The organism is Micromonospora sp. NPDC007220, assembly GCF_040634035.1.
GTDB classification, from domain to species: Bacteria; Actinomycetota; Actinomycetes; order Mycobacteriales; family Micromonosporaceae; genus Micromonospora; species Micromonospora reichwaldensis.
Genome location: NZ_JBEYEU010000017.1, coordinates 56264 through 112171, shown reverse-complemented (window position 1 = coordinate 112171; position 55908 = coordinate 56264). Strand labels below are relative to the sequence as shown.

The window sequence follows — 55908 nt, the reverse complement described above, 5'->3', positions numbered from 1 at the left end:
GCCACCCGGACCAGCCGGGGCGGCCGGGGTCTTCTCCGGCTTGTCCGCCACGACGGCCTCGGTGGTGAGGAAGAGCGCCGCGATCGACGAGGCGTTCTGCAGCGCCGAACGCGTCACCTTGGCCGGGTCGATGATGCCCGCGGCCAGCAGGTCGACGTACTCGCCGTTGGCGGCGTTGAGGCCGTGACCCGGGTTCAGGTTACGGACCTTCTCCACCACGACGCCGCCCTCGAGGCCGGCGTTGACGGCGATCTGCCGCAGCGGGGCGTCCAGCGCGACCTTGACGATATTCGCACCGGTCGCCTCGTCGCCGACCAGGTCCAGCTTGTCGAAGGCGGTCTTGCCGGCCTGCACCAGCGCGACGCCACCACCCGGGACGATGCCCTCCTCGACGGCGGCCTTCGCGTTGCGGACGGCGTCCTCGATGCGGTGCTTGCGCTCCTTGAGCTCGACCTCGGTGGCCGCGCCGACCTTGATCACCGCGACGCCGCCGGCCAGCTTGGCCAGCCGCTCCTGCAGCTTCTCGCGGTCGTAGTCGGAGTCGCTCTTGTCGATCTCGGCCCGGATCTGGTTGACCCGGCCCTGGATCTGCTCGGCGTCGCCGGCACCGTCGACGATGGTGGTCTCGTCCTTGGTCACCACGACCTTGCGGGCGCGGCCCAGCATGTCGAGGCCGACGGCGTCCAGCTTGAGGCCGACCTCCTCGCTGATGACCTGGCCACCGGTGAGGATGGCGATGTCGGCCAGCATGGCCTTGCGGCGGTCACCGAAGCCCGGCGCCTTGACGGCGACGGACTTGAAGGTGCCCCGGACCTTGTTGACGACCAGGGTCGCCAGGGCCTCGCCCTCGATGTCCTCGGAGATGATCAGCAGCGGCTTGCCCGACTGCATGACCTTCTCGAGGATCGGGAGCAGGTCCTTGACCGACGAGATCTTGCTGTTGACGATCAGGAGGTAGGGGTCGTCGAAGACGGCCTCCATGCGCTCCGGGTCGGTCATGAAGTAGGCCGAGATGTAGCCCTTGTCGAAGCGCATACCCTCGGTGAGCTCCAGCTCCAGCCCGAAGGTGTTGCTCTCCTCGACGGTGATGACGCCTTCCTTGCCCACCTTGTCCATCGCCTCGGCGATGATCTCGCCGACGCTGGTGTCACCGGCGGAGATGGAGGCGGTGGAGGCGATCTGCTCCTTGGTCTCGACGTCCTTGGCGAGCTTGAGCAGCTCCTCCGAGACGCTGGCCACGGCGGCCTCGATGCCCCGCTTCAGGGCCATCGGGTTGGCACCGGCGGCCACGTTGCGCAGGCCCTCGCGGACCAGGGCCTGGGCCAGGACGGTCGCCGTCGTCGTGCCGTCACCGGCGACGTCGTCGGTCTTCTTCGCGACCTCCTTGACCAGCTCGGCGCCGATCTTCTCGTAGGGGTCCTCGAGCTCGATCTCCTTGGCGATGCTCACACCATCGTTGGTGATGGTGGGGGCACCCCACTTCTTCTCGAGGACGACGTTGCGGCCCTTGGGGCCGAGGGTCACCTTCACGGCGTCGGCGAGCTGGTTCATGCCCCGCTCGAGGCCGCGGCGCGCCTCTTCGTCGAACGCGATCATCTTGGCCATACGGCGTTGTCCTCCTGGACACTCACGGGCCACCCGGAGTGTGTGTCCCGGATGGGCCGCCTGGTGTACGCACCTTGGGACGTCGCCACCTGGCGACGACGACGTCTCCTCGGCCGGGCCGGATAGCCCGCGACGACCGGCCATGTGCCGCAGCCGCGTCTGGACGCCGCTACGACCGTGGCCCTACCGCCCCGACCATTGGCACTCACGGTATGCGAGTGCCAATGACTTGTTTAGCACTCTCCCCTGCCGAGTGCAAGCACGATCGCCCCGGTCAGCCGAGTTCACCGGTCAGCCGGGCGCTGTCCACCGGCCCCTCGTGGGCGCGCTGCTCGGCGTACGTGACGACCAGGCCGACCAACTGGGCGAGGTGGGTCGGCAGGGCCAGCACCGCGCCCACCAGCGTCACCACGAGCACGCCGACCGCCGTGCCGGGCGACTCCAGCGGGGTGGTGCCGAACGGCAGCGTGCCGATGCCCTCCACCATGCCGGCGGCCCCGCTGCCGACGATCACCGCCGCCGCGACCAGCGCCACCCGGCCGAGCAGCAGACCGAGCCGGTCGTGGAACATCCGGAAGGAACGGCCGATCGGGTGCTGCCGCTCGAACAGGTAGACCGGGCCGGCCATGCTCAGCGCGAAGGCGAAGTAGATGCCGGGGATCACGCAGAAACAGACCCCGAGCCCGATGATCACGCTCATCAGCAGGGTCCAGCCCCAGAGGCCCAGCGCCCGACGCGCCCCGTAGGAGAGGGCCGCGCCCACGCTCACCGGCTGACCGGCCGCCTGCCGGGTGACCACCCAGGTGCCGGCCGCCCAGCCCAGGCTCTGCACGAAACCGAAGACGAGGGCGCTGCCGAGCACCACGAACAGCAGGACGCCCGTGTCGGTCAGGAAGGTGTCGGGCAGCGCGGCGGGGTCGTCGGCCATCGACTCCTCCCACTTGGCGCTCGGGTCGACGACCAACGAGAGCATCGACACCACCAGGGCCGGCAGCACCTGGGTGAGCAGCAGGATCGGCAGCAGCAGCCGCCAGCCCCGGCGCACCGCGCCGACGCACCGGCCGAACCAGCCGTTGACGCCCGCGCCGGGCGGGGTGACGAGCAGGTCGGCGGGGTCGAGGCCGTGCCCCGGCGGGTACCACCCGTGGACCGGCTGCCCGGGATAGGCGCCCGGCTGCCCGGGATAGGCGACCGGGGCGCCCGGGTACCACGGCTGCCCGCCGTACGGGCCGGAGCCGGCCGGGTACCCGCCGGTGGGCGGGAAGACCCAGTCCTGCGGCTGTTGCGGGCCCGTCGGCGCAGCACCGCCCGGGCCGACGGGTGGTGTCGCGGAGGGGTCGGGCTCTCCCGGGGGCGGTGCGGCCTGGGGTGGCTGGTCGGACATGAACCCTCCTCAGCGATGGCTGGAACGGCTCACGATCCTTCCCTGCCGACGCAACCGCGCCGAAGCCCGCCCCCGTGCAGCGGACCGGCAGACTGCCCGGCCCCGTGGAGCGGACCGGCCGACGACCGCCCGGACCACCGGGCCGCCCCCGGCCGGCGCCCCACGACCGGTGGTCGGGAGGTCGGTCGGCGCGGGGGCGCGGGAGGGACGCCCGTCAGGCGATGACGCGCACGCGCTCGGCCTGGGGGCCCTTCTGGCCCTGGGCGATCTCGAACTCGACCCGCTGGCCGTCGTCCAACGCCTTGTAGCCGTCCATCTCGATCGCCGAGAAGTGGACGAAGACGTCCTGCCCACCGTCGACGGCGATGAAGCCGTAGCCCTTTTCGGAGTTGAACCACTTCACGGTGCCCTCTGCCACGGTGCACTTCCTCACTCTGCGCGGCGTTCCACGACCCCGGAGGCCGGGCGGGCCGGCACCGGAGGACCACCGGCTCGGCGATCGACGAGGGCCGCTGAAACGGTGACCGAAATCGCACGCTACACGAAGCGTGACGACACCGCACGACCACAAATCGGACATACGCCGATCGAACGCCATCGGCCGTCATCGTTGTGATAGGCATTCGGCATGACGAGCACGCCCGACGGTCCGAGGCCGACGCGGCGGGCGCAGATCCGGCGGGTCCGCCCCCCGGACGCGGCTCGGATGCGGGCGCTGCGGCTGGAGATGCTCGCCGACGCCCCGCTGGCCTTCCTGGAGACCCTCGCCGACGCGGCGGCCCGGTCGCACGCCGACTACGCGGCCAGGATCGCGGCCGTCTCCGTCGGGGCGGGCACCGCCCAGTTCGTCGCGGACCCGGGCGGCCGGCTCGTCGGGCACGCCGGCGGCACGGTGGCCCCCGGGGAGCCGGGGCTGACCGTGGTGTACGCCGTCTACGTCACCCCGCCCTGGCGGGGCACGGGCCTCCTCGGCGACCTCGTCGACGCGGTCGCGGCCTGGTCCCGCGCCTGCGGGCGCCCCGAACTGATGCTGGAGGTCGTGGTCGGCAACGACCGGGCCTACCGCGCGTACCGGCGGCTGGGCTTCGTCGACACCGGCGTACGCGTCCCGCACCCCACGGTCCCGGCGCTCACCGAGCTCCAGATGCGCCGCCCGGCCTGACCCGCGCCGGTGACCCGTTCCGCCAGAACCGGATCGGCTGCCCGGAGCGGCCGGTGCGGGGCCGACCCGGGCAGCCGGGCACCTCAGGCGTGCCGGCGGGACTGCACGATGCGGAACCGGTTGGCCACGTAGGCGCCGTCGGTGAGCGCCGAGTTGGCCGCCGCGTTGGCGCCGCTGCCGTGGAAGTCGGAGAAGGCCGCCGACTGGTTCACGAAGACCCCGCCGGTCAGGTTGCAGGACAGGTGCACCCCGACCTCGATCGCCGCGGTCTCGGCCGCGTCGAGGACCGCCTCGTCGGTGGAGTAGACCGCCGCGGTGAGAGCGCCCTTCTCGCCGACCGTGGCGCGCAGGATCTCCAGGCTGTGCGCGGTGGAGTCCGTGGCGATGGCGAACGAGATCGGCCCGAACCACTCCTTCGAGTAGGTCGCGGTGTCGTCGGCCGCCAGCCTGACCACCGTCGGGGTGCGGACCACCGCGCCGGGGAAGGCCGGGTGCTCGACCGTACGCGACTCCAGCACCGCCTCGCCGACCTTGGTGACCTCGTCGAGGCGCTCCAGCACCCCGTCGTTGACGATCGCGCCGGTCATCTCCACCCCGCGCGCCGGGTCGGCGGTGATCTTGGCGACCGCCGCGGCGATCCCGCCCGCCACCTCGTCGAAGCTCTTGTGCCCCTGGTCGGTCTCGATGCCGTTGCCGGGGATCAGGATGTTCTGCGACGTGGTGCACATCTGGCCGCTGTAGAGACTCAGGGTGAAGCCGAGGTTGCGGCACATCCCGGCGAAGTCGTCGGTGGAGTCGATCACCACCGTGTTCAGCCCGGCCTTCTCGGTGTAGACCGCCGCCTGCCGCGCGTTGGCCTCCAGCCAGTCGCCGTACTCGGTGGAACCGGTGAAGTCGATGATCTTCACGGCCGGGTGCAGGGCCAGCGTGGAGGCGAGCTTCTCCCCGGGAGCCTCGGGGGCGAGCAGCACCAGGTTCGGGTCGAAGCCGGCCTCGGCGAGCACCTCCCGGGCGTACTTCACCGTGATCGCCAGCGGCAGCACCGCGCGCGGGTGCGGCTTGACGACGACCGGGTTGCCGGTGACCAGCGAGGCGAACAGCCCCGGGTACGAGTTCCAGGTCGGGAAGGTGTTGCAGCCGATCACCAGCGCCACGCCACGCGGCACCACGTGGAAGGTCTTGGTCATCCGCAGCGGGTCGCCCTTGCCGGCCGCCTTCTCCCAGCCCGCCGTCCCCGGGTGCCGGGTCATCTCCGCGTACGCGTAGGCGACCGCCTCCAGCGCGCGGTCCAGCGCGTGCGCGCCGCCCGCCTGGAAGGCCATCACGAAGGCCTGGCCGCTGGTGAACTGCACCGCGTTGGCCAGCTCGAAGATGTGCTTGTGCAGCCGGTCGAGGATCTCCAGGCAGACCCCCACCCGGGCCTGCGGGCCGGCGTCGCGCCAGCCGGGCAGGGCCGCGGTGGCGGCGGCGACCAGCTCGTCGGCGCCGGCGTGCGGGTAACGGACGTTCAGCTCGACGCCGAACGGGCTGCTCTCGGTGGCGACCCGGTCGGCCGTGCGCGGCTGGTCGAGGGGGAAGTCACCGCCGAGGTACGCCTCGAAGGCGGCCTTGCCGTCGGCGGCGGCGGTCTCGCCGTAGACCCGGGGGCTGGGCGACTCGGGGTAGGCGGACCAGTACCCGCGCTCCGTGATCGCGGTCAGCGCCCGGTTGAGGGTGTCGGCGTGCCTGTCGTACAGGGGGTGCGGGGTCTCCGTCATGCCCGCCATCATGCAACAGGAACCCCTCAGATCAGTAGGGCCGTGTCACAACTCGGATCGTGAGCTGCCAGTCCGTCCAGCCGCCGAGGCAGCGGCGGCGTCGCCGCACGCCCGCACCCCCTCGGGCGAACCGGGGTCCGGGGAATTCGGGTCCACATCGGATGCCCCGGGTCGGTTACAGTGACGACCTTCTATCTATATTCGAGGAGGTTCTGTGGAGCAACGAGAGTCTGCCTTCCGTCGCCGGCCGGCCTGGTCGACGCTGATGGTGTCCGGGATGCTCGCCGCGTCGGCCCTGTTCGCAACCCCTGCCGCGGCTGACGTGGGAATCGCCGGAAGCGCCTGCAACGCGGTCGACGGCGGGGAACTCGTCTACGATGACTTCACCAAGTACAACGACTCGCTCAATCACGCGGTCAACCAGTGGAACGCGCTCAATCCCATCGACGTCAGAGCGGACGACGCCTGGAGTTACTCCGACGTCGACGTCAGCGACAGCAATGACGGCGGGAACGGCACGGTCGCCTACTACTCCTGCGTAGCCGGCGCGGACGACATCGTCATGAACACCCACTATCTCGACAGTTACAGCACCTCACGTGATCACGCCGCGATGACCCACGAATTCGGGCACGCCATCGGTCTCGACCACGGTCCTGAAGTTGCGGTCATGGACCCCTACTCGACCGACTACAACCCGAACATGAACAACAATTTGCAATCGTGGGACATCAGCACCTATCACAGCAAATGGGGGTACTGAAGATGAACCACCGGCTGAAGGCCCCGTTCGTCGGGCTGGTCGCCCTTGTCCTGGCCGTCGGCGGCTGGTTCACCTACCAACAGCTTCGCCCGGCTCAGACCCACCCGGTTTCGGTGAGCTTCGCGTTCGACACCACCAACCGCGCCAAGGTCGCCGGCTACGCCGATGCGGTCGTGGTCGGGACCGTCACTGGCGTCGCGGAGGTACGCCAGGGTGAGCGCGGCGCCCCCCACACCATCTTCAAGGTCGCTGTTTCCGACAAGCTCAAGGGCGACGTCGAGGACACCATTCTCGTCGACCAACTCGGCGGAACCCGCGGGAAGGACACCTGGACTGTCGAGGGCGTCCAGCAACTCGCCGTCGGCTCCGCGTACGTCCTGCCCCTCACCAGCCGGAACGGGTCCGACGAACACGTCCTGGTGCTGACCCCGACCCTGGCACCGGTCACCGGCGCGAGCGTGCACGTCTGGACCCAGGCGGTGGCGAACCAGGACACCACGGTGTCCTAGCTCGGGCAGACACCGCAGGGGCGCCCGGCCCCGATCCGATCGGCAGCCAGCCCGGGCCGGACCAACCTCCCCCGACCCCACCGCGACCCGGTGGTCGCGGTCAGGTCGGCGGTGGGGATCGACGCGCTCGTTCAGCCCGCTTGACGTGGGTGTGCCGCACGACGACGATCGGGCCAGCGGATCAACCGCTGGCCCGATCGGAAGTTGGTCGGGAGGGACGCTCGCACAACGCCTCCGGCGTTGGGTCGCAAGAACTGAAAGTCTCCGGCGAAACGCCCTCCCGCACGGAGCATCTTGCGCCGTCCGGTTCCTGCCGTCAAGTCCTTGTCGGCGCGTTTTCCGCACTCACAGCGAAATCCCAGTTACCCGCCGAATCCCCCACTCTCCTGCCCGCGACCCCCTCGACACGCCAGCTCCCGGCCCCTCCGAGGGCCCGAGGCCCGGGGCTGGCGGCACTGTTCGCGATCAACTTTGCCGCCAACCTCATGATCGACGCGGAGGGGCGGGCGAGAACCGGGTGCCGGGCGGGGTCAGCCGAGGAGGCCGGCGTCGCGGGCGGCGCGGAGCGAGGGCTTGATGCGGTGGGTGGGGCCGACCTCGCCGGCCACCGCGTCGAGGGTCTTGAGGCCCTCGCCGGTGTTGAAGACGACGGTCTCGGCGGTCGGGTCGAGGCGGCCGGACTCGACCAGCTTGCGCAGCACGGCCACGGTCACCCCGCCGGCCGTCTCGGCGAAGACGCCGGTGGTCCGGGCCAACAGCCGGATGCCGGCGCGGATCTCGTCGTCGTCGACGTACTCCATCCAGCCCCCGGTGCGCCGCACCGCCTCCAGCGCGTAGATGCCGGCGGCCGGGTCGCCGATGTTGAGGGACTTGGCGATGCCGGTCGGCTTGACGGGCGTGATGGTGTCGGTGTCGGCGTGCAGGGCGGTGGCGATGGGGTTGCAGCCGGCCGACTGCGCGCCGAACACCTTCCAGCCGCCGGCCGGCGCCTCGACCAGGCCGATCTCGACCAGCTCGGCGAACGCCTTGTCGATCTTGGTGAGCAGCTCGCCGGAGGCCATCGGGATCACCACCTGCGCGGGGATCCGCCAGCCGAGCTGCTCGGCGACCTCGTAGCCGAGCGTCTTCGAGCCCTCGGCGTAGTAGGGGCGCACGTTGACGTTGACGAACGCGGTGTCCTCGAACTCGTCCGTCTCCACCAACTCGCCGCAGAGCCGGTTCACGTCGTCGTACGAGCCGTCGATGGCGACCAGCTCGCCGCCGTAGACGGCGGTGGTGATGACCTTGCCCTGCTCCAGGTCGCCGGGGATGAAGACCACCGACGGCGCGCCGGCCCGGGCCGCGTGCGCGGCGACCGAGTTGGCCAGGTTTCCGGTGGAGGCGCAGGCGTAGCGGCTGAAGCCGAGCGCGTGGGCGGCGGTCAGCGCCACCGAGACGACCCGGTCCTTGAACGAGTGGGTCGGGTTGGCGCTGTCGTCCTTGACCCAGAGCGGGGCGGTGATGCCCAGCTCGGCGGCGAGGTGCGGGGCGGCCACCAACGGGGTGAAGCCGGGGTCGAGGGTGACCCGGGTGGCCGGGTCCTGGCCGGCGGGCAGCAGCGCCGCGTACCGCCAGATGTTCTGCGGGCCCGCCTCGATCTGCTCCCGGGTGACCGTCGCGAGCGCGGCGACGTCGTAGTCGACCTCCAGCGGGCCGAAACACTCGTAGCAGGCGTGCTGGGCGGCGAGCGGGTAGCGCGCCGAACAGGCGCGGCAGACCAGGGCGCGGGCGGGGCTGGCGGTGGTGTCGATGCCGGAGGGGGCGAACGTCGACGTCATGTCGCGGGTCCTCTCATCTTTCCCCGCATCGCACCCTGCGGCGGGGACGGAATTGGCACCTGCCCCGCCGGTCGCTCTGCGATGAGCGCGCGGGGTGGTTGCCGGGGCGTCGTCGGGCCGTATCCCTCAGCCCCTCTGGATGAGGTATGCAGTTGTGCCGTCGAGTCTAAGCACCGAGGCCGCCCGGATCGACGCGAGATCCCACGCTGTGAGCGATCCCGCAGCCGCCGTCGGGCGACCGGCGGGCCTTCCTCGACGGTACGGATTCAGGCGGTCACCGAGCGGGAATCTGCGGGGCGTCGGGCCCGCAACGCGGTGTCGACCGCCCACGCGCCGGGGCCGAACACGGCGATCAGCAGGAACGACCAGCAGAACAGAACGGCCAGCTCACCGCCGTTGCGCAGCGGGAGCAGCGCGTCGGGCTGGTGCACCACGAAGTACGCGTAGGCCATCGAGCCGGACGCCAGCAGGGCCGCCGCGCGGGTCAACAGCCCGACGAGCACCAGCCCGCCGCAGACCGCCTGGATCAGCGCGGCCCACCACCCCGGCCACTCGCCGAGCGGAACCGCCTCGCCGGTGCCCCGGCTGCCACCGAGGACCCCGAGCAGCGAGGCCAGGCCATGACACAGGAAGAGCAGGCCGACGACGGCACGGAACAGGGACAGGGCCGGGCCGCCGATCCGGTCAGCGAGCATCAGGGCACCTCCGGTCAGAATGAGGGGACGACACCAGAATGCCGCCGGACATTTGACGATGTCGATTGGTTCCCCCTCTGTGGGAACGCTCCCATCGGCGGCGGCGAACCGTTCACGAGGGCGTTGGCGCGGGCCCGTTACGGTTCGGGCACATCGACGGAAAGGAACGCGCGATGCGTCGCAAGCTCATCCCGGTGGTGGCGCTCTCCATGGCCTGCCTGCTGGCGTTCACCACCGCCTGCTCCACCGGCAGCCGCAAGAAGCGGAACCGGTCCGCCGACCGGACCGCCGGCACCGCCGCGAAGCGGGACGACGTCGACGCCACCCCGGCGACCACCCGGGCGACCCCCACCCCGCGCCGCACCGGCGACCAGCTCACCTGCCTGGAACTGCGCGACACCCGCATCGGCAGCCGGAAGGTCCGCTACCGCGGGTACGCCGCCCCGCTCCGCCTCTCCAACGGCCGGTGGGCCGACCGGGACGGCACGACGGTGGAGTTGCAGCGGCCGTGCGGCATCGGCGACCTCGACGGCGACGGCGCGGGCGACGCGATCGGCGTGGTCATGCTCGACGGCGGCGGCACCGGCCGCTTCTTCACCCTCGCCGCCTGGCGCAACCTCAGGGGCGAGCCGGACTACCAGGCCCAGGTCGACCTCGGCGACCGTACGCCGGTGGAGAGCGTCAGCGTGCGCGACGGCAGGGCGACGGTGGTCTACCTGACCCGACCGGCGGGCGGCCCGATGGCGGAGCTGAGCATCCGGCGCACCGTCGTCTACCAGCTCAGGGGCGCGGCGCTGGCCGAGCTGAGCCACACCGACGCCCGGGTGACCGACGCGTCCGGCGGCGGGGACACCGCCGACTCGGGCACCGCGCCGGACTCCCCCGACTCCCCCACCCGCAAGCGCAGGCCCCGTTCCCGCTGACGTCCCCGCGACCGGGCCGCCTCAGTCGGGGACCGGTCGGTGGGTCGGCGGCCTCGGTAGCCGTATGGATCCGGTGGCCGTGCAGCCCTGCTGACTCACCTCGCCGAGGCAGCCCCACCCCGAGGTCGGGACGCGCTCGAAGTACTGCACGGGCTGCGACGGAACGGCCTCGGTGGTGAACGTGCCGGCACCGCTCGGGATGCGCTGCTCGTGGGAACCGGTCGTGTCGGTGTACGAGGCGACGATGTGCCACTGGCAGGTGTGGGTCGTCACCTCCGGCTGGACCCGGAACGCCATGTTCGACTGGCCGTTGCCCAGTTCGACGACGTTGCGGCGGAAGTACAGCTGGCCTTCCTGCGGCTCGCCCTCGTCCAGGACGTACGGGCCGTGCGGTTTGTCCGTCGGCCCGCCGGTCAGGTCCCACAGCAGGCCCTGCCGGGACTCGGCACCCCCCGGGGGGATGGTGACGACGGTCTGCGCCGTGGGTGCGTGGCACGAGTCCTTGACGGCGACCATGTTGTTGATCGTGAGTCCGGCGACGCGATCGCTGTTCAGGTTCAGGTCGAACGTCTGGGCACCGCCGCGATTCTCGTTGCCGTCCTCGAAGGGCGCCACGTAGGACGCAATCTCGACGACCCGGCCGCCGAGCGGCTTCATGAACTCCCACACCCGCGACGCATCACCGTTCAGGGCGGTGAGGGTGGCCTGCTCGCCCTCGGTCAGCGGCCGGTCGAGCAGCACGCGGAAGGCCTCGGGGAGGTCCCGGTCGTAGTCCAGGGGCGTGACGGTGGACACGAACGCGGGCTGCTCACGGTCGACCGCTTCCTGAGCCTGCTTGTCCGAGCGGGCCCGCTCGGTGGCCGTCGACCGGTCCAGGAGGAAGTTGGCCTGGTAGGCGAACAGTGCGCCGACCACGACGACGACGGCGGCGACGGTCGCGTACACCGCGCGCTGCTTCGGCGGGAGCCCGCGAAACCCGGGCAGGCGTTCATCGGCCAGCACGGCCCAGGCTTTCGACCTGGACGACGGCTCGGACGGCTGCTCCGGTGGTGGCACGGGCGGGGAAGCGGACGGCGGCTCAGCCGGTGGCCCGGGCGGAGACGTGGACGGCGGCTCAGCCGGTGGCACGGGCAGAGACGTGGACGAGGGCTCGGTCGGCGGCTCGGGTGGCGGCCCGGCGGGCGGAGTGGCCATACCCGATTCTCACTCACAGGCGCCATGTCATCACAGAATGCGCCCGGGGCGGTGTCGAGTCAGGAGCTTCGCCCCGGTCGCCGCGCGGCCAGGTCGGGGGGTGCGCCTCCCCGCTGAAGTGGTAGTGGCGCAGCCGACCGGGGGGGGACGTTCCAGAGTCGACGGACCAGGGGCTCCATCATCAACCGGGCGCCCGTGGTGCGGCTCGAACCGGTGGCCGGCTGCCGCCGTTGGCTGCGACCGACGCTCCGATCACCTCACCCCCGGGTGGCGCGGGCCGGGTGATGTCGTAGGCGATTCAGCTCGACAGGCACCGCCCGGGTGCCCCGGCCCGCCGGCCCCGCAGGTGAGGCAGCTCGACAGCGCCACCGGATCCCCACGGGCGGGTGTCAGAGGATCGGCGGCGCACCGGCCGGTGCGATGATCGGGCGATGGCCCTTCCCGCACCCCGACCCGCACGCCGCCCTACGGTCCGACTCGGGGGCCGACCCGCGGGCGGACTCGCACCGCGTCCTCGCGACGGCATTGCAGGTCCGGCACGGGCGGTCGGGCTCGCGATCGGCGGCCTCGTCCTGCTCGGTGCCTGTGCGCCGGCGATCGACCCGCCGTCGGCTGACCTGCCGCCGGCCGGCCTGCCGCCAGCCGGATCAGCGCCGACCACGATGCCCGGCACGATGCCGACGGCGACCGCGTCGGCGACGGCGTTCTGGGCCACTCCCACGACCGAGTGCCCGGCCGCCGGCGTCCGGATCAGTTCGCCGGGCAGCAGCGCCGCGATGGGTCTGCGTGCGCTCGGTCTGGAACTGGTCAACTGCGGCACGAAGCCCTACCGGCTCAACGGCTACCCCGTGCTGCGCCTGTTCGACGGCGACGGCGACACCATCCCGGTCCGGGTGGTCCACGGGGCCAGGGAGATCACCTCGGGCTTCGACGACCCGCCCCGGCCACTGACCCTGCAGCCCGGCGAGCGGGCCGGCGCCGCTGTGCTCTGGCGCAATCTGGTCACCGATCCGACGGTCGTCGCCACCGATGGCGAGCGCCTGGAGGTCGCGCCCGAAGTGGGCGGGGCCGCGCAGGTCGTCGGCCTGGACGGGCCCGTCGACCTCGGCAACACGGGCCGGATCGGCGTCAGCGCCTGGAAGAAGGCGACCGACCCGGCACCGACGCCGGCCCGGCCGGGCAGACCGGTGCCGAGCAGGTCGGCGCCGAGCAGCCCCCGGCCGCTGCCGTGAGGCGCCCGGCGTCTCAGCTGGTGACGTCCTTGCGGGTGAAGCGCCAGAACGCCAGGCCCCAGAACAGCGTCGCGTAGCTGATCGCCGAGATCGCCCCGCGTACCACGTCGTCGGTCTGCACCGGCGTCGACAGCAGCCCCAGCCAGGCGGTGCTGTAGTGCGTCGGCAGGAACGCGCGCAGCGCGCCCAGGGCAGTGATCTGGTCGAGGATGCTGGAGAGGATCCAGAGCAGCACCGCGCCGCCGACCGCGCCCAGCGCGGCGTCCGTCACCACGGACAGCAGGAACGCCAGGCCGGCCACCACCAGGAGTACGACCGCCAGGTAGCCGAGCACGCCCAGCAGCCGCAGCAGCCCCTCGCCCGGTTCGAGCTGGGCCGCCACGGTGCTGCGCAACGGCTCCCAGCCGTAGCGGAGGGTGCCGATCAGCAGGGCGGTGCCGGCGAGCAGCAGCAGTGCCAGGGCCGAGTAGACGAGCGCGACGAGCAGCTTCACCGTCAGCAGGCGGGCCCGGGGCACCGGCACCGCCAGCAGGTAACGCAGGCTGCCCCAGCTCGCCTCGCTGGCCACCGTGTCCCCGCAGAACAGCGCCACCACCACGACCATCAGGAACGACGCCGAGACGAAGATGGTGAAGAGCGTGAAGTTCAGCCCGCCCGACGTGGCGAACTCGACCAGGCTGCCGAACTCCCCGCGCCCGTTGTCGTCGTCGCCGCCCGTGTCGAACTGGAACGCGATCAGGATGATCAACGGCAGCAGCACCATGAACCCGAGCGCGAGCTGCGTACGCCGCCGGGAGGCCTGCCGCCGGAACTCGGCGCCGAACGGCAGGGTCGCCGAGGGCCGGTAGCCGGCCGCCGCTCCCACCGTGGGTGACGTACCCGCCATCATCGGTCTCCGCTTCCCCGAGAGTTGTCGCCCACCAGGGCGAGGAACGCGTCCTCCAGGCGGCGCCGCGGCACCACCCGGTCCACCCCGATGCCGGCCCGGACCAACTCGGCGACCACCTCGCTGCGGGCGGTGCCGTTGGTGTCCACCACGAGCTGCCCCTCGCCGTCGGGGAGCACCCGCACCCCGGGCAGGCCGTCCAGCACCGCCCGGGCGGCCTCCGGGTCGGTCACGTCGAAGAGCACGCTCGGCGACTCGCCGACGATCTCCTCGACCGGTCCCGAGGCGACGATGCGGCCCTTGTTCACCACCACCGCGTGCGTGCAGGTCTGCTCCACCTCGGCCAGCAGGTGGCTGGAGACCAGCACCGCCCGGCCGTCGGTGGCGTAGCGCTGGAGCACCCGGCGCATCTCCGCGATCTGCGGCGGGTCGAGCCCGTCGGTCGGCTCGTCGAGCACCAGCAGCTCGGGCAGGCCCAGCATCGCCTGCGCGATGGCAAGGCGCTGCCGCATGCCGTGGCTGTAGTTGTTGGTCTTGCGGTGCACGGAGTCGCCCAGGCCCGCGATCTCCAGGGCCTCTTCGAAGTGCGCGTCCTCGGCGGGCCGGCCGGTGGCCCGCCAGTACGCCTTCAGGTTGTCCAGCCCCGACAGGTGCGGCAGGAAGCCCGGCCCCTCGACGAGCGCGCCGATCCGGGACAGCACCGGCGACCCGGGCACCAGCCGGTGCCCGAAGACGTAGATCTCGCCGGCGGTGGGCTGGGTCAGCCCCATCAGCACCCGCAGCGTGGTGGTCTTGCCCGCGCCGTTCGGGCCGAGCAGGCCGACGACCTGACCGGGGTGCACCTCGAAGTCCACGTTGGAGACGGCGACGAAGCCGTCCGCGTACTCCTTGCGGAGTTGCCGCACGGCCAGCGGGACGCCCGCGTACGCCGGGTGGATGGAGCTGTCCTGGCGGCGGTGCCGGCGGCGGACCACGGCGACGACCACGACGAGCCCGACGACGATCGCGGCGACCAGGCCGGCCAGCACCCAGCGCCACACGGTGGCGGAGGTGGGGATGGGGTCGCCGGCGACGGTCGGCAGGCTGACCGCGCCGGTGGCCGCGACGGTGTGCACGGCCGGCTCGACCGGGGTGGCGTACGCCTGGTCGGAGGTCGCCACCACCACGCGCAGCCGGTGCCCGGCCTCGATCCGGCGCACGATCGCCGGCAGGGTGACGGTGACCGGGCGTGCCGCGTCGATGGTCGGCGGCAGGCCGGTGAGCCGGACCGGGGCGACCAGGCCGTTGGGCAGGGTTGCCGCGCCGTTGGGGTCGACGTCGTAGAGCTTGACGAAGAGCACCGCCTCCCCCGTCGGCGACGCCGCCCGCACGTCGACGGTCGGGGCGCCGACGACGTCCACCGCCTCGGTCAGCGGCTCCGACTCGAAGCGGGCGTGCTGGCCGGGAATGTCGCCGGCCACGCCGCCGAGCAGCGACGACAGCTCACCGGCGAAGGGCACCGAGGAGATGGCGGCCGGGTTGCGTGACGGCGGGTTGGCGACGGGCTGGGCGGGGCCGGCCACCGGTACGCTCCGGCGGGCCGTGCCGGCGACGCCGGGATAGTCGGCGTAGCGGTAGCCGGTCGCCACCAGCCCCCGGTCGAGGGCGTCGAAGCCGGCGATCCGCGACCAGGTGAAGTCGTCGCCCGGGGCCTCGCCCTCGCCCTTGACGTAGTGGTCGAGCCACTGCACGGTCAGGAACTTCACCCGGTCCGAGTCGGTCTTCGGGCCCTCGCCGCCGTCGTGACCGCCGGTGAACCAGGCCACCCGCACGGGCGTGCCGGCGGCGGCGATGCCGTTCGCGTTCGCGTTCGCCTCGCCGAGCGGGAAGAGGGTGTCCGCCTCGCCCTGCACTAGCAGGGTCGGCGCCTTGATCCGGTTGAGCACCCCGGCCGGGCTGGAGCGGCGCAGCAGGTCCACGGCGGCCTGGTCGGCCCGACCCGTGGTGGCGATGCGCAGGTACGCGGCGCAGATGTCGGCGGCGAACCGGCCGCACGCCGGGTCTCCCGCCCCGGCGGGGGCGCGCCCCGGACCCGTCCCCGGGCCGGCGCCCGGACCCGGGCTGGGCGGGCCGGCGGAGGCGGGCGCCCCCTCGGGCTGCGCGGCGCTGGTCCCGGAGAGCCCGGCCGGCCCGGAGCCGACGTTGCCGCCGCCGCCGAAGAACAGCCCGGCCCAGCCGGACTTGAACACGCCCTCGGTGGGCTCCTTGCCGCTGCTCTCCGGCAGGAAGGAGCGGGACAGGTCGTTCCAGGTGATCATCGGCACGATCGCGTCGACGCGCTGGTCCTGCGCGGCGAGCAGGAGCGCCAGGGCGCCGCCGTACGAGCCGCCGACGACGCCCACCTTCGGGTCACCGGCGGCGTCGGTACGGATCTCGGGCCGGGCGGCGAGCCAGTCCAGCAGCCGTTCGGCGTCCCGGACCTCGTAGTCCGGGTGGTCCAGGTGGATCTGCCCGCCGCTGCGGCCGAAGCCCCGCGCGGTCCAGGTGAGCACCGCGTAGCCGCGTCCGGCGAACTCCTCGGCGTCGGCGCGGACGGACTCCTTGGTACCGCCGAAGCCGTGCGCCAGCAGCACCGCCGGCACCTTGTCCGCCGCCGATGCGTCCTCGGGCAGGTAGAAGGTCGTGTCCAGGACGACGGGCTCGTCCCCGGCCGGCCCGGAGGAGACGTTCACGAACGCCGCCTCGGTGCGGATGGCCGGCCCCTGCGGCAGGACGGCCCAGGTCACGGCGGCGGCGAGCAGCACGACGACCACCGTCGCGGCGACGGCGCGCCGGCGGGTGGGCAGGGCACGCCGGATCCACGCGGCCGACAACGGCGATCTCATTGGGCACACGGTACGGCCCGGATCCTGAGCGTTGGCTGAGATCCTCCGTACGTCCGTCCGGTTGATCCGATCGGCGTCGCACCGGCGCGGTCCAGACCGTCTCACGGAGATGAATTCGGATCATGTGAATTCCGATGTTCGTCGGAAATCCACTCCGATCCATCCTTGTCACTCTCCGGCCCGGCACGGACGGTGCCTAACGAGTGACCCTGCGGTTACTTCGGGCTTCGTGACGCAAAGCTGACCGTCCGGCGGCCGGAACGGTCCCCGCTGGTCGGTTAGTTTTCCGGTCCGGTGCACGGGACTTCGCCGTCGACCCCCGACCCCCGCCGATCCCGTGCTCCCGCCGGAGGAGACAGACATGACCGTCCCCGCACCGCCGGCCCGCCGGCGGCCCACCGCGGTGGGCCGCGTACTGCCGCTGCTGCTCCTCGTCGCCCTGCTCGCGCCGATGACCCTGCTGTTCGTCCAGACCTGGCGGCTCACGGCCGACGACCGGGACCTGGCCGGCCGGGAACGGCTGGGCGTGGAGTACCTGCGCGCCCTCGCCCCGGTCACCCACGCCCTGGTCGAGGCCCAGTCCGCCGCCGTCGCCGCCCGGCCCGTCACCAGCCAGGCGCTGACCCGCGCGGTCGAGGCCGCCGCCTCCGTGGACGCGCGGACCGGCGACGAGTTGCGCACCAAGGAACGCTGGGCGGGCCTGCGGGCCAGGATCGAGGCGCTGGGCGCCCGCGGCCCCGCCGACCCGGAGGCGGCCTTCACCGCGTACGGCGAGGCCACCGACCTGCTGCTGGCCCTGCACGGCAAGGTCCGGGAGACGTCCGGGCTCGTCCGCGACCCCCGGCCCGACTCCTTCTTCCTCCAGCACGCGAGCCGGGACCTGCCCGAGGCAGTCGTGGCGGCCGGCCGGCTGGCCGACCTGGCCGTGCTCGCCGACCGCCGGCCCGCCAGCGACCGGAACCGCACCGCCGTCGAGATCGCCGCCCTCCGGGTGGGCGTCCTCACCCCGGCCGGTGACCTGGTCACCGATCTGCGGGCCGCCGTGGACAGCTCGGAGAGCGCCGACCTCGGCCCGAGCGTGCTGAACCCGCTCGACACCTACCAGCGGGCCGTCGAGACGTTGGCGGCCCACTCCGCGCCGGCCGGTCGCGACGCGAAGACCGACCAGGCGCGGATCGCCGGCGCCCGGCTGAACGCGCAGGCCGCCGCCGAACAGCTCCAGCCCGTCATCCTGGACGAACTCGACGCGCTCCTCGCCGGACGCTCCCGCGACCTGGACCGGGACCGCTGGCTGACCGTGGCGGCCGGGGCGCTGGCCGTCCTGCTGTGGGCGGCACTGGGCGCGGTGTGGCTCGCCGCCGCCCGCCGGGCCCCGGGGCGCGCGGCACAGGCCCGACGCGAGCGGTACGGCGCCGACGCCCCGCCGGAGGACACGCCGTGGCAGCCGGCCGCCGGCCGGGGTGCCGAACCGCGTCAGCTCCAGCCGGCGGGGTCGGCCCGCGAACCCGGCGGCGCGCAATGGGGGCCCTTCGATGCTGCTCGCTAGGCTCCGCATCCGGGGCAAGCTCGCGCTCCTCGTGGTCATCCCGCTGCTCAGCATGGTGGCGCTGGCCGTGCCGGCGGTGCTCGACCGCGTTGCCGCCGCGCAACGGGCCGGCGACATCGCCGACCGGGTCCGCGTCGCCAGCCGGATCGGCAGCCTCGTGCAGGACCTGCAACAGGAACGCGTCCTCTCGGTCGGGCTGCTGCTCGGCCGGGTCACCCGGAGCGAGCTGATGCAGCGGACCGCCGGCGTGGACGACCGGGTCGCCGACCTGCGGGCGACCTCGGCAGGCCCGCTGCCGCCGGAGGTGACGGAGGCCCTGCACGGCGTACGCGGGCTGACCGACGTGCGTGTCGCGGTGCTCGCCGGCACCGCCACCCCGGACCAGATCATGGCCGCGTACGGGCCGGTCAGCACGGGACTGATCGACGCGCTGCGGCTGCCGTTCGGGGTGGACACCGACACGGCGGCCGGGCGGCAGGTGCTGGCCCTGGACGGGTTGCTCCGCGTCGACGAGGCGATGGGCGCCTGCGCCACCCTCATCGTGCTCGTCAAGGCCACCGGCTCGCCCCGGGTGAGTGCCTCGTACGTCGCCTGCATGGCGGGGCTGCGAGCGGACAACCAGGGGTTCCGCAGCCTGATCACGCCGGAGCAGTTGAAGCTGGTGACCCTGAACGACGCGGCCGTGGCCGCCCGGACCAGCGCGGACTTCCTCACCAGGAGCGCGCTGGACCCGGCCGGCGCGACCAGGGACATCCCGCTGGACGCGCTCTTCCCGTCGGTCCGCTCGATGATCACCTTCGGGCAGTTCATCGAGAAGAAGCTCGTCGCCGACGTCATCGCCGAGGTGACCGGGCAGCAACGCCGGGCGCTGACCGAGGCGTACCTGGTGGCGGGGATCGTCACCCTGATCCTCGCCGTGGTGGTGCTGCTCAGTGCGGCCGTCGCCCGGACGGTGGCCCGGCCGCTGACCCGGCTCACCCGCTCCGCCGACCGGGTGGCCCGGGTCGCCGAGGCGGAGCTGACCCGGGTCGCCGACGACGAGACCGAGGGCGCCGCGCCGGTACGCCTCGACCCGGTCGACGTACGGGCCCGCGACGAGATCGGCGACCTGGCCCGCGCGTTCGACCGGGTGCAGAGCACCGCCGCCCGGCTCGTGGAACGGCAGGTCGCCGGCCGACGCAACGTGGCCCAGATGTTCGGCCACGTCGGCCGCCGTACGCAGAACCTCGTGGGCCGGCAGATCGCGCTGATCGACCGGCTGGAGCGGCAGGAGACCGACCCCGGCCGGCTGGAGCACCTGTATCGGCTCGACCACATCTCCAGCCGGCTGCGCCGCAACGCCGGCAGCCTGGTGGTGCTCTCCGGCTCGGCCGGCGCCGACCCCCACGTGGCGCCGGTGCCGCTCGCGGACGTGGTCCGGCTGGCGCTCGGCGAGATCGAGGACTACACCCGGGTCGACGTGCAGGTCCCGCCCGGCGTGTCGGTGGCGCCCGGCACCGTCGGCGACCTCGTCCTGGCGCTGGCCGAGCTGATGGAGAACGCGACGGTCTTCTCCCCGCCGCACACCCGGGTCACCGTGGGCGGCGAGCCGACCGGCTCCGGCGCCCTGCTGACCGTGGTGGACCGGGGCATCGGCATGGCCCCGGAGCGGCTGGCGGAGGAGAACGCCCGGCTCACCCGGCGGGAACGGCTGGACCTCGCGCCGACCGAGGTGCTGGGGCTCTTCGTGGTGGGTCGCCTGGCCCGCCGGCACGGCTGGCAGGTGCGGCTGACGCCGACCGCCGGTGGCGGGGTGACCGCGCACCTGGACGTCCCGGAGACGTCGCTGGTCGTCCACCGCGCCGAGCGGGCCGGCGTGACCGTGGCCCGGGCCGCCGTACCCGTCCGCGACCGGCGCTCGCCCGACGAGCCGGAGGCCGCCCGGCCCCGCGCGGCGGTCGGCGCGGCGCCGTCCGAGCCCCGCCCGGCGGTCGGCACGGCACCCTCCGGGGTCGGCGCGGCACCGTCCGAGCCCCGCCCGGCGGTCGGCGCGGCACCTTCCGGGGGCGGCGCGGCGGCGGAGGCTGCGCCGTCCGGGTTCGACGCGGTGCTGCTGAGCCGCGCCACCCGCAGCTTGGAGTCCGGCGCCTCCTGGGACGCGTTCAGCTCCAGTGGCGAGCCGGCCGGCGTCGAGCTGCGGGCGCCGGCCGGCACCGAGCCTCGGGCACCGGCCGCAGCCGCCCCGCCGGGCATCCGGCAGCGGGTGCCCGGCGCCACCCTGCGCCCGGCCGGGCCGCCGGCCGCCCCGCCGGTGAGCGGGCCGGTGCCGGTCACCGACGCGGACCCGGCCGCCGCCCGCGCCCTCGTCGAGGCCGTCGAGTCGGGCGTACGCCGGGCCGAACTGGGCCGGGGCACCCCGGACGGCACCGCGCCGGCCGGGCTGACCCGGCGGGTGCCCGGGGCGAACCTGACCGCCACCCCGGCCCGTCAGCCCGACAGCCCCCCGGAGAACCCGGACGAGGTCCGCGACCTCCTCACCGAGTTCGAGGCGGGCGTCGCCCGCGCTCTGCACGAAGTCAGCCAAGACCGCCGCTACGAAGAGGGAACATCACGGTGACCAGCCCCTTCACGCACGACAACGTCGACCACCAGAACCCGGGCGCCGGGGACCTGAGCCCGGAGGCGCGCACCTTCAACTGGTTGCTGGACTCCTTCACCTCCAGTACGGCCGGCGTGCTGGAGGCGATCGCCGTCTCGTCGGACGGGCTGCTGATGGCCATGTCGGCGATCAAGGACCGCTCCAACGCGGAACGGCTCGCCGCGGTGGTCTCCGGCATGACGAGCCTCGCCGGCGGCGCCGCGAGCTGGTACGCCCTCGGCGGGCTGAACCGGGTGGTCGTGGACATGGCCGAGGGCTACCTGCTGATCAGCGCGATCAGCAGCGGCTCCGTGCTCGGGGTGGTCGCCGACCGCTCGGCGAACCTCGGCACCGTCGCCTACGAGATGACGCTCTTCGCCGGGCGGGCCGGTGGCGCCCTCACCCCGAGACTGATCGCCGAACTGAAGAACGCCGCCCAGCAGTGACCCCCGAGGTCGCCGGCGAGGGGCCGGACCCGGAACCCACGGTCCGGATCCGGCCCTACCTGCGCGCGTCGTCCCCGCACGACGCCCGGCCCGGCCTGCCGGCGACCCCGGCCGCGCCGGCGACCGAGGACGGGCCCGCCGGCCCGCGCCCGTTCGTGCTCACCGCCGGGCGGGTGGCCGGCGCCGACCCGGCGATCGGGCTGGAGACGCAGGTGACCGCCCGACCGGCGACCGACCGGCCGGCGTCGCTGACCTGGCTGGCACCCGAGTTGCAGGCGATCGTCTCGCTCTGCGACGAGCCGATCTCGGTCGCCGAGATCTCCGCCCGTACCCGGTTGCACTTCGGCGTGACCCGGGTGCTGGTCGGCGACCTCCGCGCCGCGGGCCACCTCGACGTGCACGACGGCGCCGACGCCCTCGACCCCGACATCATCCTGCGAGTGATGGATGGACTCCGTGCGATCTCCTGAATGGCCGGTCGCCCCGCTGGGCGGGATCGCCGCCAACAGCGCCGCCACCCGGTACGGCTCCCCGACGGGGCCGCAACCCGCCGCGTCCGCTCCGCCGCCGCACCGGACGCCGGCCACCGGGGTTGCCGCGGTGCCCCGGCCCACGCCGGCCGCCGCACCGCCGATCCCGGTCAAGATCCTCATCGCCGGCGGCTTCGGGGTCGGCAAGACCACCACGGTCGGCGCGATCTCCGAGATCGCCCCGCTGACCACCGAGGCGGAGATGACCACCGCCGGGATCGGCGTCGACGACCCCGGCGTACGCTCCGCGAAGACCACCACCACGGTGGCGATGGACTTCGGCTGCGTCACCATCGACCGCAGCCTGAAGCTGTACCTGTTCGGCACGCCGGGGCAGGCCCGGTTCGGTTTCATGTGGGACGACCTGGCCCGGGGGGCACTCGGCGCGCTCGTCGTGGTGGACAGCGCCCGGCTCGACGACTGCTACCCGGCGATCGACTTCTTCGAGCGGGCCGGCCTGCCCTTCGTGGTCGGCGTGAACGCCTTCGACGGGCGGCTGGCACACGACCTCGACGCGATCCGGTGGGCGCTGGCCGTCGGCGACCACGTGCCCCTGGTGCAGTTCGACGCCCGGGACCGGCTCTCGGTGCGGGACGCCCTGCTGGTCGTCCTCGACCGCGCACTCGAGCGGGCCACCCGGGAGGGAAGGTCCTGAACCGCTGCGGCGGTTCGACCCGTTTCACGAGAAGGGGTGGTTCGTGATGAGAGGTGGACTGGACGAGACACTGGCCCGGATGGCGCGCCGCGAGGAGGCGTTGCGGCGGCGGGCCGCCGAGGCGGAGCCGGCGGGCGGGGAGGCCGACGGGGCGCCGGAGGCGCGGGGCGGATCCGAGCCGGGGCGCGCCGACGTCCGGGGCGAGGGGCGCAACGCCGGGCCCGGCTGGGTCGACGCGCGGCGGGGCGCGGAACACCGCGACCCCGTGGTGGAGGTCGCCGAGGCGGTCCGTCGCGTGGTGGCCGGCCACCCCGGCACCGCGGTCAGCATCCGGGTCGAGCACGACGGGCAGGCGTACCCGCTGCGGGTCGCCTGGACCGACGCGGGCGTGACGGTCGACGCGGAGGCCCCCGCGCCGCCGCCGGCGTGGCCGATGTCGGTCAAGACGGTGCCGGCCTGGACGCCGGCCCAGGAGGGGCTGACCCCCGACCCGGCGGCACGGCTGGCCGAGCTGATCCGCCGCGACTCCTCCCTGCTGGGGGACGGTGACGCTCCTCGCGGAGCACGGAACGCCCCGGGAGGGGGCAGGGCGTGACCACGGCGGCTAGGGTCGGGCGGTGGCGGAACCCGACCTGACCCTGACCGCGAGCCTGCGGCCGGCGGCCCTCGACGCCCGACGGGGCGTCGTCCGGCTGCACCCGGAGGTGCTCACCGCGCTGGCGCTGCGACCCGGCGACCCGGTGCGGCTGGCGGGCCGGCGGGTGAGCGCCGGCATCGTCGCGCCGGCCGAGCCGACCGCCAGCACGGCGCTGCTCTACGCCGACGACCTCATGCTGGGCAACCTCGGCATCCGCGACGGCGCCCAGGTGACGGTGAGCCGTCTGCCGGTCACGCCGGCCCGTCGGGTGCTGCTCGCCGGCCCGGCGCAGATCGCCGCCGTGGTCTCGCCCGAGATGCTCCGGCTGGCCCTGCTCGGCAAGGTGGTGACGACCGGGGACGACGTGTCGCTGCTGCCGCAGGACGTGCTGCCCGACGCCTCGGTGCGCAGCCTGGTGGAGGCCGCCCGGCGCAGCCTCTCCAACAGCGTCGGGTACGCCTGGACCAGCACCCTGCTCGCCGTGGTCGCCGCCGAGCCCGACACCGGCTCGCTGGTCACCATGGACACCGTCGTCGGCTGGGAGCACGGCCAGGCGACCCACGGCTCCGCCGGCACCGGACCCGCCCCGCAGGGGCGCCGCCTCGACGCGGGCCCGACGCCCAACGGGACCGCCCCGGGCCGGGCGGCTGCCACGGGGGGCGTACGCCTCCCGGGCGCCGTGGACGCCACGGGACACACCGCCGGAAGCGTCGACGAGGCGCCGCCCACGGTGGACGAGCTGCCCGGGCTGCGGTCGCAGGCCGAGGAGCTGACCGAGCTGCTCGACCTCGGCTTCCACCACCGGGAGGTGCTCGGCCGGCTGGGCACGACCGTCTCGCTGGGCGTGCTGATCGCCGGGCCGGCCGGCTCCGGCAAGGCGGCGCTCGTGCGGGCCGTGGCCGCCCGGGTCGGGGCCCGGGTCAGCCCGCTCTGGGCTCCCGAGGTGGCCGCGCTGACCAACCAGGCCGCCGCCGACCGGCTGCGCGCCGCCGCCGCCGAGGCGCGCGCGGACGGCACCGGGGTGCTGCTGGTCACCGACGTGGAGGCGCTCGCCCCGGCGGACGGGCCGGGGCCGGTGGCGACCGTGTTCCGGCAGGTGGTCGCCGAGACCGTACGGGCGGGGGCGGCGGTCGTCTGCACCACCGGCCGGCCCGAGGCCGTCGACCCCGCACTGCGTGCCCCGGACCTGCTCTCGCTGCGGATCAGCGTGCCGCTGCCGGACGCGGCCCTGCGCCGGGAGCAGTTGACGGTGCTGACCCGGCAGGTCCCCCTCGCCGACGACGTGCGGCTCGACGAGGTCGCCGGGCGTACCCCCGGCTTCGTCGCCGCCGACCTGGCCGCGCTGCTCCGCGAGGCCGGGGTGCGCGCGGCGCTGCGCCAGAAGTCGGCCGAGACGCCGACGGTGGCGATGGCCGACTTCACCGCCGCGCTGGAGGTGGTCCGCCCCACCACCATGGCCGCCTCCACCCTGGAGCTGGCCTCGGTGACGCTGGACGACGTGGGCGGCCTGACGGAGGTCAAGGAGACGCTGACCGAGTCGGTGCTCTGGCCGCTGACCTACCCGGACACCTTCGCCCGGCTCGGCGTGCAGCCGCCGCGCGGGGTGCTCCTCTACGGCCCACCGGGCTGCGGCAAGACCTACCTGGTCACGGCGCTGGCCGGCTCGGGGCGGGCGAACGTGCTCTCGGTCAAGGGCGCGGAGCTGCTGTCGAAGTGGGTCGGTGAGAGCGAGCGCGCGGTCCGCGAGCTGTTCCGCCGGGCCCGGGAGGCCGCGCCCACCCTGATCTTCCTGGACGAGGTGGACGCGCTCGCCCCCGTACGCGGCCAGGCCAGCGACGGCGGCACCACCGACCGGGTGGTGGCCGCGCTGCTGACCGAGCTGGACGGCGTGGAGACGCTGCGCAACGTGGTGGTGGTCGGCGCGACGAACCGCCCCGACCTGGTGGACCCGGCGCTGCTACGCCCGGGACGGCTGGAACGGCTGGTCTACGTGCCGCCGCCGGACGGGCCGGCGCGGGCGGAGATCCTGCGCGCTTCGGCCCGGACCGTGCCGCTGGCACCCGAGGTGGACCTCGTGGAGCTGGGTGGGGAGCTGGACGGCTTCTCGGCGGCGGACTGTGCCGCGCTGGTGCGCGAGGCGGCCCTGGCCGCCATGCGGGAGTCGCTGACGGCGTCCACCGTCACGGCCGCGCACGTGGCGGCGGCCCGCGCCCGGGTCCGCCCGTCCCTGGACCCGACCCAGGTCGCCTGGCTCGCCGCGTACGCCGAGAAGCGGGCCGGCTGACCACCCGCGCCCCGGGGTGACCGGCGCTGTCGGGCTGATGTCGTGGACGACTCGTCAGTCGGTGGGCAGGAGGGGGCCGAGGGGCCCGAGGTCGAGATTGAGGTCCTCGGGCGTGAGGCCGAAGTACTCGCGCAGCCCCGCCATCTGCTCCTCCAGGGCCATCAGCGTGGTGCCGATCCGTTCGATCTGCTCCTCGGTGAGGTCGCCGAGGTCGACCCGGCGCAGCGCCTGTCGCTCCATGAGCTGCCGCAGCAGCTCGATCACGGTGAGCACGAGGCTGGCCAGCCCCCGCTCGACGCCGTCCCGGTCGACGGCGAGCCGGCGGTCCAGCGGCGTCACCCGGGGCGGCTGCCACCGGGTGTCGCCGAGCGCGGCGGCGAGTTCGGCCGCCTCGTCCCGCCGACCGCCACCGCCGCCCGGCTCGGCCCGGCGGTCGCCACCGCCGCCCGGCTCGGCCCGGCGGGTGCCACCGCCGCCCGGTCTGCCCACGCCCACTCCCCCGCCACCCGGGCCGGTCGCGCCGTCCGGGGCGCTCACGGCCACGTCCCCGGCGTCCCGGCGGCGGCGCCCGGGGCGGCATCCCGCAGTTCCGGCGGGGCGAGCGCGCCGACGGAGGCGACCAGTGCGCGCAGGGAGATCCGGACCAGGTCGATGTCGGCGATGGCGATGGTGATGTCACCGCTGATCACCACGCCGGTGGCGAGGACCCGGTCGAGCAGGTCGACCAGGGCCACCGGCCGGTAGGCCAGCGGGTCGTCGGCGCTGCTGGGGGCGAGTGACGTGGTCACCACGCCGACCCCCGGGCCGTCAGCACGCCGGCTCCCGTACGGTGAGCGCCGGCTCGGCGGGCCGCTCCTCGGCGAAGGAGTACGGCGGCCACGGGCCGGTCAGCTCCAGCCGGATCTCCGGGTGCCGACCGGCGAGCGCGCCGACCAGCTGGCGGAATCCGGCGACCGACCCCTGGCCGACCAGGTACGCCCCGTTGAGCACCATGGCGGTGGGCGCACCGGAGAGCCGGCGGTCCTGCGGGGGGTGCCGCCGGACGGCCACCGCGTGCCCGGCCAGTGCCTCGTGCACGGCGGAGGCGGCGTCGGCGGCAATCCGCTGCCCCTCCTCGCGGGCGGTGAGCTGGGCCCGGCGCCGCCGCAGGTACGCCGCCCCGGCGCCGCCCGACCCGGCGGGCTCCGCCGTGCGGGGCGTCGCGCCCGGCACGACGTACCCCTTGACGCCCCACTCGTCGTGGCCCGCGAGCCGGTCCAGGACGGTGGTCAGCTCGACCCGGCGGGCGGTGAGCTGCCCCGCCACCCGGGCGTCGTCGTGGTGGACGGTGGCCAGCCGGGCGGGCACCACGGCGCCGTCGCGGGACAGGGCCGCGACCACCGCGTGGTGCGTCCGGGCCGCCCGCTCCAGCCAGGCCAGGTCCTCCAGGTTCCGGCGCAGCGCCTCCTCGCCGTACTCGGACAGCGGCGCGGCGCTGACGACGGCGACCAGGCCGGCGGCCCGCACCGCGCGCACCGGAGCGCCGTCCATCCCGGCAGTCGCGGCGAGCAGGGCGGGATCGACCTCCCGCGCCACGCCGTGCAGCCACACCCCGACGCCGGGGCTCGCCGGCCCGGTGGCGGGCGCGAGGTCAGCCGTCGAACTCATCCCGCTCCTCCCTGCGGGCGGCCGTCCGGGCGACCCGGGGGCGGCGTTCCGCCTCCACCTGCTCCGGGTCCCGTGGGCCGGGCTCCACCGGCGGCCTCGCCCGGGAGCTGAGCCACGGGTCGTGCTCCCACCAGTCGATGCCGATCTGCCGGGCCGTGTCGACCGAGGCGATGACCAGTCGCAGCTTGAGCGTCAGCAGCTCGATGTCGAGCAGGCTGACCCGGATGTCGCCGGCGATCACGATGCCCCGGTCGAGCACGCGTTCCAGGATGTCGCCGAGATTGGCCGGCTCGTGCCCGGCGGGCAGGACCTGGCCGGAGTTCTGCACCACCGGGGGCGGCTGCACGCTCACCTCAACCCACCTCGCCCTTCCCGCGCTGGTAGCGCCGCACCCGCCGGTAGCCGAGCAGGCCACCCTCCAGGTCCAGCTCCACCTCGTAGAGGCCGAGCAGGTCGGTGGAGCTGGGGATGCGCCGGTCCTCGATCACCTCCACCCCGATCAGCCAGCCGTCCCGCGACGACTTCAGCGAGGTGGTCCCCACCGGATCCCGGCCGGTCAACTCGACGATCTGCCGCATCCCCTCGCGCGCCGCCTCGGCGGCCGTGATGGGTTCGAGGTACTCCTCCTCGTCGTCGTACCGGTCGTCGTCGACGGGCTCGCTCCTACGCGCCCGATCGCCGTCGCCGCGGATCAGACCCCCCATCGCGCTCACCTCCCTCGCCGCCGCCGCGCGACACCCGCCGCGAGCGTTCGGTGCCGACCTGCCGCGCCCGTTCCGTACCGGTTCGCCGCGCCCGGCCCTCGCCGGACCGCGACGCTCGTTCCGCGCCGGACTGCCGGCGGCGGCCGGAAGCGGACTGCCGCGCCCGGTCCGCGCCGGACCGCGACGCTCGTTCCGTGCCGGACTGCCGCGCCCGACCGGAAGCGGACTGCCGCGCCCGGTCCGCGCCGGGCTCGTGCCGGGTCCCGCCGTTCTCCCGACGGGACCCGGGGCCGTCCCGGGCCGGAGCCCGGCTCTGGGCGGGCGCCGGCCGCTGGACGCCGCCGGTCAGCCGCTCCAGCACCTGCTGCTGCCCCCGGTCCCGTTCCGCGGCGCTGATCTCGCCCGCCGCCGCCGCCGCGTCCAGCGCCTCCAGCTCGCGCCGGACGTCGACGGGGTTGCGCTGCCGCGACTCCGCCTCCCGGGCGATCACCTTCACCACCGCGGTCAGCCCCCGCACCGGCGCGTACGGCAGGGTCAGCAGCGTCCACAGGATGTCCACCGGTCACCCCATCAACTGGTGGGCGCTGACGAAGTCGTACGGCGCGAGCGGGCCGAGCAGCCGCATCCGGATCAGCTCCCGGCGCTGCTCGGCGTACTCCTCGACCGCCGAGACGAACTCGTCCTCCCGGTCCTGTTCCACCAGGAAGGTGGCGTTCGACGCGTCCAGCTCGTTGCTCGGCGGCCGGGGCGCGCTCGCCACGACGAGGGGACCGAGGGTGTCGACCAGTTGCCGGTTCTCCGCCTCCCGGCGCAGCTCCACCGCCTGGCTGATGATCTCGCCGAGCCGGATCCGCTGCGTCCGGGTGGCCGCCTCCGGCTGCCCACGCACCTGGTCCGCCAGGTCGGCGGCGCCGGGGTTTTCCGCCAGCACCGCCGCGATCAGGTTCGCCTCGTCGTAGCGCCCGTGCACCGTGTACTGGACTCGGCCCTCGAACTCGTCGAGCGCGGCGGCGAACCGGTCGTGGTGCGCGTCCAGCAGGTCGGCGACCGCGTCGGGCCCGGTGACGACCGTGCCGAAACGCACCGGCAGCACCGGCGCCACCGCCGCCGTGCCGTCCACCAGCTCCTGGTAGGCGGTCAGGTCCGCCGGCCGGCCGAGCGGCTCGCTCAGGCTCACCTCGCTGACCAGCGCGGCCAGGTCCTCGTGCCGGACCGCCGTCACCTCTCCAGGCGGGTCGCCGACCCCGGCGGCGTCCGGGGTCGGCTCCACGTCGGAGGGCACGATGCCGTAGATGAACAGTCCCGTCTCCTCGGCCATGCTCACCGCTCCTCGTCACGTCGCCGCCGGGGCCGGTCGCGATCCCGGTCCCGGTCCCGATCGCGGTCCCGGTCCTGGTCGTCCGAGCCCAGCTCGCCGACGGCGTCCTTGATCGCGCCGACCGTCTTGCCGACCCCGGAGACCGCCTTGCCGGCGCCGACCGCCCCCGAGGCTCCCTCGACCAGGTCGGGCAGCCCCTTCTGGCCCTTCGGAGTGATGTCGAACCGGTCGACCGCCTCGGCGAAGCGCAGATAGGTCTCCACGCTGGCGATGACGATCCGGGCGTTGATCTCGATCAGCTGGATGCCGACCACCGCGATCGAAACCTGGGCGTCGATCACCACGCCCTTGTCCAGCACGGTCTCCACGACATCGGCCAGGCCGGAGCCCCCTCCGCCGCGTTGCAGGGCGCCGCCGCCCTGACCCTCACTCGTCGCGACGGTCACTCCCGCTCCTCCCGTCGACGGCGGACCACGGGTCGCCGGGGCGCTTCCGGGGAACGGCGGGCCCGGGGCTCCTCACGGGAACGCGGCTCCTCGCGGGAACGGGACTCCTCGCGGGGCTGCGGGCGGCGGGCCCGCTCCGGGGCGCGGCGGCGCGGCGGGGGCTGTTCCTCCTCCGGCTCCTCCTCCTCGTACTCGTCATAGTCGCCCTCGTCGTACTCGTCCTCGTACTCCTCGTCCTCGGCCGGGCGACGGCGCTGCGGCGGTCGGCGGCGGGCACGCTCGGCGGGCCTGCGCTTCTCGCGCGGCTCCTCCTCGGCCTCCTCCGCCTCCTCCTCGGGCTCGGGCTCCCGCCGGCCGCGCTGCTCGCGCTCCTCCTGCCCCTCGCGCTCCTGCTTCTCGCGCTCCTCCTGCTCCTCGCGCAGCGCGGTCTCGTGGTCGCGGACCACCCGAGAGTCCTCGATCTCGCCGCGCCAGCCCTGCACCGAATCCGGGTCGAGGACGGTCCGGGTCATCACGTGCCGGACGAAGTGCTTCAGCTCCAGCCGGGCGCGGCGGCCCTGGGCCCGCCACAGGTTGCCGGTGTGCTCGAAGAGGCCCTGCGGGTGGTACTCCAGCACCACCAGGATCCGGGTCAGGTCGGGCGACAGTTCGTGGAAGCTGACGGTGCCGTCGACAGAGCCCTTCTCGCCCTGCGAGCGCCAGTGGATCAGCTTGTCCGGGATCTGCCGGACGATGGTGGACTCCCAGGTGCGGTGCGACCAGAAGACCTGCGCCTTCCAGGTCAGCTTCTCGTCCGACTCGGTGTCGACGTTCTCGACCTTCTTCATGAAGCTCGGGAAGTCGCCGAACTGGGTCCACTGGTCGTACGCGACCCGGACCGGCACGCCGACCTCGATCGCCTCGACGATGTTGGTGACCTTGACCTTCTTGCCGCCGCCCTTGCCGCCCTTGCCGAGCGCCGACATGATCTTCTCCTTACCGCCGGCCAGCCCGGCATGGACCATCGCCTTCACCGGTGAACCGCCCTCCGCGAGCTTCTGCGCGCCGGTGGTAGCGGCAATCAGGCCGGGACCGCCGCCCTGCTTCGCGTAGTCGCTGAGCCGGCCGGTCGCGCCCGTGATCCGCTCGGTCACCACCCGCATCGCGCGCTCGCCGATGGCGCTGGCCAGATTGCGCGCCTCGCCGGCGAGTTGACCCCGGACCTTGTCCCCGAGTCCACCGGGGTTCGTCGTGTCCGGCATGGTCACCGCCCCCGCCGCTGGTCGCCGGCGTCGCGGTTCCGCTGCTTGCCGTCGTCGTCGCGGTCCCGCCCGCCGTCGTCGTCACGCTCCTGCCCGCCATCGTCGTCGCGGTCCTGCCCGCCGTCGTCGCGCTCCTGGTGCTCGGCGTCGGTGTCCCGGTCCGGCCGGTCGCCGGCGCCGCCGGCGCCGGTCCCGCCCTTGCGGCGCAGCGCGTCGGCCGAACCGCGCAGCTTGCCGCTGATGGCATCGATGCCGCTGCCGGCGGCGGCGGTCGCGGCCGCCTTCGAGGCGGCGGCGAGCGGGCCGCCCAGGCGGCCGAGGTTGCTCAAGTGGGGAGACGACTGAAGCAGGTTGCCGCCCGCCTTCAGCGGTCCGCCGGGCTCCCGACTGGCCCGACCGGCCGCGACCGCGGCGGCCAGGGTGAGGGCGGTACGCAGCTTGCGCCGGCGGCCCAGCAGGTAGCCGAAGCCGACCGCGAGCCCGATTCGTGCTCCGCTCTTCATCAGTTCTCCTTCGCTCCCCGGAGCGCCGGACACCTGACGGCAATGGTCGAAAGAATGGCCGCCGGGGATCAGCACGCGCCGGACCGCACATCAGGTGTCCCGTTTGATCGGACCCGACGGGCAGTACCCGTTGGCCTATCGGCGAAACACTCCCGCGCGTTGTCGACGCCATTCACCAGGGTCGGGGCGCGCGCCCTCATAAAACGCGCAAAGCCGACACCAAGGCAGCGTCGAGCAGGAAGAACGTCAGGAAGGAAATAATTGCGGAATGGCCGTCACAGGGCCGGCAGCGTCGAATCGAGGCATATCTCGGCGTGCACAACGCCGCCGCTCTCGCGCAATTTTGCGCCGCACTTCTGAAGCACGGAAACGGCACCGTGGTTGTCGACGGTGGTCTCCGCGACCACCAGTCGCATTCCGGCCGCCGCCGCCTCGTTCAACAGTTCGCGCAGAGCGCCCGCGCCGATTCCCTGGCCCCGTGCGGAGCGACCCAGCCACATCCCGGTCTCGACCGTGCCCGGCTCGTCACGGCGGGTCATCCGGATCATGCCGACCACCTCGCCGCCGGCCAGGATCGCGTACATGCAGGTGCCGGTCGGGCCGTCCAGACCTCCGAAGCTCGCCCGGTGGAACTCCCGGAACGCCTCCCGCCGGGCGCACGACCAGCCCGCAGGGGCCTCCACCGGCGGCATCACGTCGCCGGGTTCCGCTTCCGCAGCCGCTACGGAGAGCAATGGTTCCAGGTTCTGCTCGTCCACCGGCTCCAGCCGCACCGTTCCCGCCACGTGCCGCAGTCTGCCGGCCCCACCGGCCCAAGTCCACCCCATCGGGCCCCGACTGGCGGTCCGGCGGAAGGTACCGGCCGGTCGGCCCGCATCGTGTTCTGCCTCACGCTCCGCTGTCAACCGCCCGGCCGACCCGGGGTGACGGGTTGGCGGACCGCCTGCCCGCGGGCCGGTCAGGGTGTCTCGGCGTCGAACTCGCAGAGCACCACGGAGGCGTCGTCGGCGGGCTTGTGCCGGCGCAACCGGTCCGGATGGTCCCGCTCGGCGACGCGTACCCGGTCGATCAACGCGCCGGGGTCCTCGGCGGTCGCCACGTCCAGCAGCCCCGCCCAGTCGAGGACGCCGAACTGCTCCACCAGGGCCGACGCGCCGTCGCTGAGCAGCGCTGCCCGGCGTACCGCGCCCGGCCCCCGCAGCGGCAGGGTCCCGGTCACCGCGTGGAACGCCGCGTCCGGGTCGGCGGCCGCCACCCAGTAACCGTGGGTACGGTTCATCCGCGCCCGCTGCATGTCGACCGCCTGCCGGATCCGGGCGACCCGATCGGCCCCGCCGGCCGGCAGGGCCTCGACCATGGCCCGCAGCTCCGCCGTGGCGGCGTCCAGTCGGTCGTCGGTGACGACGCCGATCCGACCGCCGGCGTCGAGCACCAGCGGGCTGTCGCAGAGCACGAGGTAGTCGAGGTGGTCGCCCCCGTCGCGCAGCAGGCAGACCGTGCTCGACGGGGTGCCCGGATGGTCCAGGTCGCACTCGTCGCCGTGGTCGGCCCGGACCGCGAGGATCGCCGCCGCCAGGTTGCTCATCAGGGTCGCCGTCGGGCGGACCGCCTCCGCCAGCCCGAGCCGGGCCGCAAGGTGCCGGACGTACCAGGCGGTGCCGTGCGCGCAGCCCGTGTCGAAGCCCTCCGGCACGCTGGCGCCGTCCAGCACGCCGACCAGCGGCCCGAACCGAAGGACCAGGTCCTCGTTGACCGCCCGGCCGGGGGGCGGCGCGGACGCGGAGCGTACCCGCATCGTCCGCGCCGCCCCGACCACCCGGGTCGCCTCAGCGGCGACGGAGGTCGTCGGCGGTCTCATGCGCCTGCCCCTGCATCTGGTGGGCGGCCGACCGGCCCTGATCCCGGACGGCGGACGCGCCACTGGCGGCCGTCGAACCGACCGCCCGGGCCGCCTCCTGCGCCGGTCCGCGCATGTTGTGACTGACCTCGTGGCCCATCTCGCGGCCCACCTCGCCGGCCTGCTCCCGCAGGTGTCTGGCCTGCGCCCGCAGCTGGTCGGAATGCTCGCCGACCATGTCCTTGGCCTGCCCGGCCCAGTGCCGTTCGGGGCGGCTGGGCGGGATCAGCGACGAGACCAGCAGCCCGGCGCCGAAGGCGATCAGGCCGGCCGCCAGGGGGTTGCCCTGCGCCTGCTGGCGGGACTGCTGCCCGAGCGAGCGGGCCTCCTCCCGCACCGACCCGGCCATGTGCGACATCTGCTCCCGGGACTGCTCCCCGAGCGCCCGCGCCGAATCGGCCGCGTGTGACACCCGTTCGCGGGACTGCCCGCCGAACTCCCGCGCCGAATCGGCCGCGTGCGACATCCGCTGACCTGTCGCCTGCGACATCCGCTGTGCGGCGCCGTGCCCGTCAGACTGCACGCCCATCACCTTCTCCCTGGCCCGGGTGAACGCGCCATGGGCCTGCCCGACGCGCTCACCGGCGATCCGCCGCGGGTTGACCTTGTCGGCCAGCGCGTCGACGTCGCTGCTCAGTTCGTTCCGGGTGTTCTCGATCTCCCACCGGATCCGGTCCGGATCGTTGGACATGATCTGCTCCCTCCCGGCTGGTTCACCGGCCGCGTGCCGCGTCCGGTATCTCCCGTGCGGTCTGCCTCGTGCGGGGCAGCACCGAGCGGAGCTGCTCCTTCTCCTTGCGCGCCCTGGCGAGCAGGACACCCGTGACGGCACCCCAGATGACGGCCACGATCAGCGCCGCCCAGCTCTGGTCCATCACGTTGGACAGCCCCCACCACAGCGCGTACGACACGAACAGCACCGTCAGGAAACCGGCCAGCGAGGCCCCGCCGAACATGCCGGCGAGCCTGCCGACCTGACCCGCCTCCTCGCGCAGCTCCGCCTTGGCCAGTTCGACCTCCTTGCGGACCAGCACGGAGAAGTCCCGGGTCACGTCGCCCAGCAGGTCGCCGACCGACTGCGTCCGCTCCTTCTCGGGGGCACTCACGGCGCCACCCCGCCCGGGATGTCCGGCCCCTGCCGACCCGACGGCGAGGCGTTGCGCACCCGGGCCGTCCCGGTGTACGCCCCCTCGGGCAGGTACGGCGCCTCGGCCGTCCGCTCGTACGGCTGCGACCCGGCCGTGGTGGACGCGGCGGTCGGCCCGGTGGGCGCGGTACCCGGCCCGGTCGGCGGCATCGACGGCTGGCCCTCGCCCCGCGCCCCGTCGCCCGACGCGGTCAGGTTCCGGGTGAGCCGCCCGACCAGCATGCCGGCCAGGGCCGCACCGGCCAGAAAGGTGCCCGGGTGCCGGCGCGCGTACGACCGCACGTCGTGGAGCATCGCCCCGGGTTCGCGCTCGTCGAGCCAGCCGGCCGCCTGCTGGGCGGCGTCGGCGGCCCGGCGGACCGCCTGGGCGGCCATTCCGGAGTCCTCGCTCCGCTCCGCCATCGAGCTGAGTTCGCGCCCGATGCCGCGCAGCCCGTCGGCGGCCCGGTGCTGCTGCGCCCGGGCCTGGTCGCGCAACTGCGTGCCGGCCTCACCGGTCAGGTGGCGCGCCTGCCGCCCGGCCTCCGACGCCACGTGTCCGCCCTGTTCCGCAGCGGCGTGCGCGACGTGTCCGCCCTTCTCGGCGGCGGTGTGCGCAGCGTGTGCGCCCTTCTCGGCGGCGGTGTGCGCGAGGTGTCCGCCGGTCTGGGCCGCCTGGTGCCCGACCCGGGACGCCTCCTGCCGGGTCTGCTGTGCGGTGCCGGTCGCACCGTCCGGTGGCCGGCTCGGGTTGATCTGCGTCATCGCCCGCTCCCTCCGTCGGCCCCGGGCCGCAGGTCACACGGCCCGGAACGTGAACCGGCCGCGAGATGCGGCCCGGAACGACACCCGCGTACCCGCGCGGATCGCCGACATTCCGTACCGGCGTCGGGGGTAGGAGCTGCGGGCCGCCTGGGCGTGCCGGCACGCGGACGGCACCGGACCGGTCGGTCGGAACGGGGTCGGCGGGGCCGGGACCGGTCGGGGAGTACGACAGCGGTCAGCGGCGGCGGTTGCGGGCCCGGGAGGACCTGAGCCGGCGCAGCCGCCCGACCAGCACCGGCTCGGCGGCGAGGGCGGCCGGGTTGTCGAGCAGCCCGTTCAGCAACTGGTAGTAGCGGGTGGCCGAGAGGCCGAAGGTGTCCCGGATGGCCTGTTCCTTGGCGCCGGCGTGCCGCCACCACTGCTGTTCGAAGGCGAGGATGCCGCGCTCACGCTCGGTGAGGCCACTCTCGGGCCGGGCGTCCGCCGGGGCGTCGGCGTCGGTGCCGGCCACGCTCGGCGGGGCGCCGGCCTCGCTGGGCGCCGCCACGGCGGCGTCCGGCTCCGGCGCCGAGCGGGGCTGCGGGACCGTCGGCGTCCCGGCGCCCGGACCGGTACGCGGCTGGGGAACGACGCTGCCGGTGTCCCGCGCCTCCCCGGTGGGGTCCGCCCCGACGGTCGCGCCGGCTTCGCCGGGCCGGCCCGGCGCGGGCGGCTCGGTGGCGGCCGGGGCGGCGTCGGCGGGCTGCATGGCGCTCCTCGTGGGGCTGGCGGGCGGCACACCACGACGCCGACCGGTGGGGGGACCCCAGCCTAACCAGGGCAGACCCGGTTCGCATCGGACGACAGTGCCGGAACGTGACCGCTCCGGTTCACGTCGTGTCCGGCCCGCGAACCCACCACGCTCTGCCCTGATTGCGCCGGTTCGTCATCCCCGGGCCAGGCTTGGGCGGTGCGACCGGGGCCGGGGAGAGCCGCCGGTCGCACCGCCGGCGGTCAGGAGATGTCCCGCCGGCGCATCGCCCAGAGGGCCGCGCCCAGGATCACCACGAATCCGACCGCCATCATCACCGAGGACTGCTGCCAGGTGATGTCCAGCGTGTCCGGTTTGCACTCGCCGAAGTAGGTGGCCTGGCAGGTGTTCCAGTCCTCCAGGGTCACCTTCTTCTGCATCCACGCCAGGGCGTAGGTCGGCAGCAGCCAGGCCTCGGCGAAGCGCACGCCGGCCATCGCCAGCAGGATGCCGAGGCCGAACTGGCCGACGACCATCAGGGCGATCACCCCACCCAGGGCCATCGCGGTGTGCCGCCCCAGCGAGGCGAGCGCGAAGCCGATGGTCGCGGTGACCAGTGCGAGCACCAGCCCGCGCAGCCCGGTCAGGGCGAAGGACTGCCACGCCCCGGAGGTCATCTTCGCCGTGCTGCCACGGAACGTGGCGACCAGCCAGAAGCTGCCGAACCAGAGCGCCGTCGTGGGCACCGCCAGGGCGACCAGCCCGGTGAGCAGCGCCGCCAGCTTCGTCAGCAGTACGGTCAGCCGCTTCGGCCGCCACAGCAGCAGGTTCATCATGCCGCCGGTGTTCCACTCCGCCCCGACGAACGAGGCCCCCACGACGAACCCGACCAGCGCCAGGATCGCCGCGAGCGGCAGCAGCGTGTCGCCGAAGTTCTCCCGGAAGTCGAACGTGGAGGGCAGGAACCAGCCCGCCTGGATCGCGTCCCGGGGCGGGGGCTGGATCATCGCGCAGTCGTCGGGGAACTCCCCGGACTGGGCCGTGCCGGCCGCCTTCGCCTTCTCGCACTCCGCGCGGTACTGCGTGTTGTGGCGGACGTCCTGCTGCCACTGCTGCTCGGCGGCGCGCTCGGCCTTCGCCAGCGCGTTGGCGTCGATCTTCTCGTTGGTGAAGAAGACACCGACCACCACGGCCGCGAGCACCAGCAGGCCCAGCAGGCCCATCCAGCGGGTGAAGCGCCGCTTGGCGAGCCGGCGCAACTCCGTACGGTAGAGGCTCACGCGCCCCACCCTCCCCCGGTGGGACCGGGCTGCCCCGCGCCACCGACCTTCGTGGACTGGTCGACCTGCCGGTGCTGGCCGGGTACCGGCGCGGTGGCGGTCAGTTCGAGGAAGACGCTCTCCAGGTCGACGGCGACCGGGGCGAGCTCGCTGACGTAGAGACCCTGCTCGGCGAGGAGCCGGGTCACCGTGGCCGGCTTGTCGACCCCGGCGAGCATCAGGTGGTCGGCCTGGCCCGCCACCCGGATCCCGGCCCGGGTCAGCGCGTCGGCGGCGACCGGCAGGTCGGTGACCGCCTCCAGCCGCACCCGGACCGCGCCCGAGGAGTGCTGGGCGAGCACCTGCTCGACCGGGCCGAAGGCCACCCGCCGGCCCAGCGAGATGATGGTGACCGAGTCGCAGATCAGTTGGATTTCGCCGAGGATGTGGCTGGAGAGCACCACTGTCATCCCCGACTCGGCGAGGTTGCGCGTCAGGGTGCGCATCTCCCGGATGCCGCCCGGGTCGAGGCCGTTGGCCGGCTCGTCGAGGATCAGCAGCTTCGGGTTCTTCAGCAGGGCCGAGGCGACGGCGAGCCGCTGCTTCATGCCCAGCGAGTAGGTCTTGACCCGCTCGCCGGCGCGGTCGCGCAGCCCGACCAGCTCCAGCACCTCGTCGACCCGGTGCTGCGGCACGTCGCCCGCGCCGGCGAGCAGGGACAGGGTGTCCCGCGCGGTGAAGTGCGGAAAGAACTGCGGGCTCTCCACGATCGCGCCGACCTGACCGGCGACGGCGGGCAGCGCCGCCGGCACCTCGTGGCCGAGGATCGTCATCCGGCCGTCGTTGGGCCGGATCAGGCCGAGCAGCGTACGCAGCGTGGTGGTCTTGCCCGACCCGTTGGGGCCGAGGAAGCCGTGCACCTGCCCCTGTTCGACCCGCATGTCGAAACCGTCGAGCGCGTTGCGGGTGCCGCGCCGGCGGCTCTTGTACGTCTTGCGGAGACCTTCGATCTCCAGGACAGCTGGCAAGCTGCACCTCCCCCGATGGGTGTATGACACGCGACACCATACGCGGTATGCAGATCCCCGCAATACCCGGTATGCATGCGACGCGCCGAACGCGTGAAAGGAAGGGGCGCTTCCTGTGCACCAGACGTCAGGAAGGTGCCCTTCCTTTCAACGTCAGGCGCAGATGACCGTGACGCCGGCGGCGCGGAACGCCTCCACCACCTCGGGGTTGGCTCCGGAGTCGGTGACCAGCGTCTCCACCCGGTCCACCGGGCAGATCCGGGCGAAGGCGTGACCGCCCAACTTGGACGAGTCGGCGATGATGACGACCCGCTTGGCCCGGGCCACCATCAGGTTGTTCATCGCCGCCTCGCCCTCGTGGTGGGCGGCGGCGCCGAGCTGCGGGTCGATCGCGTCCACGCCGAGCAGGGCGACGTCGAGGGTGACCTCGCGCAGCAGCGCCCCGCCCAGCGGGCCGACCAGCTCGAACGACTTCGGGCGGACCACGCCGCCGGCCACCACGACCTTCATCCGGGAGCGGACCAGCAGCTCGTTGGCGATGTTCAGCGCGTTGGTGACCACGGTGAGCTGGGCGCCCTCGGCGCTGGTGTTCAGGTCGGGCCGGACGGCGAGGGCCCGGGCCACCTCCGTGCTGGTCGTGCCGCCGTTGAGGCCCACCACGGTGCCCGGCGAGACGAGCGCCGCGGCGGCGGCGCCGATCCGCTGCTTCTCCGCCGAGTGCTTGGCCGTCTTGTAGCGCAGCGGCAGGTCGTACGAGACGCCGTTGGCGACCGCGCCACCCCGGGTCCGGGTGATCATCTGCTGCTGGGCGAGCTGGTCGAAGTCGCGCCGGATGGTGGCCTGGGAGACGTCCAGCCGCTCGGCCGCCTCCTCGACGCTGACGCGGCCGTTGTCGGTCAGCATCTCGAGCAGGGCGTTCCATCTGGCGTACCGGTCCACCCGGGCCCTCCAGTTACTGCGCGGTCGGTGATTGATTGCGTGCACAGTAGTGCGCGAAACTACGAGGGCGCAAAACCCTGTCTTGCGCGATGCCGGGGCTGGTTGCCACAGCCAGCCGCTTTCGCGCAGAATAACGCGCGAAAGGCGGCTCTAACGAGCCGTATTGCGCACCGCTCCCCTGCGTAGGAGTTCTCATGTCGTACGTCGACGCCGAGATCGCGAGCCAGCCCGACTGCTGGCGGGAGGCGGCGCGACTCGCCGCCACCGCGACGGACCACCTCCCCCGGCCCGGGGAGCGGGTCGCCGTCGTGGGCTGCGGCACGTCGTGGTTCATGGCGATGGCGTACGCGGCCCGCCGCGAGCACCTCGGCCAGGGCGAGACCGACGCCTTCCAGGCCTCCGAGTTCCCCGCCGGCCGGCGCTACGACCGGCTCGTCGCGATCACCCGCTCCGGCACCACCACCGAGGTCACCGAGCTGATCGCCGCCCTGCGCGGGCGGGTGCCGAGCACCGTCCTGGTCGGCGACCCCGACTCCCCCGCCGTCGCGCTGGCCGACGCGGCGGTGACCATGCCCTTCGCCGACGAGCGCTCGGTGGTGCAGACCCGCTTCGCGACCACCGCCCTGGCCCTGCTCCGCGCCCACCTCGGCGACAACATCGACGCGCTCGCCGCCGACGCGGAGGTGGCCGTACGCGCCCCGCTGCCGATCGACCCGACCCGCATCGAGCAGGCCACCTTCCTCGGCCGGGGCTGGACGGTCGGGCTCGCCCAGGAGGCCGCGCTGAAGTGCCGCGAGGCGGCCACCTTCTGGGCCGAGGCGTACCCGGCGATGGACTACCGGCACGGGCCGATCTCGATCGCCGCACCGGGCCGGCTGGTCTGGGCGTTCGGCGAACTGCCCGACGGGCTGCCGGAGGACGTGGCGGCGACCGGAGCGGCGTTCGTGCACAGCCGCACCCACGGCTGCCGCACGGTGCTGGGCAGTTGGGCCGCCGGCCGTACGCCCGTCGACCCGATGGCCGACCTGATCCTGGCGCAGCGCTTCGCCGTCGCGCTCGCCACCAGCCGGGGCCTCGACCCGGACGCGCCCCGGCACCTGACCCGTTCCGTGGTCCTCGCGTGAGGCCAGCCGACGTCGTCGTCGCGCTGGACGTCGGCGGCACCGGGATGAAGTGCGCCCTGGTCCGGGCCGACGGTGCCGTGCTGCACACCGAGCGGCACCCCACCGACGCGGAGCGCGGCCCGGACGCCGTCGTCGACACGGTCCTGGGGATCGCCGAGGGGCTGGCCGGCAAGGCCCGCGCCGACGGGCTCGACCCGGTCGCGATCGGCATCGCCGTACCCGGGGTGATCGACGAGGCGCGCGGGGTCGCCGTCTGGTCGGCGAACGTCGGCTTCCGGGACGTACCGCTGCGGGACCTGGCGCAGGCACGGCTCGGACTGCCGACGGCGGTCGGCCACGACGTGCGCGCCGGCGGCCTGGCCGAGGCCCGGCTCGGCGCGGGCAGCGACGCCGCGCACGTCCTCTTCGTCGCGATCGGCACCGGGATCGCCGCCGCGCACCTGGTCGGTGGCAGGGCGGCCACCGGCGCGCACGGCGCCGCCGGCGAGATCGGCCACATTCTGGTACGCCCCGGCGGGCCGCGCTGCGGCTGCGGCCGTCCCGGGTGCCTGGAGGCGGTCTCCTCCGCCTCCGCGATCGGCCGGCTCTACTCGGCGCGGGCCGGCGTCCCGGCGACGGCCGCCGAGGTGGCCGACCGGGCGGCGGCCGGCGAGCCGCTGGCGGCGGACGTCTGGCGGGAGGCCGTGGAGGCGCTCGCCGACGGCCTCGCCACCGGCCAGGCCCTCTTCGACGTGGAGACCGTCGTGATCGGCGGCGGGCTGGCGCGGGCCGGCGCGCTGCTGTTCGACCCGCTGCGGGCCGCGCTGCACGAGCGGATGACGTTCCACCGGGAGCCGCGCCTGGTCGCGGCGGCCCTCGGCGACGAGGCCGGCTGCCTCGGCGCCGCCCTGCTCGCCCTCGACAGTCTGGAGAAGTGATGGCTCTTCGGGTGAACGGCAAGGTGGTGACCCCGACCGGCGTGATCCGGCAGGGCTGCGTGGAGGTCGACGAGGGTCGGATTCGGGCGGTGGCCGAGTATCCGTCGGTCCGCGACGGGCACTGGATCGTGCCGGGCTTCGTCGACATGCACACGCACGGCGGCGGCGGGCACACCTTCACCACGGGCGACGCCGGGCAGGCCCGGCAGGCCGCCGACTTCCACCTGCGGCGCGGCACCACCACCCTGCTGGCCAGCCTGGTCAGCTCGCCCTTCGTGCTCATGCGCTCGGCCACCGAGGCGTTCGCCCCGCTGGTCGCCGAGGGGGTGCTGGCCGGGATCCACTTCGAGGGGCCGTACCTCTCCTCGGCCCGCTGCGGCGCGCAGAACCCCGAGTACCTGCGCGACCCGTCCACCGACGAGCTGGCCGAGCTGATCGAGCTGGGTGGCGGGGCGGTCCGGATGGTCACCCTCGCCCCCGAGCGGGACGGCGCCCTGGAGGCGATCAAGCTGCTCACCGCGCACCGGGTGGTCGCCGCGGTCGGCCACACCGACGCCACGTACGACGAGACCCGCGCCGCCGTCGCGGCGGGCGCGAGCGTCGGCACCCACCTGTTCAACGGGATGCGGCCGGTGCACCACCGCGAGCCCGGCCCGGTGGTGGCCCTGCTGGACGCCCCGAACGTGGTCTGCGAGCTGGTCGCCGACGGCGTGCACCTGCACGACGGGATGCTGGCCTTCGCCACCTCGACGGCGGGCCCCGAGCGGTCCGCCCTGATCACCGACGCGATGGCCGCCGCCGGCATGGCCGACGGCGAGTACGACCTGGGCGGCCAGACGGTCACGGTGGCGGACGGCGTGGCCCGGTTGGCCCGCGACGGCGCGATCGCGGGCAGCACCCTGACCATGGACGCCGCGCTGCGGCACGCGGTGGGCGCCGGGATCCCGATCGCGGACGCCGTCCGGATGGCGGCCACCACGCCGGCCCGTGCCATCGGCCTCGGCGACCAGCTGGGCGCGCTCCAGGTCGGACTCCGGGCCGACCTGGTGGTGCTCGACGACGACCTCAACGTGGTCCGGGTGATGCGCGGCGGCTCCTGGCTGGAGTGACGCAGCGAGGCGACAGCCCACCCGGGCGGAGGGGCTCACGTCCGCGCTGTCGAGCTGAATCGTCTACGACATCACACAGGGCGCACAGGCCGAATCGTCTACGACATCAGCTCGACAGCGGTCGCGGAGACAGTCCGCCGGAAGGACCATCACCGCCCGCCACCACGTCGCCGAGCACCGCCTGCTCGTCGGGGCGGTGCACCAGCACGTCGGAGAGGAACGACTGCACGGCCGGGGCCATCCCGACATCCCGGCCGGCCCGCTCGGAGAGCAGCCACTTGTGCTCGATGATCTGGGCGAAGAGCTCCTGCGGCTCCAGCTTGCGGCGCAGGTGCGCGGGCACGGCCCGGACCACCGGCTCGAAGACCTCGGTCAGCCAGCGGTGCGCGGCCTGCTGCTCGTCCATCAGGTAGCTCTCCGCCCGGTAGGCGTCCAGGTCGTTGAGCAGCCGGCGGGCCTGGTTCTCCTCGGCGTCGAGGCCGGTCAGGCGGAGCAGCCGCCGGGTGTGGTAGCCGGCGTCGACCACCTTCGGCCGGACCAGGTAGCGCCCGTTGTCGATCGTGGACATGGCCACCTCGGCGACGTCGAAGCCCAGCTCGTTGAGGCGGCGGATCCGCCCCTCGATGTCGTGCCGGGCCTCCCGCTCGACCTGCTGCTCGTAGGTGATCTCGTGCCACAGCCGCTCGTAGCGCTGCACGACCTCCTCGCAGACCACCTCCGGGTCGATCGACTCGTGCAGCAGCCCGGCGGCCTGGAGGTCGAGCGCCTCGCCGAAGATGTTGACCCGGGCGATCTCCAGGTCCTCGCCGCGCTGGCCGTTGGAGAGGGAGTGGTGCAGGGCGCCGGTCTCGGCGTCCACCAGGTAGGCGGCGAAGGCTCCGGCATCCCGCCGGAAGAGGGTGTTCGACAGCGAGCAGTCGCCCCAGAAGAAGCCGGTCAGGTGCATCCGGACGATCAGGGCGGCCAGCGCGTCGAGCAGCCGGCCCATCGTCTCCGGGCGCAGGGTGTGCGAGAAGAGCGCCCGGTAGGGCAGCGAGAACTGCAGGTGCCGGGTGATCAGCACCGACTCGAGGGGTTCCCCGTCGTCGGTCTGCCGGTCGGCGACGATCGCCACCGCCTCGACCGACGGGAAGTCGATCCGCTCCAGGGCGCGGAGCAGGTCGTACTCCCGCTCGGCGATCCGCTCGCGGGTCTCCTTGAACGCGTAGACGTACTCACCCAGCCGGACGAAGCGGACGATGTGCCGGGAGATGCCCTGCGGCAGCGCCACCAGGTGTTGCGCAGGCCACTCCTCCAGCGGGGTCGACCAAGGTAGGTCGAGCAACGCCGGGTCCACGAGGGCCGAGGTGATCCGCACGGGGACAAGTCTGACGGGTACCCCCCGCCGAGCGCCTCCCTTCGTGGCTCGGCACACAGGCGGCCCCGGCCCGTCCCCATCCGGCGCCGACCGGGGCCGGTAGCGTGGTCGGGGTGCGGGAGACCACGACGGTACGGGCAAAGATGCAGCTCCGGCCGGTCCGGCCGGCCGGCTGGTGGTTCGACGCGCTGCTGCTGACCGCCCTCGTCGGGTTGACCGTGGCCCTCGCCGGTGAGCGGCTCTTCGGGATCGACCGCGCGATCGCCGACTGGTCGGAGGCGCACCGGCCGACGGCCGCGCACTGGACGGCGGTGGTGCTCAACTACCTGGGCCAGGGCACCCCGTTGACGTTGATCGCCCTGGGGCTCGGGGTGCTGCTCGCGGTGCGGCTGAGGTCGGTCCGCCCGGTGCTGCCGCCGGTGCTCGCCTTCGCCCTCAGCTACCTGACCATCGGCCCGCTCAAGGTGTGGACCGCCCGGCCCGCGCCCAGCGCGAGCGTCAAGGAACCCTTCCTCCCCGCCGAGCAGACCCTCCCGCTGTTCCAGGACGAGCTGCCGCTGAAGTTCGCCCAGTCCTACCCGTCCGGCCACGTCGCGAACGCGATCCTCTGGTACGGCGTCATCGCGCTGCTGCTCGCCCCGCTGCTGCGCACGTACGGCCGGACCGTGCCGCCCCGGCTGGTCACCGTGGTCCGGGTCGTGCCGCCGGTGGTGGTGCTCTGCACCACCACCTACCTCGGCTGGCACTGGCTGACCGACTCGGTCGCCGGGCTGCTGCTGGGGCTTCTCCTCGACCGGCTGGTGCACCGGGTGCCCTGGGACGACCTGCCGCTGCCGGGAGCGCTGCGGGACTGGAACCGTCCGTTCATCTCCGCCCCCTAGGGTCCCGCCGTGGATCGACTGGCACGCCGGCTGGGCGTACGGGATGCGGTGGTCATCGGCCTGGGGTCGATGCTCGGCGCGGGCGTCTTCGTGGTCTTCGCGCCCGCCGCGGCGGCGGCCGGCGGGGCCGGCCTGCTGGCGGCGCTGGTGCTGGCCGGCTTCATCGCCTTCTGCAACGCGACCAGCTCGGCCCGGCTCGCGGCCCGCTACCCCGAATCCGGCGGCACCTACGTGTACGGGCGGGAGCGGCTCGGCCCGTTCGCCGGGTTCCTGGCCGGCTGGGGCTTCGTGGCCGGCAAGACGGCGAGCTGCGCGGCGATGGCGTTGACCATCGGGGCGTACCTCTGGCCGGGGCAGGCCCGGCTCGTCGCCGTCGGCGCGGTGGCGGCGGTGACCGCCGTGAACCTGCGCGGCATCGGCAGGACCGCGACCGCGACGAAGATCCTGGTGGGCGTGGTGCTGGCGGTGCTGGCCCTGGTCGCGGTGGCCGGCGCGGCCGGCGGTGACGTCTCGCTCGACCGGCTCGGCGACCTCGGCGGCGGCAGTCGGGGCGTGCTCACGGCCGCCGGGCTGCTCTTCTTCGCCTTCGCCGGATACGCGCGGATCGCCACCCTCGGCGAGGAGGTACGCGACCCGGCGCGGACCATCCCCCGGGCGGTCCCGCTGGCCCTCGGCGTGGTGCTGGCGGTCTACCTGGTGCTCGCCGTGGTCACGGTCGGTGTGCTCGGGGCCGACCGGCTGGCCGGTTCCGCCGCGCCCCTGGCCGACGTGGTGACGGCCGCCGGGCTGCCCGGCCTGGCGTGGCTGGTGCGGGCCGGGGCGACGGTGGCGGTGACCGGGGTGCTGCTCTCCCTGCTCGCCGGGGTGGGGCGCACCGCGTTGGCGATGGCCCGCCGCCGCGACCTGCCGGGGGCGCTCGCCGCCGTCCACCCGGTGCACCGGGTGCCGCACCGGGCGGAGCTGGCCGTGGCCGCCGTGGTGGTGGCGATCGTGCTGCTGGGCGACGTACGCGGCGCGATCGGCTTCTCCAGCTGCACCGTGCTGGTCTACTACGCGATCACCAACGCCGCCGCGCTGACGCTGGGCCGGGACCCGGGCCGGCGGCTGCCGGTGCGGGCGCTGGCCGTGCTGGGGCTGGCCGGCTGCCTGCTGCTCGCGGTCAACCTGCCGCCGGCCAGCGTGCTCGCCGGCGTCGCCGTGCTCGCCGTCGGCGCCCTCTGGTACGCCCTGCGCCCGCGCCGGGCCTGACGCCGCTCCCGGGACGCGCAGCACGGCGGACCGGGCGCCGTCACTCCTCCGGCTGGCGGGGCGCGGGCGTGACCGGGTCCTCCGGCGGGGGCGCGGCCTCGCGGAGCAGGGCGTTCAGGCCGGCCCGGCGGGCCACCACCGTCAGCCGGTCGCCCGCGACGATCACCAGCCGGGCATCGGGCGCCCAGTCGAGGCGCTGGCCGGCCCGGGCGTGCGCCAGCAGGCGTACGCTCTCGGCCCGCCCGACGGCGGCGAGCGGCCTGCCGTCCAGCGACGACCCGGCGGCGACGGAGACCTCGGTGACCAGCAGCGCGTGCCGGCCGACCGGGATGGTGGCGATCACGGCGCGGTCCAGCAGCGCGGCGGAGAACGAGAACGCGGCGAGGTACGACACGCTGCGCGAGACGCCGATGCCGAACGCCTGCTGGATACGTTCGGCGAAGTGGCCGTCGAAGAGGCGCAGCACCACCTGGAGTTCCGGGTTGACGGCCCGGCCGATGAGCGCCGCCTGGAGGTTGGTCTCGTCGTCGGTGGAGACCACCACCAGTGCCTGGCAGCCGCCCACGGACGCCGACTGGAGCGTCTCCTCCAGCGCGGCGTCGCCCACGATCAGCGGTACGCCGAGCCGCCGGGCCAGCGCGCCACCGCGCGGCTCGGGCACCTTGTCGATCGCCACCACCTCGACGCCGAAGTCGCAGAGCTGGGCCATCACCCGGGTGCCGACGTTGCCCAGCCCGACCACCACCACGTGCCCGGAGCGCTCGGGCTGGATGCGGCCGGAGTGCAGAGCCAGCCGGGCGTTGACGATGCCGTCCACCACCACGGCGGTGATCAGCGGGATCAGCGCCAGCCCGGCCAGGTTGAGCACCACCTGCATGACCTGCTCGGCGGCCGACTTGTCGGGGTTCGGATCCTGCCCGGTCAGGGTGGTCACCAGCGTCAGGTAGAGCGAGTCGGCCCAGTCCTCGTGCGCGGCGTAGCCGTTGAGCGAGCCGAGCACCCCGATCACCGCCAGCAGCACGATCACCGCGACGCCGATCTTGCGGGTGGCGAAGCTGCGCACCGCGCGCAGCAGCACCGTCAGGGGGCGGCGACGCCGGCGGGCCCGCACCAGCCGGCGGGCGGCCAGTTCCGTCCCCGGCGGCGTCCCGGTCGCCTCGGCGATCACCAAGTCGGCCGCGCGTTCGTCGGCGGGCAGCAGCCGGACCTGCTGCGGGTCGCGGGTGTCGGCGACCCCGCAGACCACGTCGGGCGGACGTACGTCCTCGCGGCGGGCCACGTAGAGGGTGCGCCCGCCGTGCCGGAAGTGGGTGGGGGCGACCTCGCCCAACGCGGCGGCCACGAAGGCGGGGGCGGCCATGGAGGCGTCGGAGAGCACGGCCGAGTCGGGGAAGATCTGCCGCACCCCGTTGGCGAGGCCGGTGTTGAACATCCGCACCACCAGCCGCAGCCGGGGCTCGACCTCCTGCGCGCAGAGCGCGGCGTGCATGTTGCCGACGTCGTCCTGGTGCAGCAGGGCCAGCCCGTCGGCGCCGGCCAGCCCGGCCCGACGGAAGGTCACCTCGTCCAGCCGGTCGGCGCGGACGACCTCGACGCCCTGGAGGTCCCGCCCGTCGGGCTCGTCCGAGCGCGGTCGTTCGGGCACGACCAGGGTGATCCGGACGCGGCCGGCCTGGAGCTCGGTGGCGAGCAGCGCCCGCACCACCCAGTAGGCGAGGGCGTCGCGACCACAGATCACGTAGTGCGCCCGCGCGTCCCCGTTGACCCGGAGCCGCCGGCCGGCACGCCGCGCACGATCCAGCAGGGGCTCCGCCATGTGCCGCATCGTAGTCAGCCGGTCGCGCCGGACGCAGCCCCGTGATCATGAACGCTGGTCGCGCCGGCATGTCCCTCCCGGCGACGGGTAGAGCACCGGCATGCAGACGTTCCTGCCGTACCCGGACTTCCTGGCCAGCGCCCGGACGCTGGACCAGAAGCGGCTGGGCAAGCAGCGGGTGGAGACCATCCAGGTGCTGCGCGGGCTGACCTGGCCCACGTACGGCTGGCGCAACCACCCGGCGGTGAAGATGTGGGCCGGGTACGAGGAGGCCCTCACCCGGTACGGGTTGGACGTCTGCGCGGTCTGGTGCGAGCCCGGCCGGGCCGACACGTGCGCGACCACGATGACCGCCGACCTCGCCGCCGCCTGCGGCCTGACCCGGGTCCGCACCCAGGTCGAGCTGGCCGAGGCCGGGGAGTTGCCGCCCTGGCTGGGCCGCGACGACCTGCACCTGAGCCACCGCTCGTCGCTGCTGCGTAAGGACCCCGGCCACTACGGGCCGCTCTTCGGCGACGACGTCCCGCCCGACCTGGAGTACGTCTGGCCCGCCTCCGACCGGGAACGGCGCTGCCTCCCGCCGCCGGAGTGATGGCGGGGCACGTCAGGCGCTTCCCGCGGGAAAGGGTTCCCGCGATGGCTGAGCGGGCAGACTGGAAACCCACCCGGCGGGAAGGTGCACATGGCGCTGTCGAAAGTGGTCGGTCGACTCATCGGCGTACGCGAGCACGAGGTGGACCCGGGCGGTGGTGGCGCCCCCCGCGTGCCGGGCCGGGTCGAGGCGGTGGTGGTCGGCGGCGGGATCGCCGGCATGTCGGCGGCGGTGGTGCTGGCCGAGCGCGGGGTGGCGGTGACGGTGCTGGAGGCCGCACCGACGCTCGGCGGCCGGCTCGGGGCCTGGCCGGAGACGCTCGCCGACGGCAGCCGGCAGATGAACGAGCACGGCTTCCACGCGTTCTTCCGGCAGTACTACAACTGGCGCTCCATCCTGCGCCGCGCGGACGCGGGGCTGGGCTTCCTCAAGCCGGTCCCGGGCTACCCGATCCTGAGCGAGCAGTGGCCCACCGAGGAGTTCGGCAGGCTGCCGCCCGCGCCGCCGATGAACCTGCTGGCGCTGCTGCTACGCAGCCCCAGCCTGCGCCTGCGCGACCTGCGGGGCATGGACCGGGACGCCGCGCTGCCGCTGCTCACCTACGACCCGGGGCGCACCTACGCCGAGTTCGACGACACGACCGCCGACGCGCTGCTCGCCTCGCTGCGGCTGCCCGACCGGGCCCGCGCGATGCTCTTCGAGGTCTTCTCCCACTCGTTCTTCAACCACGAGGCGGAGATGTCGGCGGCGGAGATGATCGCCCAGTTCCACTTCTACCTGCTGGGCAATCCGGAGGGGCTGGCCTTCGACTGCCCCGACGAGGACTACGCGACGGCGATCTGGGAGCCGCTGGCGCGGCACGTGGAGAAGCACGGCGGCCGGGTGCTGACGGGCGCCGCCGCCACCGCCGTGACCCGCGACGGCGAGGGCTGGCGGGTGGCGACCGCCGACGGCACGTCGTACCCGGCCGGGCACGTGGTGCTCGCCGTCGACCCGCCCGCCCTGGCCGCGCTGGTCGCCGCCTCGCCCGGCCTGGCGGACCACGCGCCCCGGCTGGCGGCGCGGATGCCCGCGTTCGGCCGGCCCGGCCCGCCGTACGCGGTGGCGCGCTTCTGGTGCGACGGGGACGTCGCCGCAGACCGGGCGGTGTTCAGCGGGGTGTCCCGGCAGCCCACCCTGGACTCGGTGACCCTCTACCACCGGCTGGAGCACGAGTCCCGCCGCTGGGCCGAGCGCACCGGCGGCTCGGTCGTGGAGCTGCACGCGTACGCCTGCGACGCGGGCGTGCCCGCCGAGGAGCTGGCCGAACGGATGCGGGTCGAGCTGACCGCGCTCTGGCCGGAGGTGGCCCGGCTGCGGGTCCGCGAACTGCGCGCCCGGGTGGAGGCGCAGGCGCCAGCGTTCACGCCCGGCAGCCACGCCTGGCGGCCGGGGGTACGCACCGACGCCGACGGGCTCTACCTGGCCGGCGACGGCATCCGCACCGATTTCCCCAGTGCCCTGATGGAGCGGTCGGCGGCGACCGGGATCATCGCGGCCAACCATGTCCTGCGGGCCGAGGGCGCCGCGGCGGAGCCGGTCCGCTCGATCCGGCCCCGAGGCCTGCTCGCCGGACGGGGCTGACCAGCCCAGGGTCTGCGCGCCGGACGGGCTGACCGGTCCGAGGTCTGCGCGCCGGGCGGGCTGACCGGTCCGAGGTCTGCGCGCCGGGCGGGCTGACCGGCCCGGGGCCTGCCCGCCCAGCGACGAGGAGCAAACCGGGCAAATCGGCCGTTCGGTTCACTTAGGCTGATCGTCTGGGGTGAGCCGGGAGGTCGGATTGTCGCCGCGCACGGACGACGGCCCGCTCGTCGCCGACGTGCCGCGGGACGACGCGTACCCGCTGATTCGCGACGAGCGGGCCTGCGTCGTGACCGCCCTGCGGCTCGGCTGGTGGATGGCGGACGCCTACCACCACGCGCGGACCGCCGAGCTGCGCGACCCCGGAGCCGACCGGCCGGCGGGCGCACCGGCGAAGCTCTCCAACCTGACCGAGATGTCGGGGCGGCGGCGCATGCAGATGTACCTGGACGGCGTGGAGGTCGCCCTCACCCAGATCGCCGAGCTGACCCGGCGCGTCGGCCCCGTGCCCGCCACCGCCGACGCGCGGGGCCGGGTGGCCGACGGGTCCGCCGACGCCCTGCTGCTCGCCCTCGACGACCTGAACGTGGAACTGCTGCGCTGGACGATGTCCACCAACCAGCGGGTGGGGCTGGCGTACCGGCTGGGACGCTCGCTGGCCGACACCGTCCGGTACGGCGACGCCGTGCGGAACGGCGACGCCGGGCAGGTGGCCCAGCGCTTCGGCGGGCGGCAGTTCGAGATCGGCCGTTGGCTGGGCGAGCTGGCCAGCGTGCTGCCCCCGTACTCGGCCGCGGTGGTCCGCCACTCGCTGTCGGCGTGGGCGTCGGCGGTCACCAGGGCGGGCGTGGGCGACCCGACCGAGGCGGGGCTGCCCGAGCTGGCCCGCGAGCTGCGCAACCAGGGCGAGCTGTGGCAGGGCGTGCTCACCGGCGGGCTGCACCCGAGGGACCTGCTGGACGAGGAGGACTACGCCATCGTCGCCCGGAACCTGATCGTGCGGGACCGGAGGCTGGTGGTGCAGGCCGTCCGGGGGATCTTCTGGCCGGTGCTCGTACCGCTGCTCGCCGTGCTGTTCGCCGTGGTGGGGGTGAGCGCGCTCGCCGCCGCCGGTCCGCCGGTGACCCGGGCCGCCGTGGCCCTGCTCGGGCTGGGCGCCGGGCTGGCCGCGATCTGGCGCACCGTCTCGGGGCCGGCGCTCGCGGTCGCCGGGGAGGTCAACCGGCCGCTGCTGGAGAGCGAGCTGACGGCGCGGATGGCCGTACGCATCGACCGGCCCCTGGCCGCCGCGCGGGCCGCCGGCCGGGCCCGCCGGCAGCGCCGCCCCGACGAGCCGGGGCCTCGATCGAAATCCGTTGCCCCTCTGTCCCCCGCGGACCTACCGTGATCGCGCAAGGTCAACCACCGCCGCGGGAGCTGGTCATGTCGATGTCGCACGTCACCGGTGTGCCGTCGTGCCTGCCCACGCGTCCGGCATCGCCGGCCGGCGGCGGTCGTCACCGTGCCGAAGACCCCGGGGGCGGCCGGCCCGACTGACGCGTGCCCGCACGACGTCGAGCCGCCCGTCCGTAACCCGGACCGGGCGGCTCTTTCGCGCTCCGGCCCGTCCAGATCGTCACCGCCACGAAGGGAGACACCGGTGGACGCCGTCCTCGTCGTCAACGCCGACCTCGGCCCGCTGCACCGGGTCACCGTCCAGCACGCGATCCGGATGCTCTGCCGGCGGGTCGCCGAGATCCACGAGGCCGAGCCGGACCGGGTCATCGGGGTGTTCCCGATGCCCCGGGTGGTGCGCCTGGTCCGCTACGTGGTGACCCGGTGGCGGTTCAGCGCCGGCCCGGCCTGGTCCCGCGCCGGCGTGCTGCGCCGCGACGGGCGCTGCTGCGCGTACTGCGGGGGGCCGGCCGGCACCATCGACCACATCCTGCCCCGCTCGCGCGGCGGCCGGAACACCTGGCGGAACACGACCGCCGCCTGCTACGGCTGCAACCAGCACAAGGGCGACCGGACGCCGGCCGAGGCGGGCATGCCGCTGCGGCGTGAGCCGGCCGTGCCGAGCTGGGCGGCGCTGGCGGGGCGGTGACGGACCGGCCGGCGGGAACGGGGGGCCGCGTCGGGGGTACGCCCTCGGCGCGGCACCCGTCGGCCCCTCACCTCTCGGCACCTACCCGCCGGGTCCCGGCCTGCCGTGTCCCTGCCGGGCGGCACCCGGCCTGGCGGTACGGGAGGTGGAGCGGTCAGGGCCGGGCGGGCGGGGCCCAGCCGAAACGGGCCGGGCGGCGCTCGTGGAAGGCGGCAACGCCCTCGCGGGCCTCGCCGCTGGCCCGGACCTGCCCGTGCCACCAGGCGATCCGGTCCTCGTCCGCCCGCCCGTCGACGATCTCCTTGGCGGCGGCGACGCTGAGCTGCGACCGGGCGACCACGGCGGCGGTGAGCTCGTCCACCCGGGCGGCGAGCCCGTCGCCCGGCAGCACCTCGTCGACCAGGCCCACCCGCAGCGCCCGCTCGGCGTCGATCAGCTCGGCGGTGAAGAGCAGGTGCTTGGCCGCGGCCGGGCCGACCAGCCGGGCCAGCCGGCGGGTGGTCGGCGCCGGATAGACCAGGCCCAGCCGCGCCGGCGGCACGCCGAACCGCGCGTCGGTGGTGGCGACCCGCAGGTCGCAGGCGACGGCGAGCTGACAGCCGCCGCCCACGCACGCGCCCCGGACGGCGGCGACGGTGGGCTTGGCGAAGGCGGCGAGCCGCTCCTCGGCGGCCACCGCGATGCTGGCGTCACCGGCGTCCAGCAGCTCGTCCAGGTCGCCCAGGTCCGCGCCGGCGCAGAAGGTGTCCCCCGCGCCGGTGAGCACCAGCGCCCGGACGGCCGGGTCGGCCTCCAGCCCGTCGAGCAGCTCCGGCAGCCGTCGCCACATGGCGGTGGTCATCGCGTTGCGCCGCGCCGGATTACGGATCACCACCGTCGCCACCGGCCCGGCCACCTCGACGAGGAGTTCCGCGTCCGCCACCGTCACCACCCCTTCGACGTCCCGCCCGGCCGCCGGGAGCGGCGACGCGTGCGGCGACCATAACGGCGCCGGCCCGACGACCACCCTGGCGGGGTGGTCGCCGGGCCGGCGACGGTACGGCTACGTCAGGAGACGTTGAGCGCGGTGTCGTCCACGACGAAGGACGTCTGGAGCGACACGTCCTCGGTGCCGGTGAACCTCAGGGTCACGGTCTGGCCCTTGTACGCGGCCAGCGAGAACGACTTCTGGCTGTAGCCCGCGGCCTTGTTCAGGTTCGAGTACGTGGCGAGGGTCGCCAGCACCGTCCCGGAGGAGTTGAGCACCTGCACCCGCAGCGTGTCGTACGCGGTGCTGCTGGTGGTCTCCGCCGAGTCGATGTGCAGCCAGAAGCTGAAGTTGTACGACGTGCACCCGGCCGGCAGGCTCACCGACTGGGAGAGCGTCTCGGTACGGGTGGTCCCGTACCCGTTCATCCACGCGCTCCACGTGCCGGTGCGGGCCGGCTGCGCGGTGCCGTGCTGGCCGATCACGCCCGAGGACTGCGTCCAGGCGGTGACCCCGGACTCGAAGCCCGCGTTGGCGAGCTTCTGACCCGGGCTGGTGCAGCCGCCGCCGGTGCCGTTCACCGTCAGCGTGTAGGTGGCGCTGCGGGTGACCGAGCCGGCGCCGTTCACGGTGACCGTGTAGGTGCCGGGCGCCGTGGCGGCCGTGGTGGCCACGGTCAGGGTCGACGAGCCGCCCGAGGTCACCGAGGCCGGGCTGAACGAGGCGGTCGCCCCGCTCGGCAGGCCGGAGGCCGACAGCGTCACGGTCTGCGCCGAGCCGCTGGTGGTGGCCGTGGCCACGGTGGTGGAGACCGAGCCGCCCGGGTTCACCGCGCCGGAGGTCGGCGAGAGCGAGACCGAGAAGTCGTTGCCGGTCGAGCACGGCGCGTCGTTGCCGGCCACGTTCACCGCGGTCCAGGCCGCCTGGACGGTCTTGTACTCGGTGGAGCAGCTGCCGTACAGGTCGGTCGCGGCGCGCAGGCTGTACGCCCGGGCGGTGTTGGCCGGGTTGCTGGTGTTGACGTACGAGGTGTTGGAGGTGAAGTACGCGTCCAGCGCCCGCCACCAGATCTTCTCGGCCTTGGCGCGGCCGATGCCGGTCACCGCCGGGGCGGAGCCGCAGACCGGCGAGGTGCCGTACGAGGTGGCCCCGGTGCCCTCGGCGAGGTTGAAGAAGAAGTGGTTGGCGACACCGGACGAGTAGTGCACGTCCTTGCTCCTGGTCGAGGTGGACCAGCAGCTGTCGCTCGAACCGTCCAGGGACGGGTTGTACATGTAGCGCAGCGGCGTACCGTTGCCGTTGATGTTGATCTTTTCACCGACCTGGTAGTCGCCCGGGTCGGCGGAGCTGTTGGCGTAGAACTCGACCATGTTGCCGAAGATGTCGCTGGTGGCCTCGTTGAGGCCGCCGGACTCGCCGGAGTAGGTCAGGCCGCCGGGGACGACGTTCTCGGTCACGCCGTGGCTCATCTCGTGGGCGGCCACGTCGATGGAGACGAGCGGCCGGGAGTTGCCGCTGCCGTCGCCGTAGGTCATCCGGGAGCCGTCCCAGAAGGCGTTGACGTAGTTGTTGCCGTAGTGCACCCGGCTCGGCACGCCCCGGCCGTCGCCGAAGATGCCGTTGCGGCCGTGCACGTTCTTGAAGTAGTCGAAGGTCTTGGCGGCGCCGTGGTGCGCGTCCACGGCGGCGGACTGCCGGTTGGAGGCGGCGCCGGTGCCCCAGGTGTTGTCGGCGTCGGTGAACGTGGTGCACGTCGACGTGCCGTTGTTCATGTCGCACGTGGAGCCGTTGCCGCGCAGCGGGTCGATCATCTGGTACGTGCTGCCGGAGAGCGTGGTGTCCACGGTGACGGTGCCCGAGTAGACGCTGTTGCCCGTGCCGGAGACGGCCTCGATCTCGTCGTACGAGCCGACGACCTTGCCCGTGGTGGCGTCGGTGACGACGTGGAACCGCGACGGCGTCTGCCCGTCCGGGTGCCAGCCGGTGACGACGGTCTCCCAGGCGAGCCGGCCCTTGCCGGAGCTGGCGTCGACGAAGAGCTCCGGGTTGCCCACCGCGGTGAGCGTGCCGGAGAACTCGGCGCGGGCGGCCTTCTTCGCGGCGGCGGAGGAGACCTTCGCCGTGGTGGGGAGGGTCAGCGGGGCGTCCAGACCGACCGAGGAGCCGGCGTAGCCGCCGTTCGGGGTCGTGTGGATGACGAAGTCACCGCCGTACACCCGCAGGCCCTGGTAGGTCCGGGTGTAGCGGGTGTGGGCGGCGCCGTTGGCGTCCACCTTGGTGCTGTGCACCTGGTAGGACTCGGCGCCGGTGCCCTGGACGGCACCGGGGTTGGCCCGCAGGACGCTCGCCGCCGCGGCGGCGGGGCCGCCCGGGGCGGGGGCGGCAGCAGGTGCCGCGAGCGTCGGGGTACCGACGCCGGTCAGCAGACCGCCGGCTAGCAGGGCCGCACCGACGGCGGCAAGGGGTCTCTTCACGTGCCCTCCTGGACAGGAATGCGTGACGGGGGTAGTCACACATGTAGATACAACGATGCGCCAGCCAAAAAGAGAAGGGTTGATCGGATTTCCGCTTGAGACAATGGCCGTTCGGTGGAATCGACGCTGGTGGGAACCGGATCGCCACCCCGAGCGTCCGACGAACATGAGATCAGCTTCGATGGCCGGCGCCGGGATCGCGCTCGCGGCGACCCTCCTGGCCGGCTGCGCGCCGACCGGACCCGCGGACCCGGCCGTCCCGCCCGGTCCGGCGCGGACGCCGGCCACACCGACGACCGCCGCGCCGTCCCCGCAGCCGACGACCGCGCCGCGCTCCCCCGGGCCGGCGGCCACGGCGGCCCGGATCATGCTGACCCGGTCGGGCGGGTTCGCCGGACGCGGCGACACCGTGACGGTGGAGCACGACGGCCGCTGGACGGTCGTCGACCGCGCCGGATCCCCACGCACCGGCCGGCTCTCCAGCGCGGATCTCGACCGGCTGCGCCGGCTCGTCGTCGACCCGGCCCTCGCCGCCGAGGCGGGCCGCCCGTCGGCGCCCACCGCCTGCCAGGACGCCTTCAGCTACCGGCTGACGATCGGGGAGGTGGAGA

Annotated in this window: 53 protein-coding genes, 1 pseudogene and 1 riboswitch (2 of these 55 only partly in view); of the genes and pseudogenes, 22 read left to right on the top strand and 32 right to left on the bottom strand. The window is 74.1% G+C overall.

The window, feature by feature from the left end; translation table 11 throughout:
• From groL to ABZ573_RS24510, 3 genes are all read right to left on the bottom strand, one after another.
• Positions 1-1605 carry the 5' portion of a chaperonin GroEL gene (groL, locus tag ABZ573_RS24520; protein WP_151456693.1) on the bottom strand. 18 nt of this gene lie to the left of the window's left edge, so only the first 1605 of its 1623 coding nucleotides appear in the window; the start codon lies at positions 1603-1605; its stop codon lies beyond the left edge, outside the window.
• Between the two features lie 274 nt (positions 1606-1879).
• The gene (locus ABZ573_RS24515; protein ID WP_327029774.1) at positions 1880-2989 is read right to left on the bottom strand and encodes a DUF3824 domain-containing protein; all 1110 of its coding nucleotides are present in this window, start codon (positions 2987-2989) and stop codon (positions 1880-1882) included.
• Positions 2990-3203: 214 nt separating this feature from the next.
• Positions 3204-3407: a cold-shock protein gene (locus ABZ573_RS24510; protein ID WP_121400069.1), complete on the bottom strand. Its 204-nt coding sequence runs from the start codon at positions 3405-3407 to the stop codon at positions 3204-3206.
• A gap of 210 nt (positions 3408-3617) precedes the next feature.
• Here ABZ573_RS24510 and ABZ573_RS24505 point away from each other — a divergent pair, with 210 nt between their 5' ends.
• Positions 3618-4151 carry a GNAT family N-acetyltransferase gene (locus ABZ573_RS24505; protein ID WP_151457552.1) on the top strand — a complete coding sequence of 178 codons (534 nt, stop codon included), beginning with the start codon at positions 3618-3620 and terminating at the stop codon, positions 4149-4151.
• An 83-nt stretch (positions 4152-4234) separates the two neighbouring features.
• Here ABZ573_RS24505 and paaN read toward each other — a convergent pair whose 3' ends face one another.
• Entirely contained in the window at positions 4235-5908 is a 1674-nt protein-coding gene (gene paaN / locus ABZ573_RS24500) for a phenylacetic acid degradation protein PaaN (RefSeq protein WP_327029775.1), read from the bottom strand.
• A gap of 214 nt (positions 5909-6122) precedes the next feature.
• Here paaN and ABZ573_RS24495 point away from each other — a divergent pair, with 214 nt between their 5' ends.
• Both ABZ573_RS24495 and ABZ573_RS24490 read left to right on the top strand, forming a co-directional pair.
• Positions 6123-6671: a M57 family metalloprotease gene (locus tag ABZ573_RS24495; RefSeq protein ID WP_225852532.1), complete on the top strand. Its 549-nt coding sequence runs from the start codon at positions 6123-6125 to the stop codon at positions 6669-6671.
• A gap of 2 nt (positions 6672-6673) precedes the next feature.
• Positions 6674-7180, top strand: a complete 507-nt coding sequence (locus ABZ573_RS24490) for a hypothetical protein (protein WP_151457550.1) — start codon at positions 6674-6676, stop codon at positions 7178-7180.
• A 530-nt stretch (positions 7181-7710) separates the two neighbouring features.
• Here ABZ573_RS24490 and thrC read toward each other — a convergent pair.
• Together thrC and ABZ573_RS24480 are read right to left on the bottom strand one after the other, a co-directional pair.
• Positions 7711-8997 (bottom strand): threonine synthase, encoded by a 1287-nt coding sequence (gene thrC, locus ABZ573_RS24485; RefSeq protein ID WP_151456025.1) that lies wholly within the window; start codon positions 8995-8997, stop codon positions 7711-7713.
• 10 nt (positions 8998-9007) lie between these two features.
• Positions 9008-9143: riboswitch (SAM riboswitch) on the bottom strand.
• Positions 9144-9263: 120 nt separating this feature from the next.
• Entirely contained in the window at positions 9264-9692 is a 429-nt protein-coding gene (locus tag ABZ573_RS24480) for a DoxX family protein (RefSeq protein ID WP_151456024.1), read from the bottom strand.
• 173 nt (positions 9693-9865) lie between these two features.
• Between ABZ573_RS24480 and ABZ573_RS24475 the strand changes: the two genes are divergently transcribed.
• Positions 9866-10615: a hypothetical protein gene (locus ABZ573_RS24475; RefSeq protein WP_358121264.1), complete on the top strand. Its 750-nt coding sequence runs from the start codon at positions 9866-9868 to the stop codon at positions 10613-10615.
• A 21-nt stretch (positions 10616-10636) separates the two neighbouring features.
• Here ABZ573_RS24475 and ABZ573_RS24470 read toward each other — a convergent pair whose 3' ends face one another.
• Positions 10637-11560, bottom strand: coding sequence for a hypothetical protein (locus tag ABZ573_RS24470; protein WP_358121262.1), 924 nt, complete (start codon positions 11558-11560; stop codon positions 10637-10639).
• A 923-nt stretch (positions 11561-12483) separates the two neighbouring features.
• Here ABZ573_RS24470 and ABZ573_RS24465 point away from each other — a divergent pair.
• Positions 12484-13041, top strand: a complete 558-nt coding sequence (locus ABZ573_RS24465; protein WP_225852348.1) for a DUF4232 domain-containing protein — start codon at positions 12484-12486, stop codon at positions 13039-13041.
• A 13-nt stretch (positions 13042-13054) separates the two neighbouring features.
• Here ABZ573_RS24465 and ABZ573_RS24460 read toward each other — a convergent pair whose 3' ends face one another.
• Positions 13055-13930, bottom strand: a complete 876-nt coding sequence (locus tag ABZ573_RS24460) for an ABC transporter permease subunit (protein ID WP_151456020.1) — start codon at positions 13928-13930, stop codon at positions 13055-13057.
• Positions 13927-16791: an alpha/beta fold hydrolase gene (locus ABZ573_RS24455; RefSeq protein WP_358121259.1), complete on the bottom strand. Its 2865-nt coding sequence runs from the start codon at positions 16789-16791 to the stop codon at positions 13927-13929. Before ABZ573_RS24455 ends, ABZ573_RS24460 begins: the two co-directional genes overlap by 4 nt.
• 361 nt (positions 16792-17152) lie before the next feature.
• Between ABZ573_RS24455 and ABZ573_RS24450 the strand changes: the two genes are divergently transcribed.
• From ABZ573_RS24450 to ABZ573_RS24420, 7 genes are read left to right on the top strand one after another with little or no spacing between them, the layout of a single operon-like run.
• The gene (locus ABZ573_RS24450; protein WP_151456018.1) at positions 17153-18337 is read left to right on the top strand and encodes a hypothetical protein; all 1185 of its coding nucleotides are present in this window, start codon (positions 17153-17155) and stop codon (positions 18335-18337) included.
• The gene (locus tag ABZ573_RS24445) at positions 18324-20933 is read left to right on the top strand and encodes a nitrate- and nitrite sensing domain-containing protein (RefSeq protein WP_358121257.1); all 2610 of its coding nucleotides are present in this window, start codon (positions 18324-18326) and stop codon (positions 20931-20933) included. The genes ABZ573_RS24450 and ABZ573_RS24445 overlap by 14 nt, the downstream gene beginning before the upstream one ends.
• A complete protein-coding gene (locus ABZ573_RS24440) occupies positions 20930-21400 on the top strand; it encodes a roadblock/LC7 domain-containing protein (RefSeq protein WP_151456016.1) in 471 nt (156 codons plus the stop codon). The genes ABZ573_RS24445 and ABZ573_RS24440 overlap by 4 nt, the downstream gene beginning before the upstream one ends.
• Complete coding sequence (locus ABZ573_RS24435; RefSeq protein WP_151456015.1) at positions 21397-21870, top strand: DUF742 domain-containing protein; 474 nt, start codon at positions 21397-21399, stop codon at positions 21868-21870. Before ABZ573_RS24440 ends, ABZ573_RS24435 begins: the two co-directional genes overlap by 4 nt.
• Positions 21848-22585, top strand: a complete 738-nt coding sequence (locus ABZ573_RS24430; protein WP_132239958.1) for an ATP/GTP-binding protein — start codon at positions 21848-21850, stop codon at positions 22583-22585. Before ABZ573_RS24435 ends, ABZ573_RS24430 begins: the two co-directional genes overlap by 23 nt.
• 46 nt (positions 22586-22631) lie before the next feature.
• Positions 22632-23180 carry a hypothetical protein gene (locus tag ABZ573_RS24425; RefSeq protein ID WP_327029781.1) on the top strand — a complete coding sequence of 183 codons (549 nt, stop codon included), beginning with the start codon at positions 22632-22634 and terminating at the stop codon, positions 23178-23180.
• A gap of 22 nt (positions 23181-23202) precedes the next feature.
• The gene (locus ABZ573_RS24420) at positions 23203-25506 is read left to right on the top strand and encodes an AAA family ATPase (protein WP_358121254.1); all 2304 of its coding nucleotides are present in this window, start codon (positions 23203-23205) and stop codon (positions 25504-25506) included.
• Positions 25507-25560: 54 nt separating this feature from the next.
• Here ABZ573_RS24420 and ABZ573_RS24415 read toward each other — a convergent pair whose 3' ends face one another.
• The 19 genes and pseudogenes from ABZ573_RS24415 to ABZ573_RS24325 all read right to left on the bottom strand — a co-directional run bounded on the left by ABZ573_RS24415 (position 25561) and on the right by ABZ573_RS24325 (position 39109).
• Positions 25561-25995: a gas vesicle protein K gene (locus ABZ573_RS24415; RefSeq protein ID WP_358121252.1), complete on the bottom strand. Its 435-nt coding sequence runs from the start codon at positions 25993-25995 to the stop codon at positions 25561-25563.
• Positions 25996-26039: 44 nt separating this feature from the next.
• Positions 26040-26294 carry a gas vesicle protein gene (locus ABZ573_RS24410; RefSeq protein ID WP_151454752.1) on the bottom strand — a complete coding sequence of 85 codons (255 nt, stop codon included), beginning with the start codon at positions 26292-26294 and terminating at the stop codon, positions 26040-26042.
• Between the two features lie 19 nt (positions 26295-26313).
• Positions 26314-27153, bottom strand: a complete 840-nt coding sequence (locus ABZ573_RS24405; RefSeq protein ID WP_358121248.1) for a GvpL/GvpF family gas vesicle protein — start codon at positions 27151-27153, stop codon at positions 26314-26316.
• Positions 27137-27505 (bottom strand): gas vesicle protein, encoded by a 369-nt coding sequence (locus ABZ573_RS24400; protein ID WP_225852198.1) that lies wholly within the window; start codon positions 27503-27505, stop codon positions 27137-27139. Before ABZ573_RS24400 ends, ABZ573_RS24405 begins: the two co-directional genes overlap by 17 nt.
• Before the next feature lies 1 nt (position 27506).
• Positions 27507-27857, bottom strand: a complete 351-nt coding sequence (locus ABZ573_RS24395) for a gas vesicle protein (protein ID WP_151454729.1) — start codon at positions 27855-27857, stop codon at positions 27507-27509.
• Positions 27817-28416, bottom strand: a complete 600-nt coding sequence (locus tag ABZ573_RS24390; RefSeq protein WP_151454730.1) for a gas vesicle protein GvpG — start codon at positions 28414-28416, stop codon at positions 27817-27819. The genes ABZ573_RS24395 and ABZ573_RS24390 overlap by 41 nt, the downstream gene beginning before the upstream one ends.
• Before the next feature lie 3 nt (positions 28417-28419).
• On the bottom strand, positions 28420-29175 hold the full coding sequence (locus tag ABZ573_RS24385) for a GvpL/GvpF family gas vesicle protein (protein ID WP_151454731.1): 756 nt from the start codon (positions 29173-29175) through the stop codon (positions 28420-28422).
• 230 nt (positions 29176-29405) lie between these two features.
• A pseudogene (gvpJ, locus tag ABZ573_RS24380) lies at positions 29406-29582 on the bottom strand (gas vesicle protein GvpJ); the annotation flags it as partial.
• Between the two features lie 35 nt (positions 29583-29617).
• Positions 29618-30862 carry an SRPBCC family protein gene (locus tag ABZ573_RS24375; RefSeq protein ID WP_358121243.1) on the bottom strand — a complete coding sequence of 415 codons (1245 nt, stop codon included), beginning with the start codon at positions 30860-30862 and terminating at the stop codon, positions 29618-29620.
• 2 nt (positions 30863-30864) lie between these two features.
• A complete protein-coding gene (locus ABZ573_RS24370; RefSeq protein ID WP_358121240.1) occupies positions 30865-31365 on the bottom strand; it encodes a hypothetical protein in 501 nt (166 codons plus the stop codon).
• A 275-nt stretch (positions 31366-31640) separates the two neighbouring features.
• Positions 31641-32150 carry a GNAT family N-acetyltransferase gene (locus ABZ573_RS24365; protein WP_151454735.1) on the bottom strand — a complete coding sequence of 170 codons (510 nt, stop codon included), beginning with the start codon at positions 32148-32150 and terminating at the stop codon, positions 31641-31643.
• Between the two features lie 173 nt (positions 32151-32323).
• On the bottom strand, positions 32324-33223 hold the full coding sequence (locus tag ABZ573_RS24360; RefSeq protein ID WP_358121236.1) for a hypothetical protein: 900 nt from the start codon (positions 33221-33223) through the stop codon (positions 32324-32326).
• The gene (locus tag ABZ573_RS24355) at positions 33192-33953 is read right to left on the bottom strand and encodes a DUF3618 domain-containing protein (RefSeq protein ID WP_358121233.1); all 762 of its coding nucleotides are present in this window, start codon (positions 33951-33953) and stop codon (positions 33192-33194) included. The genes ABZ573_RS24360 and ABZ573_RS24355 overlap by 32 nt, the downstream gene beginning before the upstream one ends.
• A gap of 22 nt (positions 33954-33975) precedes the next feature.
• Positions 33976-34368 carry a phage holin family protein gene (locus tag ABZ573_RS24350; RefSeq protein WP_151454738.1) on the bottom strand — a complete coding sequence of 131 codons (393 nt, stop codon included), beginning with the start codon at positions 34366-34368 and terminating at the stop codon, positions 33976-33978.
• Positions 34365-35153 carry a hypothetical protein gene (locus ABZ573_RS24345; RefSeq protein ID WP_358121229.1) on the bottom strand — a complete coding sequence of 263 codons (789 nt, stop codon included), beginning with the start codon at positions 35151-35153 and terminating at the stop codon, positions 34365-34367. Before ABZ573_RS24345 ends, ABZ573_RS24350 begins: the two co-directional genes overlap by 4 nt.
• 235 nt (positions 35154-35388) lie before the next feature.
• Positions 35389-35901 carry a DUF3263 domain-containing protein gene (locus ABZ573_RS24340; protein WP_151454740.1) on the bottom strand — a complete coding sequence of 171 codons (513 nt, stop codon included), beginning with the start codon at positions 35899-35901 and terminating at the stop codon, positions 35389-35391.
• 245 nt (positions 35902-36146) lie between these two features.
• Entirely contained in the window at positions 36147-37163 is a 1017-nt protein-coding gene (locus ABZ573_RS24335) for an ABC transporter permease subunit (protein ID WP_327029793.1), read from the bottom strand.
• Positions 37160-38170, bottom strand: a complete 1011-nt coding sequence (locus ABZ573_RS24330) for an ATP-binding cassette domain-containing protein (RefSeq protein ID WP_358121225.1) — start codon at positions 38168-38170, stop codon at positions 37160-37162. The genes ABZ573_RS24335 and ABZ573_RS24330 overlap by 4 nt, the downstream gene beginning before the upstream one ends.
• Before the next feature lie 153 nt (positions 38171-38323).
• Positions 38324-39109 carry a DeoR/GlpR family DNA-binding transcription regulator gene (locus ABZ573_RS24325; RefSeq protein WP_091626905.1) on the bottom strand — a complete coding sequence of 262 codons (786 nt, stop codon included), beginning with the start codon at positions 39107-39109 and terminating at the stop codon, positions 38324-38326.
• 194 nt (positions 39110-39303) lie between these two features.
• On the opposite strand from ABZ573_RS24325, the gene ABZ573_RS24320 reads away from it, so the two are divergent.
• From ABZ573_RS24320 to nagA, 3 genes are read left to right on the top strand one after another with little or no spacing between them, the layout of a single operon-like run.
• On the top strand, positions 39304-40233 hold the full coding sequence (locus ABZ573_RS24320; RefSeq protein ID WP_151454743.1) for an SIS domain-containing protein: 930 nt from the start codon (positions 39304-39306) through the stop codon (positions 40231-40233).
• A complete protein-coding gene (locus ABZ573_RS24315) occupies positions 40230-41150 on the top strand; it encodes an ROK family protein (protein ID WP_327029795.1) in 921 nt (306 codons plus the stop codon). The genes ABZ573_RS24320 and ABZ573_RS24315 overlap by 4 nt, the downstream gene beginning before the upstream one ends.
• Positions 41150-42259, top strand: a complete 1110-nt coding sequence (gene nagA / locus ABZ573_RS24310; protein ID WP_358121220.1) for an N-acetylglucosamine-6-phosphate deacetylase — start codon at positions 41150-41152, stop codon at positions 42257-42259. The genes ABZ573_RS24315 and nagA overlap by 1 nt, the downstream gene beginning before the upstream one ends.
• A gap of 106 nt (positions 42260-42365) precedes the next feature.
• Here nagA and ABZ573_RS24305 read toward each other — a convergent pair whose 3' ends face one another.
• Entirely contained in the window at positions 42366-43616 is a 1251-nt protein-coding gene (locus ABZ573_RS24305; protein WP_151454746.1) for a DUF4032 domain-containing protein, read from the bottom strand.
• Between the two features lie 143 nt (positions 43617-43759).
• Between ABZ573_RS24305 and ABZ573_RS24300 the strand changes: the two genes are divergently transcribed.
• Both ABZ573_RS24300 and ABZ573_RS24295 read left to right on the top strand, forming a co-directional pair.
• The gene (locus tag ABZ573_RS24300) at positions 43760-44497 is read left to right on the top strand and encodes a phosphatase PAP2 family protein (protein WP_151454754.1); all 738 of its coding nucleotides are present in this window, start codon (positions 43760-43762) and stop codon (positions 44495-44497) included.
• A 9-nt stretch (positions 44498-44506) separates the two neighbouring features.
• Positions 44507-45745 (top strand): APC family permease, encoded by a 1239-nt coding sequence (locus tag ABZ573_RS24295; protein ID WP_358121218.1) that lies wholly within the window; start codon positions 44507-44509, stop codon positions 45743-45745.
• Positions 45746-45785: 40 nt separating this feature from the next.
• On the opposite strand, the gene ABZ573_RS24290 is transcribed toward ABZ573_RS24295, so the two are convergent.
• The gene (locus ABZ573_RS24290) at positions 45786-47570 is read right to left on the bottom strand and encodes an NAD-binding protein (protein WP_327029799.1); all 1785 of its coding nucleotides are present in this window, start codon (positions 47568-47570) and stop codon (positions 45786-45788) included.
• A 91-nt stretch (positions 47571-47661) separates the two neighbouring features.
• On the opposite strand from ABZ573_RS24290, the gene ABZ573_RS24285 reads away from it, so the two are divergent.
• The 4 genes from ABZ573_RS24285 (at position 47662) to ABZ573_RS24270 (ending at position 51856) form a co-directional block, all read left to right on the top strand.
• A complete protein-coding gene (locus ABZ573_RS24285) occupies positions 47662-48153 on the top strand; it encodes an MSMEG_6728 family protein (RefSeq protein ID WP_151454749.1) in 492 nt (163 codons plus the stop codon).
• 90 nt (positions 48154-48243) lie between these two features.
• Entirely contained in the window at positions 48244-49776 is a 1533-nt protein-coding gene (locus ABZ573_RS24280; RefSeq protein ID WP_358121214.1) for an FAD-dependent oxidoreductase, read from the top strand.
• A 196-nt stretch (positions 49777-49972) separates the two neighbouring features.
• Positions 49973-51160 carry a hypothetical protein gene (locus ABZ573_RS24275; protein ID WP_327029801.1) on the top strand — a complete coding sequence of 396 codons (1188 nt, stop codon included), beginning with the start codon at positions 49973-49975 and terminating at the stop codon, positions 51158-51160.
• Positions 51161-51412: 252 nt separating this feature from the next.
• Positions 51413-51856 (top strand): HNH endonuclease, encoded by a 444-nt coding sequence (locus tag ABZ573_RS24270; RefSeq protein WP_151454751.1) that lies wholly within the window; start codon positions 51413-51415, stop codon positions 51854-51856.
• A gap of 154 nt (positions 51857-52010) precedes the next feature.
• On the opposite strand, the gene ABZ573_RS24265 is transcribed toward ABZ573_RS24270, so the two are convergent.
• Together ABZ573_RS24265 and ABZ573_RS24260 are read right to left on the bottom strand one after the other, a co-directional pair.
• Positions 52011-52784 carry an enoyl-CoA hydratase/isomerase family protein gene (locus ABZ573_RS24265; RefSeq protein ID WP_327029802.1) on the bottom strand — a complete coding sequence of 258 codons (774 nt, stop codon included), beginning with the start codon at positions 52782-52784 and terminating at the stop codon, positions 52011-52013.
• A gap of 119 nt (positions 52785-52903) precedes the next feature.
• A complete protein-coding gene (locus tag ABZ573_RS24260) occupies positions 52904-55297 on the bottom strand; it encodes a M4 family metallopeptidase (RefSeq protein ID WP_358121210.1) in 2394 nt (797 codons plus the stop codon).
• Positions 55298-55463: 166 nt separating this feature from the next.
• On the opposite strand from ABZ573_RS24260, the gene ABZ573_RS24255 reads away from it, so the two are divergent.
• A protein-coding gene (locus ABZ573_RS24255; RefSeq protein ID WP_358121207.1) for a hypothetical protein crosses the window boundary here: on the top strand, positions 55464-55908 show its 5' portion. The gene runs 86 nt beyond the window's last position; 445 of the gene's 531 nt are visible here — the first part of the coding sequence; it begins with the start codon at positions 55464-55466; the stop codon falls past the right edge of the window.

What these genes read in the sequence shown, in the direction of transcription:
- ABZ573_RS24460 (WP_151456020.1), bottom strand. Translation starts at nt 13,930, where the DNA reads ATGATGGCGGGTACGTCACCCACGGTGGGAGCGGCGGCCGGCTACCGG.
- ABZ573_RS24290 (WP_327029799.1), bottom strand. Translation starts at nt 47,570, where the DNA reads ATGCGGCACATGGCGGAGCCCCTGCTGGATCGTGCGCGGCGTGCCGGC.
- ABZ573_RS24285 (WP_151454749.1), top strand. Translation starts at nt 47,662, where the DNA reads ATGCAGACGTTCCTGCCGTACCCGGACTTCCTGGCCAGCGCCCGGACG.
- ABZ573_RS24450 (WP_151456018.1), top strand. Translation starts at nt 17,153, where the DNA reads ATGACCGTCCCCGCACCGCCGGCCCGCCGGCGGCCCACCGCGGTGGGC.
- paaN (WP_327029775.1), bottom strand. Translation starts at nt 5,908, where the DNA reads ATGACGGAGACCCCGCACCCCCTGTACGACAGGCACGCCGACACCCTC.
- ABZ573_RS24360 (WP_358121236.1), bottom strand. Translation starts at nt 33,223, where the DNA reads ATGAGACCGCCGACGACCTCCGTCGCCGCTGAGGCGACCCGGGTGGTC.
- ABZ573_RS24480 (WP_151456024.1), bottom strand. Translation starts at nt 9,692, where the DNA reads ATGCTCGCTGACCGGATCGGCGGCCCGGCCCTGTCCCTGTTCCGTGCC.
- ABZ573_RS24505 (WP_151457552.1), top strand. Translation starts at nt 3,618, where the DNA reads ATGACGAGCACGCCCGACGGTCCGAGGCCGACGCGGCGGGCGCAGATC.
- ABZ573_RS24345 (WP_358121229.1), bottom strand. Translation starts at nt 35,153, where the DNA reads ATGACGCAGATCAACCCGAGCCGGCCACCGGACGGTGCGACCGGCACC.
- ABZ573_RS24455 (WP_358121259.1), bottom strand. Translation starts at nt 16,791, where the DNA reads ATGAGATCGCCGTTGTCGGCCGCGTGGATCCGGCGTGCCCTGCCCACC.
- ABZ573_RS24445 (WP_358121257.1), top strand. Translation starts at nt 18,324, where the DNA reads ATGCTGCTCGCTAGGCTCCGCATCCGGGGCAAGCTCGCGCTCCTCGTG.
- ABZ573_RS24425 (WP_327029781.1), top strand. Translation starts at nt 22,632, where the DNA reads ATGAGAGGTGGACTGGACGAGACACTGGCCCGGATGGCGCGCCGCGAG.
- ABZ573_RS24340 (WP_151454740.1), bottom strand. Translation starts at nt 35,901, where the DNA reads ATGCAGCCCGCCGACGCCGCCCCGGCCGCCACCGAGCCGCCCGCGCCG.
- ABZ573_RS24300 (WP_151454754.1), top strand. Translation starts at nt 43,760, where the DNA reads ATGCAGCTCCGGCCGGTCCGGCCGGCCGGCTGGTGGTTCGACGCGCTG.
- thrC (WP_151456025.1), bottom strand. Translation starts at nt 8,997, where the DNA reads ATGACGTCGACGTTCGCCCCCTCCGGCATCGACACCACCGCCAGCCCC.
- ABZ573_RS24355 (WP_358121233.1), bottom strand. Translation starts at nt 33,953, where the DNA reads ATGTCCAACGATCCGGACCGGATCCGGTGGGAGATCGAGAACACCCGG.
- ABZ573_RS24405 (WP_358121248.1), bottom strand. Translation starts at nt 27,153, where the DNA reads ATGAGTTCGACGGCTGACCTCGCGCCCGCCACCGGGCCGGCGAGCCCC.
- ABZ573_RS24490 (WP_151457550.1), top strand. Translation starts at nt 6,674, where the DNA reads ATGAACCACCGGCTGAAGGCCCCGTTCGTCGGGCTGGTCGCCCTTGTC.
- ABZ573_RS24385 (WP_151454731.1), bottom strand. Translation starts at nt 29,175, where the DNA reads ATGGCCGAGGAGACGGGACTGTTCATCTACGGCATCGTGCCCTCCGAC.
- nagA (WP_358121220.1), top strand. Translation starts at nt 41,150, where the DNA reads ATGGCTCTTCGGGTGAACGGCAAGGTGGTGACCCCGACCGGCGTGATC.
- ABZ573_RS24465 (WP_225852348.1), top strand. Translation starts at nt 12,484, where the DNA reads ATGCCGACGGCGACCGCGTCGGCGACGGCGTTCTGGGCCACTCCCACG.
- ABZ573_RS24280 (WP_358121214.1), top strand. Translation starts at nt 48,244, where the DNA reads ATGGCGCTGTCGAAAGTGGTCGGTCGACTCATCGGCGTACGCGAGCAC.
- ABZ573_RS24430 (WP_132239958.1), top strand. Translation starts at nt 21,848, where the DNA reads ATGGACTCCGTGCGATCTCCTGAATGGCCGGTCGCCCCGCTGGGCGGG.
- ABZ573_RS24515 (WP_327029774.1), bottom strand. Translation starts at nt 2,989, where the DNA reads ATGTCCGACCAGCCACCCCAGGCCGCACCGCCCCCGGGAGAGCCCGAC.
- ABZ573_RS24370 (WP_358121240.1), bottom strand. Translation starts at nt 31,365, where the DNA reads ATGAAGAGCGGAGCACGAATCGGGCTCGCGGTCGGCTTCGGCTACCTG.
- ABZ573_RS24475 (WP_358121264.1), top strand. Translation starts at nt 9,866, where the DNA reads ATGCGTCGCAAGCTCATCCCGGTGGTGGCGCTCTCCATGGCCTGCCTG.
- ABZ573_RS24375 (WP_358121243.1), bottom strand. Translation starts at nt 30,862, where the DNA reads ATGCCGGACACGACGAACCCCGGTGGACTCGGGGACAAGGTCCGGGGT.
- ABZ573_RS24395 (WP_151454729.1), bottom strand. Translation starts at nt 27,857, where the DNA reads ATGGGGGGTCTGATCCGCGGCGACGGCGATCGGGCGCGTAGGAGCGAG.
- ABZ573_RS24320 (WP_151454743.1), top strand. Translation starts at nt 39,304, where the DNA reads ATGTCGTACGTCGACGCCGAGATCGCGAGCCAGCCCGACTGCTGGCGG.